This window comes from Streptomyces longhuiensis (assembly GCF_020616555.1).
Taxonomy (GTDB): Bacteria; Actinomycetota; Actinomycetes; order Streptomycetales; family Streptomycetaceae; genus Streptomyces; species Streptomyces longhuiensis.
The window spans coordinates 9,138,561-9,194,906 of record NZ_CP085173.1 but is presented as its reverse complement, the minus strand read 5'-3'; the positions used below and the strand labels follow the sequence as shown (position 1 = coordinate 9,194,906).

At 69.9% G+C, this 56,346-nt stretch carries 54 protein-coding genes (1 of these 54 cut by a window edge); 38 read left to right on the top strand and 16 right to left on the bottom strand.

The features are described from left to right. Window positions 1-70 precede the first annotated feature (70 nt). Entirely contained in the window at window positions 71-439 is a 369-nt protein-coding gene (locus LGI35_RS41840) for a DUF6479 family protein (RefSeq protein WP_227299655.1), read from the bottom strand. 292 nt (window positions 440-731) lie between these two features. Here LGI35_RS41840 and LGI35_RS41835 point away from each other — a divergent pair, with 292 nt between their 5' ends. The 7 genes from LGI35_RS41835 (at window position 732) to LGI35_RS41805 (ending at window position 5,203) form a co-directional block, all read left to right on the top strand. Beyond that, window positions 732-1,247, top strand: a complete 516-nt coding sequence (locus tag LGI35_RS41835) for a MarR family winged helix-turn-helix transcriptional regulator (RefSeq protein ID WP_227299654.1) — start codon at window positions 732-734, stop codon at window positions 1,245-1,247. Further along, window positions 1,244-2,089: an ABC transporter ATP-binding protein gene (locus LGI35_RS41830; RefSeq protein WP_227299653.1), complete on the top strand. Its 846-nt coding sequence runs from the start codon at window positions 1,244-1,246 to the stop codon at window positions 2,087-2,089. The genes LGI35_RS41835 and LGI35_RS41830 overlap by 4 nt, the downstream gene beginning before the upstream one ends. Further along, the gene (locus LGI35_RS41825; protein ID WP_227299652.1) at window positions 2,049-2,900 is read left to right on the top strand and encodes an ABC transporter permease; all 852 of its coding nucleotides are present in this window, start codon (window positions 2,049-2,051) and stop codon (window positions 2,898-2,900) included. The genes LGI35_RS41830 and LGI35_RS41825 overlap by 41 nt, the downstream gene beginning before the upstream one ends. 84 nt (window positions 2,901-2,984) lie before the next feature. Beyond that, window positions 2,985-3,206 carry a hypothetical protein gene (locus LGI35_RS41820; protein WP_227299651.1) on the top strand — a complete coding sequence of 74 codons (222 nt, stop codon included), beginning with the start codon at window positions 2,985-2,987 and terminating at the stop codon, window positions 3,204-3,206. Window positions 3,207-3,363: 157 nt separating this feature from the next. Then, entirely contained in the window at window positions 3,364-4,281 is a 918-nt protein-coding gene (locus LGI35_RS41815) for an LLM class F420-dependent oxidoreductase (RefSeq protein ID WP_227299650.1), read from the top strand. Continuing rightward, window positions 4,278-4,610 (top strand): hypothetical protein, encoded by a 333-nt coding sequence (locus tag LGI35_RS41810; RefSeq protein WP_227299649.1) that lies wholly within the window; start codon window positions 4,278-4,280, stop codon window positions 4,608-4,610. The genes LGI35_RS41815 and LGI35_RS41810 overlap by 4 nt, the downstream gene beginning before the upstream one ends. Then, a complete protein-coding gene (locus LGI35_RS41805; RefSeq protein ID WP_227299648.1) occupies window positions 4,607-5,203 on the top strand; it encodes a Dabb family protein in 597 nt (198 codons plus the stop codon). The genes LGI35_RS41810 and LGI35_RS41805 overlap by 4 nt, the downstream gene beginning before the upstream one ends. 24 nt (window positions 5,204-5,227) lie before the next feature. Here the strand turns inward: LGI35_RS41805 and LGI35_RS41800 are convergent, their stop codons facing one another. Continuing rightward, window positions 5,228-7,033 carry a pectate lyase gene (locus LGI35_RS41800; protein ID WP_227299647.1) on the bottom strand — a complete coding sequence of 602 codons (1,806 nt, stop codon included), beginning with the start codon at window positions 7,031-7,033 and terminating at the stop codon, window positions 5,228-5,230. A 473-nt stretch (window positions 7,034-7,506) separates the two neighbouring features. Between LGI35_RS41800 and LGI35_RS41795 the strand changes: the two genes are divergently transcribed. The 6 genes from LGI35_RS41795 (at window position 7,507) to yicI (ending at window position 15,584) form a co-directional block, all read left to right on the top strand. Beyond that, window positions 7,507-8,550: a LacI family DNA-binding transcriptional regulator gene (locus LGI35_RS41795; protein ID WP_227299646.1), complete on the top strand. Its 1,044-nt coding sequence runs from the start codon at window positions 7,507-7,509 to the stop codon at window positions 8,548-8,550. A 162-nt stretch (window positions 8,551-8,712) separates the two neighbouring features. Next, window positions 8,713-9,948, top strand: a complete 1,236-nt coding sequence (locus tag LGI35_RS41790; RefSeq protein ID WP_227299645.1) for a sugar ABC transporter substrate-binding protein — start codon at window positions 8,713-8,715, stop codon at window positions 9,946-9,948. A gap of 10 nt (window positions 9,949-9,958) precedes the next feature. Then, on the top strand, window positions 9,959-10,924 hold the full coding sequence (locus LGI35_RS41785; RefSeq protein ID WP_227299644.1) for a carbohydrate ABC transporter permease: 966 nt from the start codon (window positions 9,959-9,961) through the stop codon (window positions 10,922-10,924). A 6-nt stretch (window positions 10,925-10,930) separates the two neighbouring features. Continuing rightward, window positions 10,931-11,758 (top strand): carbohydrate ABC transporter permease, encoded by an 828-nt coding sequence (locus tag LGI35_RS41780; protein ID WP_376221557.1) that lies wholly within the window; start codon window positions 10,931-10,933, stop codon window positions 11,756-11,758. A 32-nt stretch (window positions 11,759-11,790) separates the two neighbouring features. Next, a complete protein-coding gene (locus LGI35_RS41775) occupies window positions 11,791-13,257 on the top strand; it encodes a family 1 glycosylhydrolase (protein WP_227299643.1) in 1,467 nt (488 codons plus the stop codon). Beyond that, window positions 13,254-15,584: an alpha-xylosidase gene (yicI, locus tag LGI35_RS41770; protein WP_227299642.1), complete on the top strand. Its 2,331-nt coding sequence runs from the start codon at window positions 13,254-13,256 to the stop codon at window positions 15,582-15,584. The genes LGI35_RS41775 and yicI overlap by 4 nt, the downstream gene beginning before the upstream one ends. Before the next feature lie 101 nt (window positions 15,585-15,685). Here the strand turns inward: yicI and LGI35_RS41765 are convergent, their stop codons facing one another. Then, window positions 15,686-16,390, bottom strand: coding sequence for a FadR/GntR family transcriptional regulator (locus LGI35_RS41765; protein WP_227299641.1), 705 nt, complete (start codon window positions 16,388-16,390; stop codon window positions 15,686-15,688). Window positions 16,391-16,607: 217 nt separating this feature from the next. Between LGI35_RS41765 and LGI35_RS41760 the strand changes: the two genes are divergently transcribed. Continuing rightward, window positions 16,608-16,913 (top strand): hypothetical protein, encoded by a 306-nt coding sequence (locus LGI35_RS41760; protein WP_227299640.1) that lies wholly within the window; start codon window positions 16,608-16,610, stop codon window positions 16,911-16,913. Continuing rightward, window positions 16,859-17,917 (top strand): MFS transporter, encoded by a 1,059-nt coding sequence (locus LGI35_RS41755; RefSeq protein ID WP_227299639.1) that lies wholly within the window; start codon window positions 16,859-16,861, stop codon window positions 17,915-17,917. The genes LGI35_RS41760 and LGI35_RS41755 overlap by 55 nt, the downstream gene beginning before the upstream one ends. A 25-nt stretch (window positions 17,918-17,942) precedes the next feature. On the opposite strand, the gene LGI35_RS41750 is transcribed toward LGI35_RS41755, so the two are convergent. Continuing rightward, on the bottom strand, window positions 17,943-19,139 hold the full coding sequence (locus LGI35_RS41750; protein ID WP_227299638.1) for an aromatic ring-hydroxylating oxygenase subunit alpha: 1,197 nt from the start codon (window positions 19,137-19,139) through the stop codon (window positions 17,943-17,945). A gap of 471 nt (window positions 19,140-19,610) precedes the next feature. Here LGI35_RS41750 and LGI35_RS41745 point away from each other — a divergent pair, with 471 nt between their 5' ends. From LGI35_RS41745 to LGI35_RS41720, 6 genes are all read left to right on the top strand, one after another. Continuing rightward, entirely contained in the window at window positions 19,611-20,417 is an 807-nt protein-coding gene (locus LGI35_RS41745) for a ferritin-like domain-containing protein (RefSeq protein ID WP_227299637.1), read from the top strand. Next, window positions 20,414-20,983, top strand: a complete 570-nt coding sequence (locus LGI35_RS41740) for a hypothetical protein (protein ID WP_227299636.1) — start codon at window positions 20,414-20,416, stop codon at window positions 20,981-20,983. Before LGI35_RS41745 ends, LGI35_RS41740 begins: the two co-directional genes overlap by 4 nt. A gap of 72 nt (window positions 20,984-21,055) precedes the next feature. Next, window positions 21,056-22,306 carry a sensor histidine kinase gene (locus LGI35_RS41735; protein WP_227299635.1) on the top strand — a complete coding sequence of 417 codons (1,251 nt, stop codon included), beginning with the start codon at window positions 21,056-21,058 and terminating at the stop codon, window positions 22,304-22,306. Next, complete coding sequence (locus LGI35_RS41730) at window positions 22,303-22,992, top strand: response regulator transcription factor (protein ID WP_227299634.1); 690 nt, start codon at window positions 22,303-22,305, stop codon at window positions 22,990-22,992. The genes LGI35_RS41735 and LGI35_RS41730 overlap by 4 nt, the downstream gene beginning before the upstream one ends. Before the next feature lie 250 nt (window positions 22,993-23,242). Continuing rightward, window positions 23,243-23,533 carry a zf-HC2 domain-containing protein gene (locus tag LGI35_RS41725; protein ID WP_227299633.1) on the top strand — a complete coding sequence of 97 codons (291 nt, stop codon included), beginning with the start codon at window positions 23,243-23,245 and terminating at the stop codon, window positions 23,531-23,533. A gap of 243 nt (window positions 23,534-23,776) precedes the next feature. Further along, complete coding sequence (locus LGI35_RS41720) at window positions 23,777-24,226, top strand: spore-associated protein (RefSeq protein ID WP_100593605.1); 450 nt, start codon at window positions 23,777-23,779, stop codon at window positions 24,224-24,226. 139 nt (window positions 24,227-24,365) lie between these two features. Here the strand turns inward: LGI35_RS41720 and LGI35_RS41715 are convergent, their stop codons facing one another. The 7 genes from LGI35_RS41715 to LGI35_RS41685 form a co-directional block, all read right to left on the bottom strand. Next, window positions 24,366-25,256, bottom strand: coding sequence for an MBL fold metallo-hydrolase (locus tag LGI35_RS41715; RefSeq protein ID WP_227299632.1), 891 nt, complete (start codon window positions 25,254-25,256; stop codon window positions 24,366-24,368). Window positions 25,257-25,425: 169 nt separating this feature from the next. Next, window positions 25,426-27,057, bottom strand: a complete 1,632-nt coding sequence (locus LGI35_RS41710; protein ID WP_227299631.1) for a fucose isomerase — start codon at window positions 27,055-27,057, stop codon at window positions 25,426-25,428. A 70-nt stretch (window positions 27,058-27,127) separates the two neighbouring features. Continuing rightward, window positions 27,128-28,606, bottom strand: coding sequence for an FGGY-family carbohydrate kinase (locus LGI35_RS41705; RefSeq protein WP_227299630.1), 1,479 nt, complete (start codon window positions 28,604-28,606; stop codon window positions 27,128-27,130). A 48-nt stretch (window positions 28,607-28,654) separates the two neighbouring features. After that, on the bottom strand, window positions 28,655-29,554 hold the full coding sequence (locus LGI35_RS41700) for a carbohydrate ABC transporter permease (protein ID WP_227299629.1): 900 nt from the start codon (window positions 29,552-29,554) through the stop codon (window positions 28,655-28,657). After that, on the bottom strand, window positions 29,544-30,509 hold the full coding sequence (locus tag LGI35_RS41695) for a carbohydrate ABC transporter permease (protein ID WP_227299628.1): 966 nt from the start codon (window positions 30,507-30,509) through the stop codon (window positions 29,544-29,546). Before LGI35_RS41695 ends, LGI35_RS41700 begins: the two co-directional genes overlap by 11 nt. Next, a complete protein-coding gene (locus tag LGI35_RS41690) occupies window positions 30,506-31,894 on the bottom strand; it encodes an ABC transporter substrate-binding protein (RefSeq protein ID WP_227299627.1) in 1,389 nt (462 codons plus the stop codon). The genes LGI35_RS41695 and LGI35_RS41690 overlap by 4 nt, the downstream gene beginning before the upstream one ends. Before the next feature lie 48 nt (window positions 31,895-31,942). After that, entirely contained in the window at window positions 31,943-33,046 is a 1,104-nt protein-coding gene (locus LGI35_RS41685; RefSeq protein ID WP_227299626.1) for a glycoside hydrolase family 172 protein, read from the bottom strand. A gap of 287 nt (window positions 33,047-33,333) precedes the next feature. Here LGI35_RS41685 and LGI35_RS41680 point away from each other — a divergent pair, with 287 nt between their 5' ends. Further along, window positions 33,334-34,350 (top strand): LacI family DNA-binding transcriptional regulator, encoded by a 1,017-nt coding sequence (locus tag LGI35_RS41680; RefSeq protein WP_227299625.1) that lies wholly within the window; start codon window positions 33,334-33,336, stop codon window positions 34,348-34,350. A gap of 82 nt (window positions 34,351-34,432) precedes the next feature. Here the strand turns inward: LGI35_RS41680 and LGI35_RS41675 are convergent, their stop codons facing one another. From LGI35_RS41675 to LGI35_RS41665, 3 genes are read right to left on the bottom strand one after another with little or no spacing between them, the layout of a single operon-like run. Then, a complete protein-coding gene (locus LGI35_RS41675) occupies window positions 34,433-34,822 on the bottom strand; it encodes a YybH family protein (RefSeq protein ID WP_227299624.1) in 390 nt (129 codons plus the stop codon). 34 nt (window positions 34,823-34,856) lie between these two features. Next, window positions 34,857-35,501: a cyclase family protein gene (locus tag LGI35_RS41670; protein ID WP_227300738.1), complete on the bottom strand. Its 645-nt coding sequence runs from the start codon at window positions 35,499-35,501 to the stop codon at window positions 34,857-34,859. A gap of 5 nt (window positions 35,502-35,506) precedes the next feature. Further along, a complete protein-coding gene (locus tag LGI35_RS41665; RefSeq protein WP_227299623.1) occupies window positions 35,507-37,042 on the bottom strand; it encodes a purine-cytosine permease family protein in 1,536 nt (511 codons plus the stop codon). 158 nt (window positions 37,043-37,200) lie between these two features. Between LGI35_RS41665 and LGI35_RS41660 the strand changes: the two genes are divergently transcribed. After that, a complete protein-coding gene (locus LGI35_RS41660) occupies window positions 37,201-38,685 on the top strand; it encodes a PucR family transcriptional regulator (RefSeq protein WP_227299622.1) in 1,485 nt (494 codons plus the stop codon). Between the two features lie 34 nt (window positions 38,686-38,719). Here LGI35_RS41660 and LGI35_RS41655 read toward each other — a convergent pair whose 3' ends face one another. Then, complete coding sequence (locus LGI35_RS41655) at window positions 38,720-39,631, bottom strand: LysR family transcriptional regulator (protein WP_227299621.1); 912 nt, start codon at window positions 39,629-39,631, stop codon at window positions 38,720-38,722. Between the two features lie 75 nt (window positions 39,632-39,706). Here LGI35_RS41655 and LGI35_RS41650 point away from each other — a divergent pair, with 75 nt between their 5' ends. The 7 genes from LGI35_RS41650 (at window position 39,707) to LGI35_RS41620 (ending at window position 47,351) form a co-directional block, all read left to right on the top strand. Next, on the top strand, window positions 39,707-39,853 hold the full coding sequence (locus LGI35_RS41650) for a hypothetical protein (RefSeq protein WP_227299620.1): 147 nt from the start codon (window positions 39,707-39,709) through the stop codon (window positions 39,851-39,853). Window positions 39,854-39,981: 128 nt separating this feature from the next. Continuing rightward, window positions 39,982-41,148 (top strand): substrate-binding domain-containing protein, encoded by a 1,167-nt coding sequence (locus LGI35_RS41645; protein WP_227299619.1) that lies wholly within the window; start codon window positions 39,982-39,984, stop codon window positions 41,146-41,148. Window positions 41,149-41,251: 103 nt separating this feature from the next. Continuing rightward, entirely contained in the window at window positions 41,252-42,592 is a 1,341-nt protein-coding gene (locus LGI35_RS41640) for an ABC transporter substrate-binding protein (RefSeq protein ID WP_227299618.1), read from the top strand. Between the two features lie 31 nt (window positions 42,593-42,623). Continuing rightward, the gene (locus LGI35_RS41635; RefSeq protein WP_227299617.1) at window positions 42,624-43,607 is read left to right on the top strand and encodes a carbohydrate ABC transporter permease; all 984 of its coding nucleotides are present in this window, start codon (window positions 42,624-42,626) and stop codon (window positions 43,605-43,607) included. Next, on the top strand, window positions 43,604-44,476 hold the full coding sequence (locus LGI35_RS41630; protein WP_227299616.1) for a carbohydrate ABC transporter permease: 873 nt from the start codon (window positions 43,604-43,606) through the stop codon (window positions 44,474-44,476). Before LGI35_RS41635 ends, LGI35_RS41630 begins: the two co-directional genes overlap by 4 nt. A 23-nt stretch (window positions 44,477-44,499) precedes the next feature. Then, entirely contained in the window at window positions 44,500-45,480 is a 981-nt protein-coding gene (locus tag LGI35_RS41625; RefSeq protein ID WP_227300737.1) for a hydroxyacid dehydrogenase, read from the top strand. Then, entirely contained in the window at window positions 45,477-47,351 is a 1,875-nt protein-coding gene (locus tag LGI35_RS41620; RefSeq protein WP_227299615.1) for a DUF2264 domain-containing protein, read from the top strand. Before LGI35_RS41625 ends, LGI35_RS41620 begins: the two co-directional genes overlap by 4 nt. Before the next feature lie 89 nt (window positions 47,352-47,440). Here the strand turns inward: LGI35_RS41620 and LGI35_RS41615 are convergent, their stop codons facing one another. Continuing rightward, entirely contained in the window at window positions 47,441-48,487 is a 1,047-nt protein-coding gene (locus LGI35_RS41615; RefSeq protein ID WP_227299614.1) for a LacI family DNA-binding transcriptional regulator, read from the bottom strand. A 181-nt stretch (window positions 48,488-48,668) separates the two neighbouring features. On the opposite strand from LGI35_RS41615, the gene LGI35_RS41610 reads away from it, so the two are divergent. The 8 genes from LGI35_RS41610 to LGI35_RS41575 all read left to right on the top strand — a co-directional run. Beyond that, window positions 48,669-49,817 carry a Gfo/Idh/MocA family protein gene (locus LGI35_RS41610; protein WP_227299613.1) on the top strand — a complete coding sequence of 383 codons (1,149 nt, stop codon included), beginning with the start codon at window positions 48,669-48,671 and terminating at the stop codon, window positions 49,815-49,817. Next, the gene (locus LGI35_RS41605; RefSeq protein ID WP_227299612.1) at window positions 49,814-50,737 is read left to right on the top strand and encodes a DUF6807 domain-containing protein; all 924 of its coding nucleotides are present in this window, start codon (window positions 49,814-49,816) and stop codon (window positions 50,735-50,737) included. Before LGI35_RS41610 ends, LGI35_RS41605 begins: the two co-directional genes overlap by 4 nt. Next, window positions 50,731-51,459 (top strand): cupin domain-containing protein, encoded by a 729-nt coding sequence (locus tag LGI35_RS41600; protein WP_227299611.1) that lies wholly within the window; start codon window positions 50,731-50,733, stop codon window positions 51,457-51,459. Before LGI35_RS41605 ends, LGI35_RS41600 begins: the two co-directional genes overlap by 7 nt. 74 nt (window positions 51,460-51,533) lie before the next feature. Then, on the top strand, window positions 51,534-52,868 hold the full coding sequence (locus LGI35_RS41595; protein WP_227299610.1) for an ABC transporter substrate-binding protein: 1,335 nt from the start codon (window positions 51,534-51,536) through the stop codon (window positions 52,866-52,868). Beyond that, window positions 52,865-53,833 (top strand): carbohydrate ABC transporter permease, encoded by a 969-nt coding sequence (locus tag LGI35_RS41590; RefSeq protein ID WP_227299609.1) that lies wholly within the window; start codon window positions 52,865-52,867, stop codon window positions 53,831-53,833. Before LGI35_RS41595 ends, LGI35_RS41590 begins: the two co-directional genes overlap by 4 nt. Then, a complete protein-coding gene (locus LGI35_RS41585; protein ID WP_227299608.1) occupies window positions 53,830-54,666 on the top strand; it encodes a carbohydrate ABC transporter permease in 837 nt (278 codons plus the stop codon). Before LGI35_RS41590 ends, LGI35_RS41585 begins: the two co-directional genes overlap by 4 nt. A 6-nt stretch (window positions 54,667-54,672) precedes the next feature. Further along, window positions 54,673-55,293 (top strand): hypothetical protein, encoded by a 621-nt coding sequence (locus LGI35_RS41580; RefSeq protein ID WP_227299607.1) that lies wholly within the window; start codon window positions 54,673-54,675, stop codon window positions 55,291-55,293. Between the two features lie 55 nt (window positions 55,294-55,348). After that, window positions 55,349-56,346: the 5' portion of a sugar-binding domain-containing protein gene (locus LGI35_RS41575; RefSeq protein WP_227299606.1), read on the top strand. The gene runs 817 nt beyond the window's last position; 998 of the gene's 1,815 nt are visible here — the first part of the coding sequence; it begins with the start codon at window positions 55,349-55,351; its stop codon lies beyond the right edge, outside the window.

Here is a 56,346-nt window from a genome sequence, read left to right as displayed (position 1 = left end):
GGCCCACCTCCGAATCCACCGACGCGCGGCTACGCGCAAGCAACTGCCTTGGGCGATGAGGGCTCACGCCTCACGTGTGACCGGGGCCGCCGCTGCCGAACCCTCCGCTCGATCCCGGAGCCCATGTCGCGGGCTTCTGATTTCTGCTGCGCTTGCCGCCGCCATGGTGGAGTTCGTGCGGCAAGAGGCGCTCACTCTCGTCCTTGGCCAAGGGGAGCTCATCCGGCTCCCGCATCTCCCGGATCTCGTGGACCGCGCCGCCTGCCGGAAGGCGGGGCTGCTCATCGGGCCGGGGTGGCCTGAGCTCCAGCCTGCGCACCCGCATGCCGATCTGGACGGCCCATATCAGCGATCCCGCAACGAAGAGGCCGCCGATGAAAGCGGCGACGGCGGCGACCACCGTGTTCGCCGCGGCTATTTCGAGGTAAGCCGAGTTCATGATCGCCGAGCACCCCCTGCTCCTGACCTGTTCTCCGGCGCGCACGACACCACCGGATCGCCTCGGGTAACGCCAGATGATGACGCTGGGGAATCGTGCGCGAGGGGTGCGTCCTGCGCGTACCCGTTCCTTTCCTCCCGATTATCCGTCGCCACCGCGGCGAAATCGAGCGCAGCCAACCTGACGGGGTCCCGACGAGGTCCCTACGAGGTCCCTACGAGGTCCCTACGAGGTCCCTACGAGGTCCCGACAGGGCCTGTAATTAGCTCGTACACAGAGCTAAAATTGGTCCATGGCCACGGACGAGCTGGCAGACTCCTTCGCCGACGCACTCGCCGCCGTGCAGCGTCTGACGCGGCGCAGGCTTCGGCACGGCCTGAGCGCGCCCCCGTTGCGCGGCGCCCAGGTGGAGCTGCTGCGCCTGGTGGTCGACAAGCCGGGAGTCGGTGTGTCGGCCGCCGCCCGGGAGCTGCGTCTCGCCGGGAACTCCGTGTCCACGCTCGTCAATCAACTGGTCAAGGCGGGCTTTCTACGCCGTGAGACGGACCCCTCGGACCGCCGTTCGGCGCTGCTGTACGCGACCCCGGTGGCCGCGGCCCGGTTGCGCGACTGGCAGATCCGCCGGGGCACGTTGATGCGGGAGCAGCTGGCGGCGCTCGACCCGGCCGACCGGGCCGCGCTCGCCGCGGCGCTGCCTGCCCTGCGCAAGCTCGCCGACAGCCTGCACGAGGACCGCACGCCCGTCATCCGCACAGAAGGTGAAACGCCCTACGCAGTACAGGGAGAACCGGGAGGCGCACCGGCATGAGCGAGGACCCCGCGGTCTGCTGCCGCGGACTGGAGTACGCGTTCGGCGAGACCAGGGCCGTGGACGGCCTCGATCTCACGGTCGGGCGGGGCGAGGTCTTCGGGCTGCTCGGACCCAACGGCGCCGGCAAGACCACCGCGATCCGCTGCATCACCACGCTTCTGCCGGTGGCGCGCGGCCGCGTATCCGTGTTCGGGCACGACGCGGCGACCGAGCGGATGGCGGTCCGCAGGCTCCTCGGGTACGTGCCGCAACAGCTGTCCGCCGACTCCGGCCTGACGGGGCGGGAGAACGTGACGCTGTTCGCCCGCGTCTTCGACGTCTCCCGGCGCGAACGGGCCCGCCGGGTGGCCCAGGCACTCGCCGCCGTCGACCTCACGGACGCCGCGGACAGGCTCGCCAAGACCTACTCGGGCGGCATGGTGCGTCGGCTGGAACTCGCCCAGGCCCTGGTGAGCGCCCCCCGCCTGCTGATCCTCGACGAACCCACCATCGGGCTCGACCCGATCGCCCGTACCAGCGTGTGGGACCACATCAACGCGGTCCGCCGCGCCACCGGAATGACCGTCCTGGTCACGACCCACTACATGGACGAGGCGGACCAGTACTGCGACCGGGTCGCGCTCATGCACCGCGGGCGCGTGCACGCTCTCGGTACCTCCGACGGGCTCCGCCGCGACCTGCACGAGCGGCACGGGAACGCCGGATCCGATGAGCCCTGGCCGACCTTGGAGGACGTCTTCCGCGACGTCGCCGGCCGCGGGCTCGGCAACGATGGTGACGAAGGTGGTGACTTCCGCGATGTCCGCAGCACCCGCCGCACCGCGTCCCGGCTCGGCTGACCCGGCCGAGTTCGACCTGCTCCTCACCCCGCCCACGGCCCGTACCGGATGGCGCGTGGCGCCCGCCCGCGTCGTCGCCCTGTGCGCCGTCGAACTCCAGAAGCTGCGGCACGACCGTTCCGAGTTGTACACCCGCGCGGTCCAACCCGCCCTGTGGCTGCTGGTGTTCGGCGAGACCTTCACCCGGATCAAGGCGATCCCGACCCACGGCATCCCCTACATCGACTACCTCGCGCCGGGCATCATCGCCCAGTCCGCGATGTTCATCGCCATCTTCTACGGCATCATGATCATCTGGGAGCGGGACGCCGGCATCCTGACCAAACTCCTGGTCACACCCACCCCGCGCGCGGCACTCATCACGGGCAAGGCCTTCGCCGCCGGGGTCAAGGCACTCATCCAGGCCGTCGTCGTGATCGTCATCGCGGCACTCCTCGGCGTCGCCCTGACCTGGAACCCGCTGCGCCTGCTCGGCGTGGCCGTCGCGGTGGTCCTCGGCTCGGCGTTCTTCTCCTGCCTGTCGATGACCATCGCCGGCATCGTCCTCACCCGGGACCGCCTGATGGGCATCGGCCAGGCCATCACCATGCCGCTCTTCTTCGCGTCCAACGCCCTCTACCCGGTCGCGCTCATGCCGGGCTGGCTCCAGGCGGTCAGCCGGGTCAACCCGCTCACCTACCAAGTCGACGCGCTACGGGGCCTGTTGCTGGGCACACCGTCGCATCTGCCCCTGGACTACGCCGTACTCGCAGTGGCCGCCGCGCTCGGCATCGTGGCCGCCTCCTCGCTGCTGCCCCGACTGGCCAGATAGTCCGACGGCGGGGCCTTCAGGGGCCTGGTCGCGCGAGCCGGTACCCGGCGGGCGGAAACGGCGCTGCCGCCGTAACGTCGAAATATGTCTGTGAATCTCGTAGTGCTTGGCAAAGAGGGGCAGGCCTCGGAGCACGAAGGCGAGGTGCTGCACTTCGTCGACGGCGAGGAAGGCCAGTTCTCGTACTCGATCGACGACGGCGCGCTGCTCGTATGGAAGGCGGACCCCGCCGCCGCCACGAGGGTCGAGGTGGCCTACGCCCCCCATGCGTGGATCAAGGCGAGCGGGACACGCAAGGACAGTTGACCAGCGGGCCGACCGGACGTGATGAGCACACGTCCGGAACTCCTTGCCGACCTGACCCAGCCTCTCCGTGTTCACTCCCTTCCGCGCCCCACCTATTCCTGATAGGAACACTCCTAACAGGTATAGCGGCATGGCGCTGAAGTGAGGGAACCCTGGCATGCTCCGACTTGGAATGATGGCGCCGTTCACCGACGGCCTGATCACCTCGGGTGGCTTCCTCCGCGACCTCGCGGGCACGCTCGAGGAGTGCGGCGTCGAGTCACTGTGGACGGTCGAGCACGTCGCCGTCGCCGAACGGTACGAGCCGCTCTATCCGTACTCCAACGACGGCCGGATACCCGGCAGTTCGGGCGCGGTACCCATGCCCGACCCGCTGGAGACCATCGCCTTCCTCGCCGGAGCCTCGAGCTCCCTGCGGTTCGGTACGGCGATGATCGTCGCCCCGCTGCACAGCCCGGTGGTCCTGGCCAAACGCGCCGCGACGATCGACCGGCACTCCGACGGGCGGCTGATGCTGGGCCTCGGCATCGGCTGGCAGAAGGAGGAGTACGCCGCCGTCGGCGTGCCCTACAAGGATCGGGGGCAGCGGCTCGAGGAATGTGTCGGCGCGATGCGCGCGCTGTGGGGCAGCGGCCCCGCCTCGTACCAGGGGCGGCATGTCTCCTTCGAGGACCTGCACTCGCTGCCGCGTCCTGCCGGCGGGGCCGTGCCCGTGGTGCTGGGCGGGAACAGTGATCCCGCCGTCCGCCGCGCGGGCCGGATCGGCGACGGCTGGTTCCCCTACACGATCACGCCCGAGGACTTCGCCCGCCAGGCCGATCTGCTGCGTGAGGCGGCGCGCGGGGAGGGCCGTCCGGAAAACGCCGTGGAGATCACTGTGTGGCCGGGCTCCTGCGACCGTGAGCGCGCCGGGGATCCCTCATGGGTACGGGGTTTCGTCGAGGCGGGCGCGACGCGCCTTGTCATCGCTCCGCATATCCGGGGCTCGGACGGCCTTTCGGGCCCACGAGGTCTGGGCGCGTTGCGCGAACAGATCGACCGGTATCGGGCCGAGGTACTGGAGAAGCTGTCATGAGCGGGGTCCAGATACTCGATGTCGTTCTCCTCGCGACCGATGACGTCGACGAGTGGCTGCGCCGCTGGCGCGCGGAGTATCTGCCGGGCGCCGTGGGCCGGGGCATGGCCGAGGAGCGTCTCTGGCGCGCCTGGACGGGGCCGGACACCGTGGCGGTCCGGATCCTGTGGTCACTGCCGGACAGCGGCGCGTTCTTCGCCGCGCGCGCCGCGGCCGGCGCCGACCCTCGGGTCGCGGCGTTCTGGGCGTACACGGACGAGATCGCGAGGGACCGCGATCGTCATGTGCTGGAGCCTGTCGCCGGTGTTCGCGAGGAGGTGGCGTCATGACCCGCTGGGTGACCCTACTGCCGGACGGCGACACCGACGCGTACGGCAAGGCCGCCGCAGGGCCCGGCGTCCTGGGCGGCTCCGCGGCGGCCGATCTGCCGGGCAGTTTCGGCGGCACCGGCGCCACATGGGACGTGACGGCGGAACGGAATCCCGCCGACATCGCCGCGAAGGCCGGGCTCCCGGAGCCCCTCGACACGGTCGCTCTCGAGCCGATGCGCGGAGGGTACGTGCCCCTGCGCGGCCCGCGCGTGAAACGCACACTGCTGCTCGCGGTGCGCCCCGGCACACCCGGCGCTCTAGTCAGGCAGTTGGAAGCGGATCTCATGGCGATGCCCGAGCACATCTCCACCATCCGCTCCTGGTCTCTGAGCAGGGTGGACCAGACGCTCATGCCCTCCCCCTGGACCCATGTCTGGGAGCAGGAGTACGCGGACGTGCAGGGGTTGACCGGCGAGTATCTCGGCCACCCCTTCCACTGGACGTGCGTGGACCGGTGGTTCGACGGCGAGATCCCGGGCGCCGGGATCGTGGAGCCGCGCCTGGTCCACGTCTTCCGCTGGAGCCGGGAGCCGGTCCTGACCTCCCGCTGAGGCCAGGACCTTGGCAGTGGGGTCTCAGCCGGCGACGTAGGCGATGAGTTTGGCCATGTTGCCGGCGTAGGCGGACGTCGTGATGCCCTCGGCGCTGTCGTGCGCCTGGTACGGCGGCTCCGCGGGCGGTGTGGCCGGGTCGTACGGCGAGGTGTCGTACAAGTCGCCCACGTGCTTGCTCATGTAGGCCGCGCCCTCGTACGGCGTGGCCGGCGCCGGGCCGAGGTACGGGTTGGTGGTGGTGCCGATCGGGGTGATCCAGTGGTCCTTGGCACCGAGATCGGCCACGAGGGCGCTCGCCTGATCCTCGGTCACCTCGGGCAGGGCCGGGTCGGCGCCCCGGAACAGGTCGGTGAGGTCGAGGTCGCGAACGCTGAAGTAACGCGGGAGCTCCTGCGATCCACCGGGGGTGAGCGGTGACCGGTCGCGCAGGTCGGCGACCTCGGAGCGGCTCAGCGCCATCAGCTCGTCGTAGGTGGCCTTGAGGCCGGGGAGGTCTATGGAGCGGCCACCGGAGTAGTGGCTGAGTGTGTTGCGGTGGTCGTGGTCGTAGTAGTAGGCGCCGTTGCGGATGTTGGAGCCGAAGCGGTGCACGAACCGGGGCCGGTTGGTCTCCAGCTCCACGAACGTCGGGTGCGTGGCGCTCTTCAGAAGCGGGTTCTCCCCCTTCTGCTCACTGGTGAGCGGGCAGGTCTCCAGCCAGGCGATTGCCTCGGGCACACGCCGCAGGTAGTCGTGGTCGCCGGTGAGCCGGAAGTAGTGGAACAGCTGCCGGATGTTGGTCTGCGTGGTGTGTGTGGTCAGGGACCGTGGCTCGTACGAGCGGGCGCTGGCGGGAGCGCCGGCGGGCCGGCCGCCGACCGTGTGCGAGAGGTGCTGCAGGCCCCATCCGGCCTGGGGTCCTGGCTGTTGCAGCCGGTGCAGACAGGCCATGGCGCGCAGCACGGGCCGGGTCAGGTCACGCCGTCCGAGCGCCGATATGCACATGAGCAGGAACTTGATGTTCTCGCCGAGGACGTCATCGTTGAAGGTGACGTGGCCGGTGTAGTCGCCGTCCTGCATGCCGTGCTGGACGTCCGAGGGCAGCCAGGAGGGCCGTTCGTCGGGCCAGGGCATCTCGCTCACCGCGCCGGAGAAGGCGGGGAACCGCTGCGGCCAGCCACCGTCGGCCGGACCTCCGCGCAACTGTGCCTTGAGCATGAAGTCGATGACACGGTTCAGGGACGCCTTGAACTTCGGGTGCCTGCGCTCCACGTAGAGGCGCAGGATCAGTTGCGCCGCCGTGGAGGTGCCCGCGTCGTCGAAGGTGGCGTTGCCGTAGTAGTGCTGGAATTCCTCGAGGCGCCAGCCGTTCGCGCCGATGGTCGCGTACCAGTCACGCAGGGAGCCGTTGCCGGCGAAGTCGTGGATGTAGTTCCAGCCTCCGACCGGCAGTTGAGCCTCGACGAGGGCGAGGCCCGTGCGCTCGGCGGCGCGGTGGAAGGTCTCGTCACCGGTGGCGTGATAGGCGTCGAGGAGGCTGTGGCCGACGCTGGGCGTACCGGGCGGCTGGACCCAGCACATGGTCCGCTTCGCCTCCATCTCCCCCCACGTGGTGGAGAGATCGGGGAGATAGCTCCAGACGTACGCGCCTCGATAGGACACGTGCTCGTCCATGAAGGCCGCCGCGCGGCGCATGGCTCGCGCGGCGTCGGTGCGTCCGCTGTCGGTGCGTGACCCTGCCGGGTGAGCGGCGGGCCGGGACGCGGCCGACGCGATGCCGGGCCGCGGCCCGACCAGCGCGCCGACGGCGGGTACCGCGGCGAGTCGGGCGAAGGTGCGTCTGGACATGGGCGTTCTCAACGGTGTCGCCTCCAGGCATGACGGATGCGCGTCGCGGGGGCGCGCCGGTGGACGGCGGCGACCCACAACTCGGGTGTCAGGGAAGGGAAATGTCGTCGTGACACAGGCCTATCACCCACCGTTCGGGACCCTCAAGAGTTCGTACCAGTGAAAGTTGTTCATGTACTCGATCAACTCTCACATCAAACCGGGCATTTGACTTGCTTCGCACCTCAAAGCCCCAGCTGAATTCAGATACATAAACTCAAACAATCTCCGGCAGGGGTATTGCCCCTGCGCCCCGAGCCCTCTTACAGTCACGCACGCCACCAGTCGAATCGATTCGACGAATCGATTCGACTCGATGATCAGAGCGGACAGCGTGGTCGGAGCGGTCAGAACCCGAACAGCCAGCACGGCCAAGACGACGAGAGCAACCAGAACAACCAGGACGACCAGGACCACACCGCAAAGGAGCGGGAATGGCCACGATCAAAGACGTCGCCGAACGGGCGGGCGTCGCGCCCAGCACCGTCAGTTACGTCCTCAGCGGCTCCCGCAAGATCTCCGAGGACACCCGGCGTGCGGTACAGACCGCCATCGCCGAGCTCGGCTACCACCCACGGGCCAGCGCCCGCACACTGCGCAGCGCCCGCAGCGACGTCCTCGCCCTGGCCGTCCCCCGCGTGCCCGGCGAATACCGGGCGGTGGACGGCCGGTTCGCCATCGACATCAGCGACGCCGCCCGCAGCCACGGCTACGACCTGCTGCTGATGACCGACCTGGACGGGGTCGGCGGGTTGCGCCGGGTGGCCGGCAGCGGACTGGCGGACGCTGCCGTCCTGATGGCCGTGGAGGAGCAGGACCCCCGCATCGGCGCCATGCGCGAACTCGGTTTCCCCACCGCGCTGCTCGGCCGTGGCGACGACGACTCGGCGCTGCCTTGGGTCGACCTCGACTGGGAGGCCGCCGTCGCCCTCGCCCTGCGCGAGACCGCCGCGGCCGGCCACCGGCACATCGCGTTCCTCGCCTCGGCCGAACACGAGATCGCGGCCCGTCGCGGCTATGCCGTGCACGGCCTCGACGGTGCCCGGCGGGCCGCGAAGGAGACCGGCGCGGACATCCGTGTGCACCCCTCCAGCAGCGACCCGGACGTGTTGCGGCGCCGCGTGCGCGAAGTGCTGAGCTCGCGACATGCCCCGACCGCGCTGGTCGTCCAGCACCTGCACCGCTTCCCCCATCTGCTGGCCGAGGTGGCCGCGGCCGGGCTGCGGGTCCCCGAGGACCTCGCCGTCGTGCCCGTCGGCACCCTCCCCGACGACCTGGGCGGGCGGATCCTGCCGCGTATCGAACTGCCTGTCGCGGAGATGTCCCTGGCGGTCGTCGAACTCGCGGTCAAGGCGATCACTACGGCGACCGGCACCCAAACCGGGAGCCATCCGGCTCCCGGCCTCCCCCCTCACCGTCTGATCGCACCGCAGATGGCGACCGGGCTCACCATCACACCGCCGAAAAGGCATCCCTGAGCGGCGCCTCGACGATGCGGCGGCCGCCCAGCCGCGAACCCCAGCGAAGAAGCCGCTCGCGAGACGCCCCTCTCCCCCCAACGCGCGGCCGCGCACCATCCCCCGAGCCGCACACCCCAAGCCTCAACTCCCCGAGCCGCAGCCCCGATTGGAGAACCGCTCGTGCACTCCCGCGCAGAGCGCAGACTGCCACCCGCCATATCCGTAGGCCTGGCGGTGGCCACGGTCGCACTGAGCCTCACCGGGTGCGCCGCCACGCCGGCCCCCGACACCGTCACCGTGCTCAACTCGGCCACGGACACCGCCGAGCACACCGCCAACCAGAAGTTCTTCGACCGCTGCGCGAAGCCCCTCGGGCTGAAGGTCGAGCAGATCAGCGTGCCCGCGGACCAGGTTGCCTCGAAGGCGCTCCGGATGGCCTCGTCCAAGTCGCTCACCGACATCCTGGAGCTCGACGGGTCCGAGCTGCCGCAGTTCGCCGGGACCGAGGGGCTGCGCCCGCTGAAGGACGTCGGCGTCGACACCTCCGGATTCTCCGGCAGCGCCACCTCCCTCGGCTCGTACGACGGCACCCAGTACGGCATCGCGCGCTCCGTCAACTCCCTGGCCCTGATCTACAACACCGAGCTCCTCAAGGAGGCCGGGGTCGAACCGCCCACCACCTGGGCCGAGCTGAAGACCGCCGCGAAGAAGATGACCCACGGCAGCACCTACGGAATGGCCTTCAGCGCCAGCCCCAACGCCGACGGGGTGTACCAGTTCCTGCCGTTCTTCTGGTCCGGCGGCGGTGACGAGGCGAAGCTCGACAACGGCAAGGGCGAGGCCGCGCTCCAGCTCTGGAAGGAGCTGGTCTCGGACGGGTCCGCCTCGAAGTCCGTCGTCAGCTGGAACCAGCAGGACGTCAACGACCAGTTCGTGGCCGGCCGCGCCGCCATGATGATCAACGGTCCGTGGCAGGTACCGGTGCTCAGCGCCCAGAAGAAGGTGGACTGGGCGGTCGCCCGCATCCCGGTGCCCGAGGCCGGACAGGACGCGATCCCACCGATCGGCGGCACCGTGATGGCGGTGCCCAAGAACGAGGACAGTGCCCGCGAGAAGAACGCGGGGAAGATCCTCAACTGCCTCAACACCCGCAAGAACCAGCTCCAGTGGGGCGAGTCGGTCAACAACGTGCCCACCCGGGCCGCCGCCGCGCGGGCCTACGCCGAGCAGAACCCCAAACTCGCCGCCTTCGCCGACCTCGTCACCACCGCCCGCTCCCGCACCGCCGAGGTCGGCACCCGCTGGCCGGTGGTCGGGGACGCGCTCGCGGGCGCCTTCCAGTCGGTGCTGACCGGCAGGACCAGTCCCGAACAGGCCCTGCACCGGGCCCAGCAGCAGGCCTCCAAAGGGAAGTGAGGAACCGGACATGAGCACCTTCGCCTCCACCTCCCCGGCCGCCAAGACGTCCGGCTCCTCGGCCGCCCCCGCGAAGGCCGACTCCCGCACCCGCCGCCGCGGGCTGCTCCGTTGGCTCTTCGTCGCCCCCGCGCTCGCCTACATGGCCCTCTTCTTCGGCTACCCGCTCGTCCGCAACATCGTGATGAGCTTCCAGCACTACACGCCCAAGACGTACTTCACCGGCGAGGCCCCGTTCAACGGCCTGGACAACTGGCGGGCCGTCTTCGCCGACGAGCTGTTCGCCGGCTCCCTGTGGCACACGGCGCTCTTCACGCTCGGCTCCCTGCTCGGCCAGTTCACCGTCGGCCTGGCCCTCGCCGTCTTCTTCTCCCGCCGCTTCCGGCTCTCCGGCTTCGTCCGCGCGATCCTGCTGCTGCCCTGGCTGGTGCCCATGGTCGTGTCCGCCGTCGTCTGGCGGCGCATCCTCGACCAGGACCACGGGATGCTCAACAGCGCCCTGCACGCCGTCGGCCTGACCGAAGGCGGCGTGCCGTGGCTGAACAGCCCAGGCGTTGCCCTGCTGTCGGCGATCCTGGTCAACATCTGGATCGGCATCCCGTTCAACATGGTGATCCTCTACGGCGGTCTCCAGGAGATCCCGCGCGAGCTCTACGAGGCGGCGTCACTGGACGGGGCGAGCCCCTGGCGGACCTTCCGCAGCGTCACCCTGCCGATGCTGCGCCCGGTCGTCACCGTCGTCCTCGTCCTGGGCTTCATGTCGACCGTGAAGATCCTCGACCTGATCCTGGCGCTGACCTCGGGCGGGCCCGCGGACTCCACACAGACCCTGGGCACGGTCACGTACCAGCTGTCTTTCCTCCAGCTCGACTTCGGCCAGGGCGCCGTCGTGGGCAACGTCCTCATCCTCATCAGCGCGGTCTTCGCCGTGCTGTACCTGCGGGCCAACCGCGCCGACTTCGGCAAGGGGAAGTGACCGACCGTGAACCCGAACTCGAACCGTCCCCGCCTGCGGGCCGCCTGGAACACCACCGCCGCGCTGCTGATCCTCGGCGTCCTGCTCTTCCCGGTCTACTGGATGCTCAACACCGCGCTCCAGCCCGGGTCGAGCGTCGCCGCGACCGAGTGGTTCCCGTCCTCGCCCAGCCTGGAGAACTTCGACACGGCGATCTCCAGCCAGGGCGGCTCGCTGCTGACCAGCTTCGTCGTCGCCCTCGGTGCCGTCGCCGTGTGCCTCGCCCTCGCGGCGCCCGCCGCGTACGGGCTCGCCCAGTTCGGGCTGCGCGGCGGCCAGGGCATCGTCTTCACCACGCTGATCACACAGATGGTGCCGGGCATCGTCATCGCCAACGCCCTTTACAGCGCGTACGCGGAACTGGGCCTGGTCAACTCCTACTTGGGGCTGATCCTCGCGGACGCCTCGCTCGGGCTGCCGTTCGCGATCGTCCTGCTGCGCGCCTTCATGGTGTCCATTCCGAGCGAGGTCGTCGAGGCGGCGATGGTCGACGGCGCCAATCGCTTCACCGCGTTCGTCCGCATCGTGCTGCCGATGAGCCGCAACGCCCTCATCACGGCGGGGCTCTTCACCTTCCTGTTCGCCTGGTCGGACTTCATGTTCGCCCTGACCCTCAACACCACCGACGACGTCAAGCCGATCACGCTGGGCATCTACCAGTTCGTCGGCGCGCATGTCAGCGACTGGGGCGCGGTCATGGCCACCGCGGTCCTGTCCGCGGTGCCCGCCGCGATCCTGCTGGTCGTGGCGCAGAAGTACATCTCCGCCGGGATCACCGGCGGATCCATCAAGTAATGCCATCACGTAGCGATAAGGGCTTCAGCCGCATGAGCACCCCCGAATTCCCGGAATTCCCCGACGGCTTCTTCTTCGGCGCCGCCACGGCGAGCTACCAGATCGAGGGAGCGTACGCCGAGGGCGGCAGAGGGCCGTCCATCTGGGACACCTACTGCCGCGAGCCCGGACGGGTGGCCGGCGGCGCCACAGGCGACGTCGCCTGCGACCACTACCACCGCTACCGCGAGGACGTGGCCCTGCTGCGCGGCCTCGGTGTGGACAGCTACCGCTTCTCCGTCGCCTGGCCGCGGATCCAGCCCGAGGGCACAGGACCGGCCAACGCCGCCGGTCTGGACTTCTACGACCGGCTGGTCGACGAACTGCTGGCCTCCGGGATCTCCCCCGCCGCCACCCTCTACCACTGGGACCTCCCGCAGGCCCTGGAAGACCGGGGCGGCTGGCGGGTGCGCGAGACGGCGGAGCGCTTCGCGCACTACGCCGGTCTCGTCGTGGAGCGGCTCGGCGACCGGGTGAGCCGTTGGATCACCCTCAACGAGCCGTACTGCAGCGCCTTCGTCGGTTACGCGGCGGGCGCCCACGCACCCGGCGCCCGGGAGGGCCGCGGCGCGCTGGCGGCCGCCCACCACCTTCTCGTCGGCCACGGCCTCGCCGTCCGCACCCTGCGCGAGGCCGGCGCCCGGGAGGTCGGCATCACGCTCAACCCGGACCGGCTGCTCCCCGCGACCCCCGGCTCGACGGCCGACCTCGCCGCCGTTCGCCGGGCCGAGACCCTGCACAACGAGGTGTGGCTGGACCCGTTGTTCGCCGGGCGCTACCCGCAGCACGAGGCGGAGACCTGGGGCGAGCCGGCCGACGCCTCGCCCCGGCTCGACAGTCCGCACCGTCCAGGGGCCGCGTACCGCCTCGACACTCCATTCCGGCTCGACGGCGACCTCGAACTCATCGCCGCCCCACTGGACTTCGTCGGCATCAACTACTACCGGCCGATCACCATCGCCGACGCCCCGCACCGCGACCCCGACCCGGCGACCCGTACGGCGGTCGACATCCGGGCCACCGAGTCCTGGCGCGACGACGTGCGGCACACGACCATGGGCTGGCCCGTCGTTCCGCACACCTTCACGGATCTGCTGATCGACCTGACCAAGCGCTACCCCGAGCTGCCCCCGCTGATCATCACCGAGAACGGCTCGGCCGAGGCCGACACCGTCACGGACGACGGCCAGGTCCACGACACCGAGCGCATCGACTACCTCCGCAGCCACCTGGAAGCCCTCGCCGCCGCCCTCCGCGCGGGCGTCGACGTGCGCGGCTACTACGTGTGGTCGCTCCTCGACAACTTCGAGTGGGCCCGCGGCTACGGTCAGCGCTTCGGCATCGTCCGGGTCGACTACGACACCCAGGAGCGCATCCCCAAGGACAGCTACCGCTGGTTCCGGGACCTGATCGCCACCCACCGCACCCGCACCGACACCGCTGACAAGGACCACCGTTGAAGTTCACCGACGGCTACTGGCTGATGCGCGAGGGCGTCCGGGCGTCGTACGCGACCGAGATCGCCGAGGCGCGCATCGACGACGGCCGGCTCACTCTGTACGCGCCGGTGCGGCATGTGGAGCAACGGGGCCACACCCTCAACAGCCCCCTCCTGACCGTGGAGTGCTGGTCACCCGCCGAGGGAGTGATCGGCGTCCGCTCCACCCACCACGCGGGCGCCGCCGCGCACGGCCCCGACTTCGTCCTGCGCACCGACCCCGACCACACCGCGAAGATCACCCGGGACGGGTCCCTGGTGGCGCTGACCAGCGGGGAGCTGTCCCTGCGGCTGGACACCGCCGCACCCTGGCGCCTGGACTTCACGGCCGAGGGCCGGGTCCTGACGTCCGCCGGGTCCCGCGGCACCGGCTTCGCGCTCACCGGCGACGGCCGCCACCACTCGCTGGCTCAACTTTCGCTGGGCGTAGGCGAATTGATCTACGGGCTCGGCGAGCGCTTCACCCCGTTCACCAGGAACGGCCAGAGCGTGGACATCTGGCAGGCCGACGGCGGCACCGCCAGCGAGCAGGCGTACAAGAACATCCCCTTTCATCTCACCAACCGCGGCTACGGCGTCTTCGTCAACCACCCCGGCCACGTCTCGTACGAGATCGGGTCCGAGGCCGTGGGGCAGGTGCAGTTCAGCGTCGAGGACCAGTCGCTGGAGTACTACGTCATCCACGGCCCGACGCCCAAGGACATCCTGGACCGCTACACCGCCCTCACCGGCCGCCCGGCGCTGCCTCCCGCCTGGTCGTTCGGGCTGTGGCTGTCCACCTCCTTCACCACCTCGTACGACGAGGAGACGGTCAACCGGTTCGTCCGCGGCATGTCCGGGCGCGGCATCCCGCTCGGTGTCTTCCACTTCGACTGCTTCTGGATGCGCGAGTACCAGTGGTGCGACTTCACGTGGGACCCGGACGTCTTCCCGGACCCGGAGGGCATGCTGCGCCGTCTCAAGGACGAGCAGGGGCTGCGCGTCTCGTTGTGGATCAACCCGTACATAGGCCAGAAGTCCCCGCTCTTCGCCGAGGCCATGCGCCTCGGCCACCTGGTCCGCAAGGCCAACGGCGACGTATGGCAGTGGGACCTGTGGCAGGCGGGCATGGCGCTGGTCGACTTCACCGACCCTGAGGCGCGGGAGTGGTACGCGGGCAAGTTGCGCGGCCTGGTCGCGCAGGGCGTGGACTGCTTCAAGACCGACTTCGGTGAGCGCATTCCGACGGACGTGGTGTGGCACGACGGCTCCGATCCGGAGCGCATGCACAACTACTACACGCAGCTCTACAACGAAACCGTCTTCGAGGTGCTGAGCGAGGCGCGGGGCGCCGGCGAGGCCGTGCTCTTCGCGCGGTCGGCGACCGCGGGCGGGCAGCAGTTCCCGGTCCACTGGGGCGGCGACTGCGAGTCCCACTTCGGGGCGATGGCCGAGTCGCTGCGCGGTGGCCTGTCGCTCGGCCTGTCCGGCTTCGGCTTCTGGAGCCACGACATCGGCGGCTTCGAGGGCACGCCGACGCCCGAGGTCTTCAAGCGATGGGTGCAGTTCGGCCTGCTGTCCTCGCACAGCAGGCTGCACGGCAGCAGGTCGTACCGCGTGCCGTGGGACTTCGACGAGGAGGCCGTGGCGGTCACCCGAGACTTCACCCGGCTCAAGCACCGCCTCATGCCGTATCTCTTCCGTGCGGCCCAGCAGGCGCAGGAACGGGGTACACCCGTGATGCGCGCCATGGTCCTGGAGTTCCCCGAGGACCCGGCGTGCCACACCCTCGACCGGCAGTACATGCTCGGCGACGACCTGCTCGTCGCGCCGGTCTTCTCCGCCGACGGAAGCGTCGAGTACTACGTGCCCGAGGGGACCTGGACCCATCTGCTGTCGGGCGAGCGGGTCGAAGGACCGGGCTGGCGACGCGAGCGGTACGGCTTCGACAGCCTGCCACTGCTGGCCCGCCCCGGCTCGGTGATCCCTTTCGGGGAGAGCGACGACAGCGCCGTCTACGACTGGGCGCACGGAGTGACGCTGCGTGTGCACACCCCGGCGGACGGCACGACGAGGGTCGCGCAGATCCCCGCCGTGGACGGTTTCGCGGGTGCCACGTTCCGCGCGCGGCGGGACGGCGACGTCATCACGGTCGAGTCCGACGACACCCAAGTGCCGTGGCAGGTCCTGCTCGTCGGGATGGAAGCCGCCGGCGAGAACGCGGAGCGGACCGCCCTCGGCACACTGCTCACGGCCGCGCCCGGCGTCACAGCGGTCTCGGCGGTACTGAGTGAGGCGGGCCGGGCGTAGCGCGCTGAAAGGGGAGCAGCGGGAGGGGAGGGGCTGCAGGGCGGTCGCTCCCCTCCAGGGCGTGAGTCACTCCCCGGGGCGTGAGCGGCTGGGGGGGGCGGTCACTCCCCCTCGGGCCGCCAGTGGAGAAGTTTGACCTTGCCGACGCTGTCGACGTGGGTGTGCATGGCCAGCGCCGCGGCTTCGGGGGAACCGGCCCGCACCGCGTCGGCGACGAGTTGATGTTGGTGCAGGGACTGGGCGGGGCGGTCGGGCTGGCGCAGCGACTCGTTGCGGCTCTCCGCGATCGGCTCGGCGATCTCCGCCATGAACTCGGCGAGAAGCGGGCTGTGCGCCGCTGCGGTGACGGCGGCATGGAAACGCTGGTCCTCGGCGACGCACAGCTCCCCGCGCCGGACGGCGCCTGCCATGGCCTCGAGTGCGGCGTCGATCTCCTCCAGGTCCTCGTCCGTGCGGCGTTCGGCTGCGAGGGCTGCGATTTTGGTCTCCAGGGCGTCCCGGGCGTCCAGGACATCGGGGAGTCGACGGCGTCGTTCCACCATGGCCTGAAGAGGTTCGGCGTCAAGGCGGTCGCGGAGCAGGAACGTGCCGCCACCGTGGCGTACCTCGACGAGGCCCTGCACTTCCAGGGCCACGATGGCCTGCCGCACCGAGGTCCGGCTCACCGCGAGGCGTTCGGCGAGGTCGCGTTCAGGGGGCAGCCGGTCGCCTGCCTGGAGGCTTTCCGCCTGCACGTATTCACGGAGGCGCTCGACGACTTGCTCGTACAGACGAGGCCGGGGAACCGGACGCAGTGACTCGGACAACGGACTACCCGTCCCTTCCCCCAACAATCTTGCTGCCGCTCACCCTTGACAGCACATCAGACCCTGCCGACACTCTAGCGCAGGCCTAGAGGCCCAGTGGTCCATCCAATTTTGACTCCTGAGAGGCACACCGCCGCACGGCCTCGATCACCACCCCAGTCCCCTCTGGCCGACATCCCCCCCATGTCGTCACCTCCTGAGCCGAATCGAGGTACCCGTGACGATCGACGAGCAGTCCACCGCAACCACCGGAACCCCCACCCCCACACGGCTGACCGGCCCCCAACGGCACGCCTTCTGGGGTTCGTTCGGCGGTTGGGCCATGGACGGCTTCAGCTGGACCATCCCCGGTCTCGTACTGGCCCCCGCCCTGACCGCACTGCTCCCCGCGAGCAACATTCCCGTCACGCCCGACAACATCGGCTGGCACGGACAGGTCAGCGCCGCCGTGTTCCTGCTCGGCTGGGGATGCGCCTTCATCTGGGGCCCATCGCCGACCGCTTCGGCCGCAAGCCCGCGATGATGGCCTCCATCCTCATGTACGGGGTCTTCACCGCCCTGGCCGGCACCGCCACCCACCTGTGGGAATGGAATACCTTCCGTTTCCTGGCGGCCGTCGGTGTCGGCGGCGAATGGGCCATGGCCGGCACCCTCCTCTCCGAAGTGATCCCGGAGCGGGTACGGGCGCGATTCGGCGGTCTGATGCACTCCGCCGCCTACTTCGGCGTCCTCGCCATCTCCGTCGTCTATCTGCTCGCCGGACCTGAACTCGGCTGGCGGGGCATGTTCTTCGTGGGCGGCCTTCCGGCACTGGCCGTCTTCCTCATCCGCCGCACCACCCCCGAGCCGGAGCGCTGGCAGGAGGAGACCTCCGGCCGGCCGGAGCGGTCCTTCTGGCAGCCCGTCGTCGAGGTTCTCTCCCCGCCCTACCGCGCCCGCACCGTGGGCAACCTGCTGCTCCTGGTGGTCTGCGTCATCGGTCTGTGGGCGGGCTCGACCTACGTGCCCACAGCCATCACCGCCCTTTCGCAGGAGGCCGGTTACAGCCATGCGGCCACGGTGCGCCTGGCCAGCCTCTCGTCCATGACCGTGGCCGTCTTCACGATCCTGGGCTGCTTCGCGGTGCCCCGCCTCGCGGCTCGCATGGGGCGGCGCGGGGCGCTCGCCTCACTCTTCGCGCTGATGATCGTCGGAATCGTCGGTGCCTACGGCTGGGCCTACCCCCACCACTCGATCGCCCTACTCTTCGCCTTCCTGCCGGTACTCGGTCTGGGCGGCGCGAGTTTCGCGGTCTTCACCATCTGGCTGCCGGAGCAGTACCCGACACGCATGAAGGCGACCGCCTTCGCCTTCACCACGACCTTCTCCCGCTGGGTCGCCGCGGGCGGCACCTTCCTCATCGGCTACGGCATCCACGCCACCGGCTCCCTCACCCTGCCCCTCACCCTGACCGCTGCCGTCTTCGTCATCGGCATGCTGCTGGTACGCCTGGCCCCGGAGACCCGCAGCACGACCCTCCCCACCTGACCACCAACTCCCCATCCGGCAATGGTCAGTTCACGCGTCCGGGCTTCGACTCGTGGCCGTCGGCGTCCGGCCGGGCAGTCTGCTGCCCGCCGCCGCCGGCGGCCTCGGGGTCGAGCGGCACGCCGTTGGTCCGCAGCATGTGCCGCACGTCCAGGATCAGCGGGAACACCTCGTGGTTCCGGTCCTCGCCCTGTTCGTCCCAGGCGCGCTGCTCGGCCTCGACCGCCATACGGTCCTGGGCGAAAACCCGTTCAGTGAAGCGGCGGATGAGCGGCCACGCGAGCTGGAGCACCCCCGGGACCGACGGCTTCGCGATCATCAGCAGGCCGTAGGCGTGGTTGACGCGCTGCTCGGCGTCCTCCGGCACGTACGCCGCCCAGAGGGAGAACGACGGGAGTTCGGCGCCGTCGGGGACGGCTTGCAGAGTCTGATACGGGTACTGGGTGCGGATGGTGATCTCGTCGGGTGTCTGCTGTCCACCGAGCCCCTCGGCCGACAGCAGCCCGGCGCCACGGTCCTTCTTGCCCCCAGCAGGGACGAAGAGGTAGCGGGCCTCGACGAACTGCGGGCCGGTCTCGTACCCCAGCAGCTCGGGCTGAATTCTCCCCAGCACGCTGCGGTGCAGGAACTGGTGGTTCATGTCCAGCAGGTTCTCGTGCATGAACGAGTAATGGCAGTTCACGGTGCGGGAGAAGGTCATGGTCCGGTGCGTGGCCGCGCCGAACTCCGGCAGCACCGGGAACGGCGCCGACTCGGCCTTCTCGGGGTCTCCGGGAAAGACGAACACCAGGCCGAACGCCTCGCGGACCGGATACGACCGCACGCCGCGCGGCGGCCGCTCGCATCCCTTGGGCAGGTAGGGGATCTGCGAGATGCGGCCGTTTCCGCGGTAGGCCCAGGCGTGGTAGCAGCAGCGCAGGACGTCCCCCTCCACGACGCCGAGGCTCAGCGGCACCTGGCGGTGCGCGCACCGGTCCTCCAGGGCGTGGACGCTTCCGCTCCGGCCGCGGTAGAGCACGATCCGTTCGCCGGCGAAGACGGCGGCGAACGTTCGTCCCTTGCGCACAGCACGTGACACGGCCACGGGATACCAGTAGTCCGGGTCGATCCCGATGCGCCGCAGGTCGGCGACGGCCTCGCCACGTTCGTCCACCGGACGTGGCGGGGAACCCGCCGGTCCGTCGGCGCTGTACCCGTCCGTTCTGGGAAGGGCCTCGGTCATGTACTGCTCCCTTGTGCTGGAGCCGGGAGGACACGGCGGGGGGAGCACCAGGCTCCCGGAGGCGGGACTGGTCGTGCGGCCTGCCTGCCCCGGGCCTTTGTTCCGGTGGCTGCCGATCAGCGGGCACGCCGCCGGAGGCATCGGTTCGGTCCGCCCAGTGGAGGTCGAGGGCGCTCCGCCTGCCGCAGCAGGACTCCTCGTCCACGGTGGTAGCAGGCTGTGCAAACGGCAACCGCGGCGCTGTGCGGCCGCACGCATCGTCTGCCCATTCGGGCGCGACCGGCGGGCCCGGACGCGCTGGGTGCGTCCACCGGCGGGGTGGTCGCACCCGTAAGCCCGGAGACGGCTTTCGTGTTACTCCATTTGCCTGTCCGGCTCCCCTGGGCGCGGTACTGAGCACCGGCATTCCCCGTCAGCGCGTGGACATCGTGCGATCGTGCAGCGTCAGAGCGAAGCGATCAAAAGGGACGTATGAACGAGACGGTTTCCACTCCCACCAGAACGCCCGAGGCCGGGGATCACGCCTTCGCCCGGGCTGACGCAACGACGGCCGACCGGGCAGAGCTGCACTCGCTCCTGCGAACAGCCCTCGCCCTCGAACACGCCACCATTCCCCCTTATCTCGCGGCGATGTACTCCCTCAAGGGCGGAAAGAACCGGGAGGTCGGGGGCATCATCCGCAGCGTCGTCATGCAGGAGATGCTGCACCTGGCGCTCATCGGAAACATCATGAACGCGGTCGGCGCCACCCCCAGGTTCGACGACCCGGAGCTGGTTCCCGTCTACCCGGGGCGGCTGCCCGGCGGGGTGATGCCCGACCTGGAGGTCTCGCTCGGCGCCTGCTCGATCGAACGGGTACGCGAGGTGTTCATGGGCATCGAGCTGCCCGAGGCCCCCCTCGCCCCGGCCGGCCAGCGAGAACTCCAGTCCATTTCTGGCTACAACCCTGAGCTGGACGCGGACGGGAACATCCAGAACCTCACCGAAGAGGCCCTCGACGCCCCTAAGAAGTTCTTCGCCCTGGCCGACTACGACGAGACCACCATCGGCGGGTTCTACCAGCACATCGCAAAGGTGCTGACCGACCTCGACAAGCGTGAGAAGGATCTGTTCAACGGCGATCCACGCAGACAGGTCAGCTGGCCGCACGCTCCCGGACGGCTGTACCGGGTGACCAACCTCCAGACAGCGCTCTGGGCCATTCTGGAGATCATCGACCAGGGCGAGGGCCACGCCCAGGACCCGACCGTGGGCCCGCTGCCGGGGAGGGCATCATGACCAGCACCGGACAGGACGGGGCCGTCGGCGGGCCCGACCGACGTACCGCACTGCAACTGGCGGCCACTGCCGCCGTGTCGGGTGTGCTCGCCACCGGCGCAGGGGTGGCGTCCTCCGCGTCGGCCGTTGCCGAACCGGCGGCGCCCGAGGGACCTCCGCCGGCCGCCCAGGCCGAGCCTCGCGCGGATGAGCTGGCGCACTACTACCGGTTCTGGGAGATCGTGCAAGGGCGCCGGCTGGTCAAGACGCACGGCTACTGGTCGTTCGACGGGCCGGAGATCCCGTTCGATCAGCGCGAGGTGTACCGCCTGGTCGAGAATCCCGACACCCAGAAGCTGGAGGAGGGCTCGGCGGCGCGCGAGGCGTCCGAACGGTGCGACCGCGCCTACACCCTGATGCTCAGGACGCTCAACCGCGTGTTCGACGGCCACCCCCAGGAACTCCGCCGGGCGGAGCGGCAGATGGAAGTCCTCGGCAAACAGGCCCGCGCGCTGATGCGGATTCCGAGCGCCCCCGGCGCGAAGACGGTCCTGGCCCCTGCCTTCCAACTGGCCGAGGACGACTGAGCACGATGTGTAGGCGGTGACGACGCCTGCGCTCGCGGTGCCCGGTCCGGTCACCAGCCCTACGTTGGTGACATGGCAGTGATGACCGCTAAACGTCCGGGAGCGCAGGTTCGGACTCGTGTCAAGGACGTCCTCTTGGCGGCCTTGGTCTTTCTGCTGTCGATGGTGGCGGTCTCGGTCGTTCACCAGGAGCACCGGATCTCCATCCGATGGCAAGCCGTGGTGCTTGTCGGGACCAGCTGCTTCGCGCTGGTGTGGCGGCGCCGCCACCCTTTCGGCGTACTCGTCGTGGCCATCGTCTGCGCAGTGATCCTTCAGGCGCTCGGGTTCCGGGAAGGTCCGCTGGGGACGAGCTCGGTCATCCTGTCCATCTATACCGTCGCCGCGTGCACCGACCGGCGTACCACCTGGACGACGGCGTGCGTGACGGCGGCCGTGCTGGTGGGAGCGGCCATAGCGACCGACCCACGGACATGGCTTTCCCCGGACAACGCGGCGATGCTGGCATGGACGGCTCTGCCGGCGGCGGTCGGGGACGGCGTGCGATCCCGCAGAGCCTATGTGGCGGCCGTGGAGGAACGGGCGGAGCACGCGGAACGCACCCGCGAGCAGGAAGCCCGTCAGCGGGTGGCGGCCGAACGGATGCGGATCGCACGTGAGTTGCACGACGTCGTGACCCACCACATCGCCCTGATCAACGCCCAGGCGGGCGTGGCCGTCCATCTCGTGGAGCAGCGGCCCGAACACGTGCTCACCGCGCTGGAGGGCATCCGCGACGTGAGCCAGTCCGCGCTCGACGAACTGCGGGTGACCGTGAGCCTGCTGCGGCAGCCGGACGAGACCGCCGCACCGCGCGATCCGACGCCGGGAATGAGTCAGGTGCCTGACCTTCTGGCGTCCTTCGAACGTGCCGGGCTCGCGGTCAAACAGACGCTGAGCGGCGACCCCAAGCCGCTGGCGCCGGCGGCCGACCTGGCGGCGTACCGCATCATCCAGGAGGCCTTGACCAATGTGCGCAAGCACTCGGGGGTGGACCAGGCGCGACTGGATCTGTCCTACTGCCCGGACCGGCTGACGATCACCGTGGAGGACGACGGCCCGTCTCGGCCCGCCGGCTCCGAGCAGGGAAGCGGCCACGGCCTGATCGGGATGCGCGAACGGGCCGGCACAGTCGGAGGCAGGGTGCAAGCGGGACCGCGCGCGGAAGGCGGTTTCACCGTGACTGCCGAGCTGCCGCTGCTGTCCGGTACCGCAGAGGACACGACACCGACGGATGCCGATGAGCCGGCTGCGCAGGGCACCACCGAGGAAGGCCGAGCGTGACGATCCGTGTTCTTCTCGCCGATGATCAGGCTCTGCTACGGGGCACCTTCAAGATGCTGTTCGATTCCGCGGACGACATGGAGACCGTGGGTGAGGCCGCCAACGGCAGGGAGGCCGTGGACCTGTGCGATGCGCTGCATCCCGACGTCGTCCTGATGGACATCCGGATGCCCGAGATGGACGGCCTCGACGCGACGCGACTGATCAGCGAGTCCGAGGACCTCGCCGGGGTGAAAGTCCTGATCCTCACCACCTTCGAGGACGACGAGCACGTCGCCGAGGCGCTGCGGGCGGGGGCGAGCGGCTTCCTCGGCAAGGGTGTGAGGCCGGACGTCCTGCTCGACGCGGTCCGCACGGTGGCCGCCGGTGAGGCACTGCTCTCCCCCGTGGCGACCCGCGCGCTGATCTCCCGCTTTCTGGCGCAGCCCGAGCTGTACCCGGCCGTCGTGGAGGAGCGCCTGGAGTACCTGACACCGCGGGAGCGCGATGTGATGTGCCTGGTGGCGCTGGGTCTATCGAACGAAGAAATTGCCGAACGTTTGTTCGTAAGCCCGCTGACCGCCAAGACGCACGTCAACCGGGCCATGACCAAGCTGGCCGCGCGCGACCGGGCCCAGCTCGTGGTCATGGCCTACCAGTGCGGCCTGGTCAGCCCGGTCGTGGAACCGGCCGGCCCGCAGGCCTGAGGCCCGCATGAGGCAGGCAGGACGCCGTCGGCCGTAGGGACCGGGGCCGGATACCACGGATGCAGTAGGCGCGATTCGCTTCAGGGGGACGACGCGCTACCACCCCCGCGTCGGCCACAGTGAATGCATGAACGAAAGCAGGACCTTGAGCCCCAGTGCCCGGCGGCACGACCGGCCCTCTGCGCCTGCCCGCCTCAAAGTGCCGTAGCTGCGTTTCTGCGCTTGTGCGGTGGCAAGGAGAGGAGTCGACATGTTCAGCACCCTGGAATGCCACACCATCCGTGAACGACTGGCCGACTACACGCTCGACGCACTCGCCGAGGAAGAGGCGCGTGCCGTCAGCACCCACCTGGCCACCTGCTCCGCCTGCCGGGACGAGCACTACTGTCTGGCTGCAGTGGCGGCTCACCTGGTTCCCCTGCGGAAGGCGCTGGCCGACGAGCCCGAGCGCCGCAAGCTCGGCCGGCGCCGCCCGGCCCGGATACGGCACCTCACGCTCGCACACTGGGCGAACTGCAAGGTGCTGGCGGCAGCGGGCTGAACAGCGATCCACGGACGACGTCACCCTTCCCCCGGTAGACGCTCTCCTCTCGCACGGTCGCCGCGTCCCCGTCCCGGGGGCGCGGCGACGCCAACAGGTCGGCCAGACAAGGGCGTTGATCCCCCGACGCCAGGCCCAGCCCTCCGGATCCGACTTCTCCCGAGGGGAGGCACAACCATCCGGATGTGTCGCGAGTCACATGATGTAAGAGCAACAAACTCGCAAAGATCACAAGGGGGAAATATGCGATTCAGTCGACCTGTCCTGACTGGTGCCGCCCTGGCAGCCCTGGCCCTCGGGGGCACGACCGCTCTTGCGGGACCCGCCTCCGCCACGCCCAACACCACGCCGCAGAAGGTGTGCGGGAGCAGCTACAAGACCGTGAACTCGGCGCCCATCGGCTCACTGGGCACGGTCTACCTCACGTACAACTCCACGAACGGCAAGAACTGCGTCGCGACGATCCGCAAGAACCCCGGGACCCGGCTGGACATGTCCGCCTGGATCTATGTCTCCGACACCGACCAGGGAGACCAGGACTACGGGCAGTACACGTCCTACGCGGGGCCCATCTACGTCTACGGCAAGGGCCACTGCGTCGACTGGGGCGGCAACATCAGCAACGTGTACGTCCAGGTGACCGGGTCCAACTGTGCCGCGCTCCGGGAGCACCGGGTCACCACGACCCGCTGATCCGCTCGACACCGCACAGCTGACCGGCGAAGCACCGACCGGCCAACGGGGATCACCACACCCACTGTTGGCCGGTCTCTGCTCGAAGCCCCGATGAAATCAACCCCGTTGAAGCGCACGTCGGTGCCCACTTCCGGGTCTACGCCGCGCGGAACCGTCCCGGTTCCACCTCGGCGACCAGCCCTCCGCTCATCAGCACGTCCAGGTGCTGCACCGCCGTCCTCCGCTCCACCGGCCTCACATGCGGCCCTTCGACGTGGGGCCGGTAGACGAGCCTGTGGTCGACGATCTCCTCGACGGTCCGCGGCTCACCGAGAAACGCGAGCAGCGCCGCCTCGCGCCTGGCCACCACACCGGCGAAGCCGTCGAGCCGGCGCCGGAATTCCTCGGCGCCCTCGATCACACCCTTCTGGTGCGACGTGCCGTACCAGCGCGCGTCGATCTCCCGGCACCGGCGCATCGACGCCTCGAAGTCCACAAGACTGCTGCCGACGTCCCCGTAGTAGGGACCGAACGACGTCAGGTCGATGTCCCCCACGAACAGGAAGCCCTCCGGCTCGATCAGAAAACCGCTGTGGCCCGCGGTGTGCCCGGGCAGGTGCACGACGGTCACGGTGCGGCCTCCGAGGTCGAAGACGGCGCCGTCCTCGAACCCCGCCGCGTCCGGTCGGCCCCGCACATGGAACTCGTCCCGCATCATCTTGTCGACGACGTCGACCTCGTCGGGCGGCAGGCCGATCCCGGCGACCAGAGCCTCGCGGGACCGCAGCGCGCCGAGGTCGCCTTCGTGGACGCGGACCGGCACGTCGTAGCTTCCGAGACCGGCGATGTGGTCCTCGTGCGCATGGCTCACGAGGACCAGGTCCGCCGGCGGCGCGCCCTCGAGGAGCGACAGCGACGGGTCGACGACCAGGGATTCGGCCGTGCCCCGCACAAGCAGCGTGTTGGCGTACGGGTAGGCCCCCCGTTGGGCACCCACGAGCACGCTGACGTCGCCGTACTCTGCCGCTGTGTATCCCGTGGTACGCATTTTCAAGACTCTCTCACGAGTGGTCACGGCCCCTGCGGTGATTGCCGGCTGCCGAGGGGACCGTACCGAGCGCCAGACTTTGACGCACCGGCCGTTACGTTGAATCGGCCGTGGGAGGGCCTCGCTCAACTGCCCCAGTGCCGAGGGACCATGACCGGAGACTCGGTGATCAGAGGCTTACGTCGCCGCACAGATGAACCCGCAGTCCCAGCTCCTCGAACAGCGCCGCCTTCGCACGCAGGGCCTTGTCGGCTGTGGCGGCGTCGGGCGCGTAGGCCACGTTGAGGTGGTTCGCCTTGTGGCGGGCCATGAACTGGTCACGCGTCACCCCGTGCAGGACCGCGTGCATGATCGGCCACTCCGGGGTGGTGGCGTCCAGGCGTCGCCGGGTCTCCTCCTCGGGCAGCTCCACCACGCTCGCCCGCCCGAGGTCCACATGCAGGGCGCCGTCCATGATGAATACGCGCGACCAGACGATCTCGCCCGGCTTGGACACCCCGCTGAGGGTGCCGCCGCCGAGCGGGAAGAACATCCGCGGCTGGCGCATCGACCAGGACTTGTCGTAGCCGCCGTGGTGGGAGGCGGGTACCGAGCCGGATATCTCGAAGACCCAGACGAACCGGCCGTCGTAGTCCTGCCCCCAGCGGATGTCGTGCAGGGTCGTCGCCGGGTCGAGCCCCATCGCGGTCCAGATCCGGCTGGTGACGAGCGAGTCCACGGCCACGCCCTCGTCGACCTCGTTGAAGTGGGGCAGCGGAGCGCCCGGGTACAGCTCGCGCGAGCCGTCGCGGGACAGTACGGCCGGGCGCTCCACGTTGTTCAGCAGGCCCTCCGCCAGGTCGCTGGCGGGGACGGTGTCCTTCAGACCCTGCTGGTACTGGATCCCGACGGCGTCGAGCCCGAAGTCGTCGGCGATGCGCAGCGCGGCGATGTACATCCGGAACTGGCTGAGGAGTTGAGCGTCGGTCAGCTCGGTGGCCTCGTCCGTGCCGGTGTGGAACGTCATGCCGGCCGCGTCGAGCCAGTCGCGTACGGCCCGCGCCTCCCCGTCGGTGACCTTGTTCATCTCGACGACGAGGGCGCTCTGCGACAGGCGCTCCTTGTAGATGCCGAGGGGGTTGAGCAGCTCGTCGTCGATGATGGCGTTGTACATCCCCATGCAGCCCTCGTCGAAGACACCGATGACGGCTTTCTCCGTGCGGAGTTGGCGGGCCAGGGCGACGCCCAGTTCGGTCTCCGCGTCGACGGGCAGCGCGGGCAGGTCCCGTACATGCGTGGTGTCGTGTGTGAGGGTTCCGGTCTCCAGCCAGGTACGCAGTCCGTCGCGGGCCCATTCGTCGGTGAAGTCCTCGCTCCACAGCGCCGCGTGGGGGACACCCGCCTTGGTGAGGCTGCCGGTGAGGTTCAACAGGCCGACCAGGCCCGGGAATTCGCCGCTCCAGTTGGCGACGACGAGGATCGGGCCCTGGTGGCTGCGCAGCCCCGCGAGCACGTGGTGGCTGTACTGCCAGACCCCTTCGACGACGATCAGCGGGGCGTCCTGCGGCAAGTGCCTGAAGACCTCGATGCCTGCGCGCTGGCTGTCGATGAAGCCGTGCCCCTTCTTCTCGTCGACGGCGTGAGCGCGGCGCACCGTCCAGCCGAGGTCCGTGAGCGCGGCGGCCAGGTCTGCTTCCAGTTTCTGCTGCGAGGGCCATCCGGTGATGTTGGCGGCCGGGCGCAGGTCGCCGCTGGCCACGGTGTACACGGTGCCGGGCTCGGCGGCGGACGGGGTGAAGGGCTGCGGGACGGCGTAAGGCATGCGGATACTCCGTGGGTGTGCGTAAGGAAGGGTGCGGGAGGGAGCCCTGACAGAAGGGGCTGCCTGGCGTTCAGCGGGACTGGAGGTCGGCCAGTGCGTGGACGACCGGGGAGGACGCCGGGTAGAGCTCGCGGTACAGGGCGTACAGCTCGTCGTACCGGGACGTCGTCTCCGGGCAGGGGGTGACCACTTCCCGCACCGGGTTCCAGGCGTCGATGCGGGCGTCGGTCACGAGTTGGGCGGCGAGGAGTGCCCCTCCGTAGGAGGCACCGATGGAGGTCGTGCGTACCTCCTGGGCGCGGCCGGTGACGTCCGAGACGATCTGGGTCCACAGGCGTCCCTGGACGCCTCCTCCGACGGCGACGACGCGGCGGATGTCGCCGCCGGCTGTTTCGATGGCCTCGATGTTGTGCCGCACTCCGTACGCCGTGCCTTCGAGAGCCGCTCGGTACAGGTCTCCGCGGGTGTGGGAGAGCGTGAGGCCCGCGATGACGCCGCGCGCACGTGGGTCGGTGATCGGGGTGCGTTCCCCGGCGAAGTAGGGAAGCATCAGCAGGCCGCCCGCGCCGACACCTGACTCCTCTGCCAGGCGCAGCAGTTGCCGGTAGTCGTCGCTGCCGAACAGGTCGCGAAGCCAGCTGGTGACGGCGCCCGACGTCGCCATTCCGCCGGCGAGGTTGCGGGTGTCGGGGAGGGCTCCGACGGTGCTCCAGAGCGAAGGGTCGCGCAGCAGTCCCGGCACGGTGTGGACGAGGAACATCGTCGTGCCGTACATGAGCATGAGGTCGCCGATGCCGTGCGCGCCGACGCTCAGTGCCTCGGCCCAGGCGTCGACAGTCCCGGTGGTGACCGGGATGCCTGTCGGCAGACCGGTCAGGTGTGCGGCCTCGGCAGTCACCGTGCCGGCCGCCTCGCCGGACCAGCGCAGTTCGGGGAGGTCGATGCCGGGGGCGATCCGGTCGGTCCACGGGGTGTACCAGTGGCAGGCCAGAGTGTCGTAGAGCGGGGTGCTCTGGCTGGCCGAGTGGTGGTCGAGTACGTAGGCACCGGTGAGTTTGCGCACGAGCCAGGAGCTCGGCATGTAGAGCCTGCGGGCGCGGCGGAAGAGCTCCGGTTCCCGTTCGGCGATCCACGCCACCTTGGGGCCCGCGGCCTGTGTCGTGAGCCGCGAGCCGCAGCGGTGGGTGATCTCTTCGGCGCCCAGCTCACGTTCGAGCCGCTCGATCTGGGGGACGGAGCGGGTGTCCACGCCGTACAGGATCGCGGGGCGTACAGGCGTGTCGTTCTCGTCGGTGAGCAGCACGCAGGGGCCCATGCCGCTGACCCCGGCCGCGACCACGTCCGAGTCGCGTACGGAGGTCAACTCGCGGGTGAGGGAGACGAATTCGTCCCACCAGATGTCCGCGCGCATCTCGACGTGTCCGGGAGCCGGGCGGTCGACGGCGTGTTCACGGACGGCCGTGTGCAGCACGGTGCCGTCGAGGCCGACCAGGACGCCTTTGCTGCTGGACGTTCCGATGTCCACACCGATGACTGCTGACTGAGGCATACGAGCACCGTATTTCTCGGTTCGTTCCGGATCGTTGCGCTGGTCGGGTCACTTCAGGCCGGAGGTCTTGATGGACTCGACCATCTGGCGCTGGAAGACGAGGAAGAGGGCGAGCATGGGTATCACCGCGACCACGGCGGCGGCCAGGACATAGTTCCAGTTCGCGCCGTACTGGGTGCTGAAGGACGCGATACCCACCTGAATGACCGTCAGGTCCGCGCCGTTGGTGGCGACCAGCGGCCAGGCGAAGGCGTTCCAGTTCGCGAGGAAGAAGAACACCGAGAGCGCCGAGAGGATGGGCCGGGACAGCGGCAGGATGATGTTCCAGTACACCCGCCAGTACCCGCAGCCGTCGACGATCGCCGCCTCCTCCAGCTCCTTCGGTATGCCGAGGTAGAACTGGCGGAGCAGGAAGATTCCGAAGGCGTTGAAGAGCGGCGGGATGATCAGGGCCGCATAGCTGTCGAGCATCCCGAGCGTCCGGACGACGACGAACAGCGGGATGAGGATGACAGGTGCGGTGATCAGCAGGGTCGAGAAGATGACCACGAAGATACCGTCCCGCCCCGGGAACTTGAGCCGGGCGAGCGCATAGGCGGCCATCGAATGGAAGAGCAGCGCCACGGCCGTGACCACCGCGGCGGTGATGAAGCTGTTGAACAGCCAGCGGACGAACGGCACTTCGGTGAAGACGTAGGCGAAGTTGGACCAGGTGAGGTCCGTGGGGATGAGCTTGCCGTCGGTGACCGTGGTGCGGGTCTTGAAGGATGAGGTGATCATCCAGAGCACCGGGAAGATGCTGACGGCGGACAGGACGACGGCCAGGGCGACGAGCCCGGCCCGCGGGCCGAAGGGCCGCCGGCGCCGACGAGTCGTGCCCGTCCTCGGGGCCGTGGTCGTGCCCGCGGCAGGAGCCGCCTTCGTGATGGTCGCGGTGTCACTGCTCATCGTCGAACCTCCCGCCCTTGGTGACCTTGAAGATCAGTCCGGAGAGGGCGACCATGATCAGCACCAGGAAGGATCCCAGGGCTGCCGCATAGCCGTACTCGCCGAAGACGAAGGCCTGTTGGTAGATGTAGAACATCGCCACCGCGGTGCCGTTGGCCGGACCGCCGGAGGTCAGTACGAAGACCAGGTCGAAGGTGCCGGTGATGGCCGCGACAGTGGTCATGATCAGGACGAAGAAGCTCGTCGGCCGCAGCAGCGGCCAGGTGATGCGGCGAAATGCCGTCCAGGTCCCGGCGCCGTCGAGCTTCGCGGCCTCGTACAGCTCCTGGGGGATCTCGTTGAGCCCCGCCAGGAAAATGATCATGTAGTAGCCCATCATGTACCAGACGGTCACGGCGATGACGGCGTACAGCGCGAGGTCCGGGTCGCCCAGCCAGGACAGCGGGTTCATGCCGAGGGCGCTGGCGGCCTTGTTCACGACGCCGGTCTGCTCGTCGAGCATGAACTTCCACAGCAGGCCGACGACGACCAGGCTGAGCATGTGGGGCAGGAAGAACGCCGTGCGGTAGGCGGCCATACCGGGCAGCTTCTGCTTCATCAGCACGCCGAGCGCGAGACTGACACAGAACAGCGTGGGCACCATGACCACCACGTACTTCGCGGTCACCCAGATCGAGGACCAGAAGTACGGGTCGTTGAGCATCCGCTGGTAGTTGCCGAGCCCGATCCACTCGTAGCTGCCGAAGCCCGAGACCTGGAAGAAGCTCAGCGCGATCGACAGGAACATCGGCAGGACGACGAAGACACCGAGGCCGATGCCGTCGGGGAGCAGGAACAGCGCGGCGGCCAGCCACTCCCGGTGCGTGCGGCTGAGCCTGCGGCCGCCCGCGGACGGGGCGGCGTCGGCGGCGGGTGCCTGCGGTTGGTGCGCCGTGTGCGGAACGATGCTGGTCATATCAGGCTCGCCCCCTCGTAACTCTGCATGAAGGCCTCGATGCTCCGGGCGGCCCGGTCCGTCTCGCCGGCCACGCCCTTGCCGCCCAGCATCGTGGCCTGGATGGCGTCGGAGACCGCCTTGTAGACGACCGGGGGGTAACGGGGCTCGGCGCGGCCCCCGGGGAAGATCTCCTCCTTGAACTTCTTCATCGCCCAGAAGTCGTAGCCGCCCTTCTTGGCGGCGCGTTCGAGGGCGGACGCGCGGGGCGCGATGTCGGACTTGGAGCTGGTGCACCAGTCGACGGTCCGGTTGACCGACTCGTCGTTCATCCCGCCGAGAGCCCAGGCACAGAACTCCGCCGCGATCTCGGGGTTGCGGCCCTGGGTGCTGGCGCAGAACGACCAGCCGCCGAGGACGGTGGTGTACTTCCCGCCCGGCGGCACGGGCAGTTTGAAGACCCCGTACTTGTGCTTCGGGGCGGACGTCCGGAACCCGGAGATCTCCCAGATGCCGCTCTGCCACATCCCGGCGAGACCGGACGTGAAGGAGGTGAGCAGGTCGTCGGCCGCGGGCATGGTGCGGGGCGCGATGCCTGCCTGGACGGCGTCCTGCCACAGGGACAGAGCCTGCCGGGCGGCCCGGGAGTCGAATCCGGCCTTGCCGTTCTCGTCGACGACGTCGCCGCCGCCCTGCCACATCCATGGGTACCAGGTGAAGTTCTGGTAGTACCCGGGGTCGGTCTGGAAGACCAGGCCGGCGCCTGCCTTGGCACGCAGCTTGTCGCCGACGTCGAGCATCTCGTCCCAGGTCACCGGGATGTCGGCCTCCGAAAGGCCGGCCTTCTCCCAGACGGGGACGTTGTAGTACATGGCCAGCGGCTCGACCTCCATCGGCAGGGCGTACACCTTGCCGTCGACCATCCGGCTGTCGAGGCTGCTGCCGTAGTCCTCGATGACTCCCTTCTCCATGTGCGGCGTGAGGTCGGCCAGGATGCCGCCGTTCTGGTACCGCAGGAAGTCGCCGGGGCTGAGCAGGAAGATGTCGGGGCCCGCCTCGGAGGCGAAGGCGGTGACCATCTTCGAACCCTGGTAGCTGTCGCCGGGGACGTAGTACAGCTCGACCTTGACCTCATGGTCGGCGTTCCAGTCCTTGACGACATCCTGGAACCACTTGGCCCTGGCCCGGTCCGACGGGTCGGGAGAGTGGGCGTCGTAGAAGTACCAGAACTTCAGCGTGCCGCCGTCGGCCTTCGCCGGGCCGCCGCAGCCGGTCAGCAGCGGTGTCGCTGCCGCCGCCGCGCCCGCAGCCGCCGCGCCGAGGAATCGGCGGCGTGTCGGCGCCGCCGGGACGACGGCCTCGTTGCCGTGCTGGAGCATGGTGTGCTCCCGTCTCTGTGAGTACATGCCTGCCTGGGGATGGGTGCGAGTGCCGGGGATCCGGCCCTTGCGTGGCTACATGTGCGTGTCGACCTCGAGGTCCAGCAGCCCGGGCGTGGCCGGCAAGGAGGCGCCGGCGGGCCGGTCCAGGTAGAAGAGAGAGGTCGACGCGATGTCGTCGTGGTTGGGCCGGTAGCGGTGCCGGAGACCGTTCCCGTGGCCCCGGGCGATGCCGAGGCACTGGACGGTCACTCGCAGGTCCTCCTGGAAGCGGATCGGGTCGAGGACGTGCCAGCGGTACATCCCGAAACGCTGCTGGCTGTCGTAGAGCCCGTCCGGCTCGAGGATCTGATTGAGGCCGAGGTACGGCGTGGTGAAGGCGGTGTAACCATGGCCGGGGACGTCGAAGTTCCAGGCACCGCCGAAGTAGTCCTCGGTGCCCGTGCCGCAGATCGTCGGAAACTCGTCGTCGCCGTCCAGGAAGAACTTCAGCTCGCCCTCGCCCCACCAGCCGGGGCTGTTGACGGCCCATGCCAGATAGGTGCCGATGTACTGGCCCTGGCCCTCGACACCCTCGAGGAGGGTGTGGTCCGTGCCGGCCGTGACCGGGTTGCTGCGCCGCCACTGGGCGTGGAAGTAAGCGGCGTCGTCCGCGACCTCGCCCAGCTCGTAGTCGATCTGGTAGTAGAGCGTCATCTGCTCGGCGGCCAGGTTCTCCAGCGTGATCCGGGCCTTGCGGCGGAAGGGCATCGGCCAGTACGCGTTGAATCCCCCGTTGGGGTTGGCCGCCACCGGGATGGAACTGACCTGGCTGAAGACGTTCCAGCCGTTGCAGAAGAAGTCACCGAGCGGTACCTCGACGGCCGGGGACTCCTCGCCCTCCCAGTAGAAGCGCAGCAGTGTCTGGCGCCAGGCCGCATGCGGGGCTGTGGTGCACCAGAGGTGCGTGAGGGTGCCGGGGCCGTCGATGTCGGCGAGCACGACGGTCTCCCCCGCCGCTATGTCGATGCTCGGGGAGATCTTCCAGCCGCGGCCGAGCCGGTCGGCGGCGAGGGCGCCTGTGCCCTCGGTCGCCATGCCGCCCGCTCCCTTGGCTCCGGTGAAGTTCTCCGCGCTGATGGAACGCGTGACCGCGCTGGTGGTGCGGGCGAGGCCTGCCAGTCCGGGGGCGATGCTCATCAAAGCTCCGTTTTTGAAATCGATTTCTTCATGAAGGCGAAGGGAAGTCGCCCCTCGATGTCCTGAATTACGGCTGAGACCCGTTGCCCATGACGCAGACCGACCGGGAACTCCTTGAAATCCGTTTCACGGGAACGTAGGTTTCACGCCAGACGCTGTCAAGAGGTTGGCCCGGAACCTGAGGGAGACGCTGACCCGACTGCCGCACGACAGGGCGGACAATGACGCACACAACAGCGCACGGCGGCCAACGCCCGTGCCCGGACGAGGGGTTGAGTGAGAGGGCAGTGGCGACGATCTACGACGTGGCACGCGCGGCCGGGGTCTCCCCGGCAACGGTGTCGCGGGTGTTCAACGGCGGGCGGGTCACGGCGGAGCGGGCCGCGAACGTACGCAGGACGGCGGCCGAACTGGGCTTCGCCCCCAACCGCGTCGCCCGCTCCCTGCGGATGCAGCGGGCCTCCGTGATCGGCCTGATCATCCCGGACATCGCCAACCCCTTCTTCACGGCCCTGGCCCGCGGTGTCGAGGACGCCGCCCAGAAGACGAACCTCTCGGTGGTCCTGTGCAACACCGACGAGGACGTCGACAAGGAGCACCGCTACCTGGAGGTCGCCGCGGGCGAGCAGATGGCCGGAGTCATCATCGCCGCCGCGTCCCGCCACCGCACGGATCTCTCCGCGCTCGTCGACCGCGGCACGCCCGTCGTCGCGGTCGACCGGCGGCCCCGGGGTGCGTCGGTCGACGCCGTCATGCTGGACAACCAGCACGGTGGTGAGGAGGCCACCGAGCACCTGCTCGCCCAGGGCTATCGGCGGATCGCGTGCATCGCCGGTCCCGAGGGCACCTCGACGTCGGACGAGCGACTCGCCGGGTACCGCGCGGTCCTGCGGGACCATCTGCGGGAGAGCGGGCAGGGGGAGCCGCCCGCCGAGTACGTCTGCCACGGCGACTTCCGCGTCGAGGGCGGGCGGGCCGCGATGGAGCGACTGCTCGCCCTGCCGGAGCCCCCGGACGCCGTGTTCGTGGCGAACAACCTCATGACGGTGGGCGCCCTGGCCGCCTTGCGCGACGCGGGCCGCGAGCCCCCGCGGACCGGCCTGCTCTCCTTCGGCGACGTCCCGTGGCCCGAGCTCGTCACCCCGTCGCTCACCTCGGTCCAACTCCCGTCGTACGAGCTGGGGTTCGCTGCCGCGGGACTCCTTCAGGAACGCATCGCGGGCACGGACAAACCACTGCAGACGGTGGTCCTGCGTACATCGCTCCAGGCCAGGGACTCGACGAGCGGACCCGCGCGGGGGTGACCTCGTCGACCACGCGTTCCGGAACGACGACGTCGCCCCGGAACGCCTGAGGCGTTCCGGGGCGACGTCGTGGAGCGGCGGATCAGGCTTCGGGCGCCGGTGAGAGATGCTCGTGGACGGCGAGCCAGCGGCCGGAGTCCTGGCGGGCGAACACGATCGTCTCGCGTTCGCGGAGCGTCTCCTCGCCGGCCGTCGTGGCCACCGTGGTCTCGACCCGGTGGCTGAAGACGGCGGTGTCGCCGAAGGGCTGCACCAGCTGGTCGGTGGATGCGCAGCGCACGATCCGGAACCCGTCCTCGGCGACCCAGCGGCTCCACAGGGCGCGGTAGTCGGCGGTGGACGCGACGCGTTCGGACGTGGTGTGGAAGACGAACGTCGCGTCAGGCGTGAACGCGTCGAAGTAGTCGTCGAGACGGCCTTCGCCGAACGCGGACACCAGGGCGTCGGCGGCCTTCAGTACCTCGTCGGTCATGGGGGGTGCTCCTTCTCGCAGGAATGCGGGCGGTTCAGCCGATGCGGGCGACGGCGCGTACGGGTGCGCCGTCGGCGGCGGGCAGTTTCATCGGCAGCAGCGAGACCTCGATGGGCTCGCCCGCCGACTGTGCGTCGGCCAGAGGGCCGAGTCCGGTCAGGTTCTCGGCGATCACGGCGTGCGCCCCACACAGAATCTGGTGGGCGGGGAACTCCTCGGCGGGGGTGGGATCCACGCTCAGCGCGTCGATGCCGACCGTACGCACTCCCCCGGCGACCAGGAGTTCGGCCGCCTCCCGGGTCAGGTAGGGGTGGGTGAAGTAGTCCTCGGTGCCCCAGTGCGCCGACCAGCCGGTGGCGACGAGGACGATCGCCCCGGCCCGGATCCGGCCCTCGAAGAGGTCCGGCCCGAGCGGTGAGCGCGGGCGCACGCCGCGGGCGTCGACGACGACGGCCTCTCCCACGAAACGGTCCAGCGGCAGCTGGTCGAGGGTGGGCAGCGAGTCGTCGATGTGGAACGGCGCGTCGACGTGCGTACCGGACTGGGACCCCATGTCCAGGTGCAGGACGTTCACACCGTCCGCCGCGACGCTCAGGGCGGGGGTGAGGGTGACGCGGGGGTCGCCGGGGTAGACCGGCATGCCGGTCGCGAGCTCGACGGAGAGGTCCACGAGGCGCATGGCCGTCACGCCCTTCCCGCGGCGACGGGCGCGGGGACGTCGTCGGTGATCGGCGGGACGGGCGTGTTCGAGGCGCGGACCAGACGCGGCCCCTGGGGCCCGTAGACCTCGCGCGGCTCGGGGAAGAGCCACAGCAGGGCCAGGTACAGGAGGGCGGCGACACCGAGGCCGACCAGGAGCGAGAGGTCCACACCGCCGGCTAGGTCGCCGAGGGGGCCGACGAACTGGCCGGGCAGGTTCACGAACATCAGGGCGAGAACGGCGGAGGTCAGCCACGCGCCCATGCCGCGCCAGTTCCAGCCGTGGGTGAACCAGTAACGGCCGCCCTTCTGGCGCCGGTTGAAGACCTGGAGCGAGTCGGGGTCGTACCAGCCGCGGCGGGTCAGCCAGCCGAGCATCATGATCACCATCCAGGGGGCGGTGCACGTGATGATCAGCGTCGCGAACGTCGAGATGGACTGGGACAGGTTGGCCGCGAAGCGCCCGACGAAGATGAATCCGATCGACAGCACACCGACGAACAGCGTCGCCTGCACACGGCTGAAGCGGGTGAACACGCTGGAGAAGTCGAGACCGGTGCCGTAGAGCGAGGTGGTGCCGGTGGACATGCCGCCGATCAGCGCGAGCAGACACACGGGCAGGAAGTACCAGCCGGGCGCGATCGCGAGGAGCCCTCCGACGTAGTTCGACGCGCTCGGGTCCATGTACTTGGCCGCCTTCTCCGCGATGATCGAGGCGGTGGCGAGCCCGAAGAAGAAGGGCAGGATGGTCGCGATCTGCGAGGCGAACGCGGCGGTGACGACGCGGCGGCTCGACGCCTGTGCCGGAATGTAGCGGGCCCAGTCGCCGAGGAAGGCACCGAACGACACCGGATTGGACAGCACGATCAGGGCCGAGCCGATGAAGGCGGGCCAGAACCCGGCGGACGAGGCGGACGAGAACGACCCCTGGTAGCCCGGGTCGAAGTCACCGGCGAAGGCGAAGAAGCCGAGGACGAACAGCGTCGACGCCGCCACGACGGCGATCTTGTTCACGAACAGCATGAACCGGAAGCCGTACACGCACACCGTCAGCACGAGCAGCGCGAACACGCCGTACGCCAGCGCGAACACGCCGTCGTTCTGGGGCACGCCCATCAGCCGGTGCGCGCCGCCGACCAGGGCGTCCCCGGAGGACCACACGGAGATCGAGAAGAACGCGACGGCGGTGAGCAGCGAGAGGAACGAGCCGACGATCCGGCCGTGCACACCCAGGTGGGCCGAGGACGACACGGCGTTGTTGGTGCCGTTGCGCGGACCGAACACCGCGAGCGGCGCCAGGATCAGCGCACCGGCCACGAGGCCGAGCACGGTCGCCGCGAGGCCCTGCCAGAACGAGAGGCCGAACAGGATGGGGAAGGCGCCCAGCACGCAGGTGGCGAAGGTGTTGGCACCACCGAACGCGACCCGGAACAGGTCCAGGGGCTTGGCGGAGCGGTCCGAGTCAGGGATGCGTTCGACGCCGTACTGCTCCACCTCCGTCAGAGCCGGGGAATCACTCATTCGTCCTCCTTGGGAGCGAGCAGCTTGATCAGGTCGTCGGCGGACGCGGCGGGCAGTTTCTCGCGCGACAGCGAAACAGGTGCAGGTGGTCGGGTGAGTGTGCACGGCAAGGGATTGCCACGGCAATCGGTGCAGACACGAAGAGGTAGCCTCGCTTTGTGGCTGAGCACAAAGAACACCGCACCGGCCGGGTGGACCGCCAGCGGGTGACCGTCGCGGACCTGCTGTCCTACCCCGCGTTGCAGTTGCGCCTGGTCGCGGGCGCGGCGGGCCTGTCCCGCTCGGTGTCGTGGGCGCATGTCAGCGAGCTGGACGACCCCACGCCCTGGCTCCTGGGCGCCGAAATGATCATGACGACGGGTCTCGCGATGCCGCGCTCGGCCGCCGGGCAGCGGGCCTACCTGGAACGGCTCGACGACGCAGGGGTGGCCGCCCTGGCCGTCTCCGCCCAGCTGCACATGCCTCCCCTGCGCCAGGCGTTCCACGCCGCGGCCGAGGAGCGCGGCATGCCGGTCCTGGAAGTACCGCTCGCCGTCCCCTTCATCGCGGTCGCGCAGGAGGTCGCGGCCGCGGTCCAGGAGGACGCCCGCCACCGGCTCGGCGCCCAGCTCCAGGTCTTCGGCGCCTTGCGCTGGCTCACCTCGGAGAACCTGGACACGGCCGAACTCTTCAGCCGCCTGGAGAACCTCTCCGGATACGCCATCTACCTGTGCACCCGGCAGGGCCGGCCCCTGCTGCCCGGCGTGCCCGCGCCGGACCCGTCCCTGCTGCCCCGCTCGGCGGACGCCCCGCCGACGATCCCCGGCGGATTCGCTCTCCCCGTACCCTCACCCGGCGGACCCGCCGGTTTCCTCATCGCCATGGCCCACGACGGCGCGCGCCCGGCGGGCCTCGCCGTCGTGCAGCACATCGCCACCGTGGCCGCGCTCCAGCTCGCCATGGTCCGCACCGAACGCGAGACGCTGCGCCGCGAAGGCACCGAGATCCTGGCGGAGCTGCTGCAGGACGCGCTCGATCCGGCCGTCGCGAAGCGCCATCTGCTGCGCCACTCGATCAAGGGCGAGGCCGCCCTTGCGGTGGTCAGGGGCGTGACGCAGCAGGCCGTGCTGGAAGCCCTCCACGACGAGCCCTGCCTGCTCCTCAACCGGGGCGACGACCGCTACCTCTTCGGCTCACCCCGCCTCGGCGACACGATCGCCGCTCTGCCGGGGGTGACGGCCGGCATGAGCCGCCCCGTCCGGCCCGGGGCCTCGTTGCGGGTCGCCCGGCGCGAAGCCCTGTGGGCCGCCTCCCACGCCGCGGCATCCGGCCGCCCCCTCGTCCGCTACGCCGACGACGCCACCGGCCGCTGGCTGCCCGACGACCCCGCCGCCCTCACCGCGCTCGTCGATCACGTGCTGGGCGACGCGCTGCGCTACGACGGCAGCCACGGCTCCCGGCTGCTCCCGTCGGTGCGTACGTGGATGGAGCGCGACCGGCGCACCGACGAGGCCGCGACCGCGCTTCACATCCACCCCAACACGCTCTCCTATCGCCTGCGCCGCTTCAGTGAGCTGACGGGCCGCGATCTGACGACCACGGCGTCCTTCGCCGAGGTGTGGCTCGCGATCCGGGCGGCCGGGCAGCTGGGGCTTCTGGACTGATCCACGTGCCATGCCCCGGGCGGCGGTGCGCCGGCTATTTCGCTTGCCGGCGCGTGGCCGGTGGGCTCGGGTCCTCGCCGCGGGTGAGGTGGTCCATCAGGGCCGCGGCGGCCGGGTTGCGCGGGCGCGGCCCACGACCGGTGAGCACGACCGTGCGGCCCGGCTCCGGCTGGCGGATCCGGACACAGGGCAGGCCCGCGTCCTCGCCGATGCGCCGGGGCACGAACGCGACCCCGATGCCGGCCCGGACCAGGGCCACGAGCATGCCGATCTGGGTCACGTCGCAGGTGATCCGGCGATCGAGACCGCAGTGCGCGGCCAGCCTGCGTACCGCGGTCTCCAGGCCCGTACCGGCGCGGAAGTCGACGAAGGACTCGTGTGCGAGGTCCCGGATCAGCGTGCGGCCCGCTCGCGCGAGGGGGTGTCCGGGCGCGGTGACGAGTACCAGCTCCTCGCGCCAGGAGGCGAACTCCACGAGCCCGTCGGGCAGTTCGGCCGCGTCCGGGGCGAGGTAGGCGAGATCCAGCTCACCGGCCCGCAGCCCTGCGTACAGTTCGTCGACCGGTGCGTCGCGTACCGACACCTGGATGCCGGGCAGACGCCGGTGGAACAGTGCCAGCTCGCCGGGCAGGTCCACGCAGGTGAGGGTCTGGATCGTCCCGATGGACACACGCCCGGTGGTCAGACCCGCCACCGCCGCCACCGCGTCGCGCGCCGCGTCGGCTCCCGCCAGCAGGGCCCTGGCCTGCGGCAGCAGGGCACGACCGGCCTCGGTGAGCACGACGCGGCGGCCGGTGCGGTCGAAGAGATCGGCCCCCAATTCGCGTTCCAGATTGCGGATCGACGTACTGAGCGCCGACTGCACGATGAGTTCGGACCGGGCGGCAGCCGTGAAGGTGCCCTCGGCGACGACCGCCATGAAGTGACGGAGCTGACGCATCTCCATCCATCTACTCTAGCGATGGCAGGCAGCAAAACGATCTGTTGGACCGACCGCCACGGACCACCGGATGCTGCTGGCATGGATCACGTACCCACGCTCTGGACCGCCGCCTACGCGCCCCACCGACCCGCTGCCGTGCGCACAGTCGCCCGTCAACTGGTGCGCCTGCGCTGCTTCGTGCGCACCCTCGCCCTGGCGGACCACACGCCGTTCGGGGGGTATTAGACACGACCCCCTGAGTGATGTCTCAGCCGCCCGAGGGCTGACTTTCCCGGCCACCTGCTGGTTATGCTGCCGCCGAAGCGTTCATGGAAGCGCTCAAACGAACAGCGGGTGTCGAGGGGGCCATCAGCATGCGTGAGCCGGTCGATCTCAGGCGGCAGCGGATTCTCGCCGTGGTGCAGTCGCGCGGGGCGACGCGGGTGAGCGATCTCGCCGCGGAGCTCGCCGTGTCGGTGGTGACCCTGCGGCGCGATGTCGAGGAACTCGCCAGGGAGGGCAAGCTGCGCCGTGGCCACGGCGTCGCCCGCCCGGTGCTGACCGAGACGGAACGGGCCGCCGCCCCCGTCGAACCGACGGCCGACGGCGGTCCGGTCGCGGTCGTCGTCCCCGAGCGCCACTCGTATCTGTACGAGGCGCTGCACGGCGCTCGGACCGCCTTCGAGGAAGCGGGGATCCGCATCGCGCTGCACATCGCTCCGGCCGTCGCGGGAGCCGAACAGCCCATCGTGGAACAGGCGTTGGCGGCGGGCGCCCGCGGACTGCTCATCGCCCCGCGCTGGCGCAGCCGGGCCACGGAGGAGGCCGACTACACCTGGCTGGCGCGCCTGCCGGTGCCCGCGGTCGTGATGGAGCGCAGGCCCCGGCGCGGCAGCGCGCTGCACTCCGTGGACACGGTCTGCACCGATCACTGGTACGGCATCCATCTCGCCGTCGAACACCTCACCGGACTCGGCCACCGGCGCATCGTGCTCGCCGCGAGGGACGACAGCCCCACCGCCCGTGCCCTGCGTGCGGCGTTCGTCGAGATCGCCGCGGACCATCCGCACGTGGACAAGTGGGCGGTGGCGCTCAGCTCGCCCGGGGCGGCCCCCGACCCGGCGGCGGAGACGGCGGAGAAGCCGATTGACCTCCCGTCGCTGTTGGCCGAGTTGGGGGCTACGGCGGCCGTGCTGCACGGTGATGTGGACGCGCTCATGCTGGTGCAGTCGCTGCGCGACGGCGGGGTGCGGGTTCCGGAGGACTGTTCCGTGATCGCGTACGACGACGTGGTGGCGGGTCTCGGCAGCACCCCGCTCTCGGCCGTCTCGCCGCCGAAGGCCGAGGTGGGCCGGGCTGCGGCGGAGTTGCTCCTTCGGCGGCTCGGCGGACAGCCACCGGCCTTCGGGGACGGGCCGGCGCGGCGCCTGGAGCTGCTGCCCACGTTGAAGGTGCGCGGTTCGACACAGGCCCCGGACGCCGCGGATTCGCAGGTGTCCGACGCCGCAGGAACCTCCGGCACAACTTCCCCTTCACAATGAGCGTTTGACCGCTTCATTTTCTTCTGATCGATCTATTGACCAGGTGCGGTCAGCCGATCAGGATTCCCGTGACTCGAACACGCAGGAGCCGCGGGAGGCGCCCATGCCTGGTCGACAGAGCCGTCGATCGGTGCTCGCCGCGATCACCGCGCTGCCCCTGACGGGCGCCCTGAGCGCCTGCAGCGGGAACGACAGCGCGTCGCAGAGCACCAGTAAGTCCGGTACCAAAGGCAAGACCACCATCACGTTCTGGTCCGCGCTGCGCGGCAGCCAGGAGGTGGTGGACGCGTTCAACAAGACGCACGACACCATCCAGGTCGCTTTCGAACAGATACCCTCCGGCACCTCCGGCGGATATCTCAAGCTCAGCAACGCGGCGCGCGCGGGCAACGCGCCCGACGTCGCCACCATCGAGTACCCGCAGGTCCCGGGCTACGCGATCGACGGTGTGGCCCGCGACATCACGGACGTGATCAGTGACAAGCTCAAGGCCAAGCTGCTGCCGCAGGCGCTCGGTCTGACGACGTTCGAGGGGCGCACATACAGCGTGCCCCTGGACGTCGAGCCGATGGTGCTGCACTACCGCAAGGACCTTTTCGACAAGTACGGCTTCGAGGTTCCCACCACGTGGGACGAGTACACCGACCTGGCACGCGCCGTCCGCCGCACCGGCGGCAAGCGCAGGGTGACCTTCTTCTCCACGGACATGGGCCAGTTCTCGGGCTGGTGCTGGGGAGCCGGCGCGCACTGGTTCGACACCTCGAAGGGCGCCTGGAACGTGTCGCTCGCCGACGCCCCCACGCGCCGCGTGTGCCAGTACTGGCAGCGGCTCATCGACGAGGACCTCGTCTACGTCAATCCCCCCAACAGCCGCGAGGCCGACGCCCAGGTCGGCAACAGCCTCGTCCTGACCCGGCACAGCGGCGCCTGGGACGCCGGTGCTCAGATGAATGCGCGCCCCCAGCAGAAGGGACTGTGGCGGATCGCCCCGCAGCCCCAGTGGGACCCGGCGAAGCCGGCGCTCGGGACCCAGGGCGGCTCGACGTTCGCCATCACCAAGGACAGCAAGCACCCCGAGGCCGCCATGGAGTTCATCGAGTGGCAGGTCTCGCACCCCGACGCCCTCAAGGCCCGTCTCTCCAGCGGCGCCAGCAGCCAGTACCCGGCCGCGACCGAGCTGATCAAGGTGGGGCGCGCGGCCTTCGACCGCTCGTATTACGGCGGGCAGGACATCTACACACTGTTCGAGACCGAGGCACAGAAGATCAGCGACGGCTGGGTCTGGGGACCCCGGATGACCGCGACCGGGCAGGTCATGTCGGACGCCTTCGCCCGGGCGGCGGCCGGCTCCGGAACGATCGAGTCCTCCATGCGCGCGGCCCAGAACGGCACGATGCCCGACCTCAAGGCCCTCGGCCTCAAGACCACCCAGCACTCCACATGAACGCCCGCATCCCGAAAGGCAGGTGAGTCCCATGACCGCGACAACCCAGGTCCCCGCCACGGCGGCGGCTCCCCCGCGGGAGGCGGACAGCTCCCGGCGCAAGGCGCAGCGTGCGGCGGGGCGCCGCCGGGGCGGCGCCGCGGGCGTCCTGATGGCCCCGTTCTTCGTGCTGCTCACGCTCGTCTTCCTGATCCCGGTCGGCACGGCCGTCTGGCTGAGCTTCTTCAGCGACGACCAGCCGGGCCTCGGCTTCGGCCCGGAGCGCACGGTCTTCGTCGGCCTGCGCTCGTACGCCGCGGTCCTCACGGACCCGTCGTTCCTGTCCGGCCTCGGCACGGTCGCGCTGTACTGCCTGATCTACATCCCGGTGATGACCATCGGCTCGCTGGCGCTGGCGCTGCTGCTCGACTCGGGCCTCGTACGGCTGCGTTCCTGGGCCCAGCTCGGCCTGTTCCTGCCGCACGCGGTGCCCGGCATCATCGCCGCGCTGATCTGGCTGTACCTCTACACCCCCGGCATCAGCCCGATCATCGACGTGCTCGGCAAGGCCGACATCACCGTCAACTTCCTGGGCCTGCACACCGCGATCCCGTCGATCGTGAACATCGCGGTGTGGAGCAACCTCGGCTACAACATGGTCGTCTTCTACGCGGCCCTGCAAGCGGTCCCCCGGGAGGTCCTGGAGGCGTCGGTGGTCGACGGGGCGGGTCCGGTGCGCACCGCGCTCCAGGTGAAGGCGCCGCTGGTGCGCTCCTCGATCGTCATGGTCGCGATGTTCACCCTGATCTGGGCGCTGCAGCTGTTCACGGAACCGATGCTGCTGCGCGCGGGCTCTCAGGTCGTCGATGCGCGGTTCTCGCCGAGCATGTACATCTACGACGCGGCGTTCAGCCGCAACAACTATTCGCTCGCGGCCGCCGCGTCGGTGATCCTCCTCGTCATCACCATCGCCGTCTCCTACGGCGTCACCCGCTGGACCAACCGCGTCAACTCGGCCGAGGAGAGCGCCCGATGACCACTGCCGAGCTGAGCAGGTCCACCCTGCTGCGTCCCCGTCTGCTGGGCCGGACGACCGTCAACGTGGTCGTCGCCATCTCCGTCCTCTACACCATGCTGCCGGCGCTGTGGCTGGTCCTCGCCGCCGGCAAGTCCCGCGACGCGCTGTTCAGCAGCAACATCCTTTCCCTCAAGGACTTCTCGTTCGTCCAGAACGTCAAGGACCTGTTCGCGATGGACGGAGGCCTCTACAGCCGCTGGTACGGCAACAGCCTGCTGTACGCGGTGCTCGGCGCCGCGCTGGGCGCGATGATCAGCGTCGCCTGCGGCTACGCCTTCGACAAGTACCACTTCCAGCACAAGGAGAAGCTGTTCGGGCTCGTCCTGGCCGCGGTGATGGTGCCGCAGACGGTGCTCGCGCTGCCGCTGTACCTGATCGCATCGGCGACGGGCGTCGTGAACACGTTCTGGTCGGTGTTCATCCCGGTCCTGTTCAACCCGTTCGGCGTGTACCTGGGCCGGATCTTCGCCCAGGGATACGTGCCCGACGAGGTTCTGGAGGCGGCCCGCGTGGACGGCGCCGGTGAGCTGACGACGTACGTCCGCGTCTCGTTGCGGATGCTCGGCCCGGGCCTGATCACGGTCTTCCTGTTCCAGCTCACCGCGATCTGGAACAACTTCTTCCTGCCGATGGTGATGCTGTCCAACCAGAAGCTCTATCCCGTCAGCCTGGGCCTGTTCCAGTGGAACAGCCAGGCGACCGTCTCGCCCGAGTACTATCCGGTGGTGATCATGGGTTCGCTCCTGGCGGTCCTTCCTCTCGTCCTCGCGTTCATCTTCCTCCAGCGGTTCTGGCGGTCCGGTCTGACGGCGGGGGCGGTCAAGTGACGCAGCCCCGCGTGGCGTTGGCCATGTCCCCCCAGGCCGCGGCGGCCGTCTTCACGCCGCGGTCCGTGGCCGCGCTCGCGGAGGTGTGCGACCTGGCGCCGCTGCCCGTCCTGGACGACCTGACGACCGCACGGGCCAAGCACGTCCTCGCCGACACCGAGGTCCTGGTCACCGGCTGGGGATGTCCGCGGCTCGACGCGGACGTACTGGCCTCGGCGCCGCACCTCAAGGCCGTGGTGCACGCGGCCGGTTCGGTGCGCGGGCATGTCTCCGACGCCTGCTGGGACCGGGGCGTCGAGGTGTCGTCGGCGGCCGCGGCCAACGCGCTGCCGGTCGCGGAGTACACCCTCGCGATGATCCTGCTGCACGGAAAGAACGTCCTGGAACGGGCCCGCGACTTCCGGCGGACCCGTGAGCGCGACAACTGGCTGCTGACCACGCAAGAGGTGGGCAACTACCGTCGCACGGTGGGCCTGCTGTCCGCGTCGCTGATCGGCCGCCGGGTGATCGAGCTGCTGCGGCCCTTCGACTTCGAGGTGCTGCTGCACGACCCGTACGTCACCGAGGCGGAGGCCGCCGAACTGGGCGTCGAGTGGGTGGAGCTGTCCGAACTCTTCACACGCAGCGACCTGTTGAGCGTGCACACCCCGCTGCTGCCGGCCACGCGCGGCCTGGTCAGCCGGGAGCTGCTGGGCTCCATGCGACCGGGAGCCACCCTCATCAACACCTCGCGCGGCGCCGTCGTCGACCAGGACGCGCTCACCGACGTGGTGCGCGCGGGCCGTGTCGGCGCGGTCCTCGACGTGACGGACCCCGAGGTCCTGCCCGCGACCCACCCGTTGTGGGACTGCCCGAACGCATTCATCACCCCCCACCTGGCGGGCTCCCAGGGCAACGAGTGGGAACGCCTCGCCGACACCGCCGTCGGCGAGGTGGCCAGGTGGGCCGCGGGCGACGGATTCGCCCATCCCGTACGACGCGAAAGGCTGGCGTTCCTCGCATGACCATCCCGTTCGAACTGCCCGAAGAGAACCGTGAGTCGAGCCCGATCACCGGGTATACGCGCGCGCACTGGGAGGCCGTCGCCGACGGGCTGCTCGGCGCCGCGTGGCGCTGGGCGACACCCGGGGGCGCCCTGCTCGACCTGCCGGGCCGCCCCTCCGGGTCCGGGGTCCGCTCGGACGGCCTCGAAGGCTTCGCCCGTACGTTCCTGGCGGCCGGCTTCCGGGTCGCGGGCGCCGGCGGAAAGGACCCGCACGGCTGGCTGGAGCGCTACGCGCAGGGGCTTTCAGCGGGCACACGGACGCCCGGCCGGGACGACGCCGAGTCATGGCCACTGATCCTCGACCACCATGTGCAGGGCCAGCCGATGGTCGAGTCGGCGTCCGTGGCGCTCGGCCTGTCGCTGACCCGGCCGTGGCTGTGGGACCAGCTCGACGGCGACGTGCAGGACCGGGCGGAGACCTGGCTGCGCGGCGCGATCGACCACACGCCCGCGCCCAACAACTGGTATCTGTTCCCGTTCACGGTGGCGTCGTTCCTTGAGTCGGTCGGCCGCGGCGACGAGGCCACAACGCGCGCCATGGAGCGGGCACTTGGGCTGATGGAGACGTGGTACCGGGGCGACGGCTGGTATGCGGACGGCGACGGGCGGGCCTTCGACCACTACAACGGGTGGGCGCTGCACCTGTATCCGCTGCTGCACGCGCACCTGTCGGGCGACACCGCGCTGTCGGCCCGGTTCGGACCGCGGCTGCGCGAGCACCTGGAGGGCTTCTCGCTGCTCTTCGGCGCCGACGGGGCGCCGATCCACTTCGGGCGTTCGCTGACCTACCGGTTCGCGGCGTCGGCGGCGGTCGGCATCGGCGCCGTCACCGGCCACACCCCGCTGACGCCCGGCACGTCGCGCCGCCTCATCAGCGGGAATCTGCGCTACTTCCTCGACCGGGGCGGGGTGACGGACGACGGGCTGCTGAGCCTTGGCTGGCACGGCCCGCACGACGCGACACTGCAGACCTACTCGGGGCCGGCGTCCCCGTACTGGGCGTCGAAGGGGTTCGTGGCGCTCCTCGCGCCGGAGGACGACCCGCTGTGGACGGCGACGGAGGAACCGGCGCCGAGCGAGGGCCCGGACCGGGTGCTCGCGCTGCCCGCGCCGGGGCTCCTCGTCCAGTCGACCCAGGCCGACGGGATCGTACGGCTCCACAACCACGGCAGCGACCATGTCCGCCCGCACGAAGCGGAGTCGGCCGCGCAGGAAGACCCGCTCTACGGCCGTCACGCGTACTCGACGCACACCGGCCCGACGTCCCGGACGAACGTCGCCGACAACCATCTGTCCGTCGTCGTGGGCGGCGTCCCGAGCGTGCGGCGCCGGATCCGTCCGCTGGGCGCGGGGCAGGGTGACGGGTGGGGCTGGGCCGCGTCCTCGCACCTGCCGGTGTTCGCGTCGGGCGCGCCGATGGTGCCGGGGCTGCGGGTGGAGAGCGTGACCGTGGCCCGGGGCCGGTACGAGCTGCGGGTGCACCGGGTCGTGGGGGCGCCGCACGATGCGGGGGTCACGCTCACCGGATGGGCCTCGGACGCCTTGAGCTCGCAGCTGCACGGCCTGTACGGATGGAGCGAGCGGGACGAGGTGCGTGCACCCCAGGGGACTGCTTACGAGCCGTGGGTGCGGGTGCCGCGACTCTCGGGCACGGCCGAGGGAACGGCGGTGTTCGTGGCTCTGGCGTCGTTGAGCGCCGACGAGCCGAGCGCGCCGCCGGCCGACGCGGTGTCCGACGTGGTCTTCCAAGAGGGAGAGTTGCGGGTGCGGTGGGCCGACGGACCGCAGACCACAGTGAGCTTCGAGCCGGTGCGGGTCACCCATGAGTGAGGGCTGTTCCTGAACCGCCGCTCCGCTCACCGCGTCCTCCTCTGTCCTTGCCGCCTGCGGCCCGCACGTGCGGGCCGCGGGCGGTCCCCTCAGGGAGTGGCCAGCTGCTGCCGCTCACCGCTCGTGGACTCCCGCACCTCCAGCCAGTAGGGAGCCATGTGCACCTCGAAGGGCGGGGCCTCGTCGGCGCGGATGCGGGTCGCCAGACATTTCACGGCCAGGGAAGCGATCGCGGCCTTGTCGGGAACCACCGACGTGAGGGAGGGCGTGCTGTAACGGGCTTCCTCGGATCCGTCGACGCCCGCCAGGGCGATGTCCTCGGGGATGCGCAAGCCCGCTTCGAACGCGGCCCGTCGGGCTCCGATCGCCAGCAGGTCGCTGAAGCAGAAGACCGCGTCGGGCCGCACATCCGCCGGCAGGCCGATCAGGGTGCGCATCGCCAGGAGTCCGTTGCGGCGGTCGAACTCTGTCACCTGCGGCGAGAGCCTCGGGTCGTATGTCAACCCTGCCTCATGCAGGGCGAGTTGAAATCCTTCGAGGCGCTGACGACTGGTGGCGGACGCGGGTCGGTCGACGCCGATGGCGGCGATCCTGGTGCGGCCGAGACCGGCCAGATGCGCGGTGGCCTCGCGAGCCGCGGCGACGTTGTCGATCAGGACGTGGTCGGCGACGACGCGATCACGTTCGTAACTGCGCTCCCCGAGCAGTACCAGCGGGAACTCGTCGGCGACAGAAGCGAGTTCGTCGGGCGAGACGTGCAGCGGCGACAGGATCACGCCGTCGAGCAACGACGCGCCGACACCGGTCGCCAGGCGCAGCTCCTCCTTGGCGTCCCCCAGCGTCTCCTCGATCAGGACGGTGAATCCCAGCGCCGCGGCCTCCTCTCTCACGTGGTGCGCGAGCTCCGCGAAGTAGGGCGTCGCGAGGTCCGGGACGGCCAGCGCGACGAGACCACTGCGCCCGGTCCTGAGTCTTCGCGCCGACGGATTGGGCCGGTAGCCGAGCTCCGCCACCGCGCGCATCACCCGTGTCCGCGTCGCCTCCGACACCTTCGGTGCGCCACGTACAACGTTGGACACGGTCTTGATCGACACCCCCGCGCGCTCCGCCACGTCCTTGAGTGTCACTGCCGCCACTGATCAGCCCCCCGTACTCGAATTCCCTTCAGATTATGCACCTGTGAGCACGACTCACCAGTGTCCCGACCGTCTGGAACTCTTTCCCGACGGAGGGTTGACCCTGCGGACATACGGCGGTTACAACGTTGGAACCACTTCATGGCAAGCGCTTGCCGTCCGCCTCTCGAGAGGGTCCCCCATGTCTGCAGATCGTCCCCACCGTCCGCTGCGCGCGGCCGTCGTCGGCGCAGGGGGTATCGCGCGCTCCAGCCATCTGCCCGCCCTGCGGACGCTGGCCGCGGAAGGGGAAACGGACGTCGTGGCCGTGGTCGACGTGAACGACACCGCGGTCCGCGCGTTCGCCGACGCGTTCCGGATCCCCTACGCGTCCACGGACCTCGACGCGATGCTCGCCGAAGTGCGCCCGGACCTCGTGGTGTTGTGCACCCCGCCCGCCGTGCACCGCGAACAGTCCGTCGCGGCACTGCGAGCCGGTGCCTGGGTCTGGTGCGAGAAGCCGCCGTGCCCGTCGCTGGCCGACTACGACGCCGTGGAGGCGGAGGAGAAGGGTGGTGACGGGGACCCGTACGCGTCGATCGTCTTCCAGCACCGCTTCGGTTCCGGTGCCCGGCACGTGCGCCGCCTGCTGCGCGAGGGCGCGTTCGGCCGCCCGCTGGTCGCGCACTGCCAGACCACCTGGTACCGGGACACCGCCTACTACTCCGTGCCGTGGCGCGGCCGTTGGGCGACCGAGGGCGGCGGCCCGGCCATGGGACACGGCATCCATCAGACGGATCTGCTGCTCGACCTGATGGGGCCGTGGACCGAGGTGCGCGGCATGGCGGCCCGCCTCGTGCACGACGTGGAGACCGAGGACGTGTCCACCGCCCAGATCCGGTTCGCCGACGGCGCCGTCGGCACGGTCGTCAACAGCGTCCTGAGCCCCGACGAGGTCAGCCGCATCCGTATCGACTGCGAGCTCGCGACCATCGAGCTGACGCACCTGTACGGCTACCGCAACGCCGACTGGCGCATCACGCCCGCTCCCGGTGTCCCCGAGGAGACCGTGGCCGGCTGGCACGACTTCGGCGAGGACGAGCCCAGTTCGCACCTCGCACAGCTGCGGGCGCTCGTCGCCGACATCAAGGCCGGACGGCGCCACGCCACCAGCGGAGCAGGCGGACGGCAGACGCTCGAGTTCATCACCGCTCTGTACAAGTCCGCGTTCACCGACACGCCCGTCCGCGCCGGTGACATAGGCCGCGGCGACCCCTACTACACCGCCCTGCACGGCGACGCCCCGGGCTGGGCACCGGCCGACCCCCACCAGGAAGAGGACCCCGCATGACGCTCGCACTGACCCACGCCCACGGCGACCGCATCACCGTCGCCCACGCGGCCACGGGCACGGAGCTCTTCGCCTACGTGTACCGGCCCGAAGCCGCGTGGGAGGCCCCCAAGCCGTATCTGCACCCGATCCGCACCCTGTCCGGCGCGGTGGTCACCGACTACCGGCCCAACGACCACCGGTGGCACAAGGGACTGCAGCTGACGGCCTCCCATCTGTCGGGCCAGAATCTGTGGGGCGGCAACACCTACGTGCACGGCGACGGCTACCTCGCCCTGCCCGAGAAGGTCGGCTCGATGGCCCACGTCGCCTTCGAGGAGGTCTCCGCCGCGGACGGCCGCGCCGTCATCGCCGAGCGTCTGACCTGGCACCCGCACGACGGAGAACTGTGGGCCGACGAGGAACGCCGCATCGAGGTGCGCGACGTGGACGCGGACACCGGCAGCTGGTCACTGACGTGGACCTCGGCCGTCACCAACCGCCGCCACGAGCCGCTGCGCTTCGGCAGCCCCACCACCCACGGCCGACCGGCCGCCGGATACACCGGCCTGTTCTGGCGCGGACCGCGGGCCTTCCGCGACGGCCGGGTCTTCACCGCCGAGGCGGACGGCGGTGACTTGATGGGCGGTCAGGCCCCCTGGCTGGCGTACGTCGGCGAGCACGACGGGCGCGACGGCCACGCCACGGTCGTCTTCGAGCACGCCCCGGCCAACGACCACGCGGGTGACAAGGGGACCCACCCGGCGCACTGGTTCGTGCGCAGCGACCCGTTCGCCGCGGTCGCGCCGTCCTGGGCCTTCCACGAGGAGCTCGTCCTCGCCCCCGGCGACACACTCACCCGTAGCTACCGCGTGACTGTCGCCGACGGCGCGTGGGATCGCGAGCAGGTCGCCGCGCACCTGCGGGGACACGCGTGGTGAGCGCGACGTACGACGGCTTCCCGGCGGCGGTGGGTGTGTCCCGGCTGACCGTCTACGACTGGCCCACCGTCGACGGCCGGCCCGGCGGAGGCACCCCTCACCTGCACCTCACGTGCAGCGAGGGATACGTGGTGACGGCCGGCCGGGGCACGGTGCAGACCCTGACCACCTCCGGCTACGAGGAGACACCTCTGGAGCCGGGCACCGTCGCCTGGTTCACGCCCGGCACGATCCACCGCCTCACCAACGACGGTGGCCTCCAGATCACCGTCGTGATGCAGAACAGCGGCCTGCCCGAGGCGGGCGACGCGGTGCTCACCCTCCCCCAGGACCTCCTCGCCGACACCGAGACCTACGCGACCGCGATCCGCATCCCCACCGACGCCCCCGAGGCCGAGCAGGTGGGGGTCGCACGCGCCCGACGTGATCTGGCGACCCGCCGGTTCCTGGAACTGCGCGAAGCCACCGAGGGCGGAGATCCGGAACCGCTGGCCGCGTTCCAGCGGGCCGCCTCCGAGCTGATCCGCCCGCGCCTTGACGCATGGGAACAGCGCTGGAGGGACGGCGCCCACGCCGCGGCGGCGGCGACCGGGTCCCAGCTCGCCTCGCTGCGCGCGAAAGACGCCGGGCACCTGGACCGAGCCAGGGTGACAGCGACCGGGCCCACCGCCCGCGGACGATTCGGCATGTGCGGCCGGCTGGACGTCTACCCCGGCATCTGACACCCGGTCCCCGGGGGCCGCCCTTGTCTCTCCCTCGCCCCCTCCATCCACGCACCGTCCCCTGGAAGGCCCCCATGCCCGAGCCCCGAAGCGGCCGGCGCCCACTCCCGCGCCGGGCCGTCCTGGCAGCGGCCGCCGTCGGCCTCAGTACCGCGCTGACCTCCACGCTCTCCGCCTGCTCCCCCGCGAGCGGCAGCACATCCAGCGGTGTCACCCTCACGTTCTCCTGGTGGGGCAACGACGACCGTGCCGCGCGCACCGAGCAGGCGGTGCGGCTCTTCGAGAAGGAACACCCCGGCGTCACCGTCCGCACATCGAGCGGGGACTTCGGCGCCTACCTGCAGAAGCTGGCCACGCAGGCCGCCGGCGGAGGCATGCCCGACGTGGCCCAGCTCGACTACCGGCAGGTGTCGCAGTACGCGGGCGGGGGCGCGCTGATGTCACTGGACGACGCCATCGAGGACAGGACGATCCGCACATCCGAGATGAGCAGGGACTTCCTGCGCACCGGCACGTACAAGGGCGGGCAGTTCGCCCTTCCCATGGGCCGCGGCATCACCGGCTACGCCTATGACGCCGCCGTGTACAAGAAGGCCGATGTCCCTACGCCGAAGCCCAGTTGGACGTGGCGGGACTGGGAGGAGGCCAACAAGAGGATCGCCGCGCTGGGGCTGAAGTCGCCCGACGGCCGCCCCTACACGGGTGCCAACGACGGCGGGGGCAACGAGGACGTGTTCGAGACCTGGCTGCGCGGCCGCGGGGGGAAGCTCTACGCGAGCCAGACCGAACTCGGGTTCACCGAGGACGACCTCACCGCGTTCTGGACGTTCTGCGACCGGCTCCGCAGGGAAGGCGCCATCGCCCAGGCCAGGGACACCGTGCAGGCCAACAGCACCGAGACGAGCCCGATAGGCCGTGGCCTCGCCGCCGCCGACTTCACCTGGGACGCGCCGTTCCCCAGCTATCCGGTCCTGCTCGGCGACTCCGTCCACTTCGCGCCGGTCCCCACTACGGACGGCCACCAGGGCGCGTACTTCAAGCCGAGCATGCTCATCGGCATCGGGGCGCACAGCGCACACCCCAAGGAGGCAGCCCAGTTGGTCGACTTCCTCCTCAATGACCAGAGGGTCGGCGACATCCTCGCCTTCTCCCGCTCCACCCCGCCGAACCGGAAGATCGCCGCCCGCGTCGCCAAGACGCTCAAGGGCCCGGAGCGGGAGATCTACGAGTACGCGCAGACCATGGAGAAGTACGGCCTGGACGCCACTCCCACCGCACCGCCACGGGGCGATGTCGCCGTGCAGACCGCGTTCATCCGCGAATACCAGCGTGTGATGTACGGCCTGGCCACACCACGCCAGGCGGCACGCGAACTCATCGACGAGGCCAACCGGGAGCTGAGGTCATGAGCACTGTGTCGACCAGGGCGCCCGCGCGCCCCACCCTCACCACGGACCGGAAACCGCCCGCCCGTCGGCGCCGCCAGGTGCGTGAACGGCAGTGGCCCGCCTACGTGTTCCTCACCCCGTGGATGATCGGCGCGCTCGTCCTGACCCTCGTGCCGATGGCCGTGTCCCTGTACCTGTCCTTCACGGACTACAACCTGTTCGACCCGCCGCACTGGGTGGGTCTGCGCAACTACACCGAGATGCTCACCGACGACCCCCGCTACTGGCGGTCGGTCGGCACCACGATGCTGTACGTCGTCGTCGCCGTCCCGCTGAAGCTGGGCCTCGCCCTCGCCGTGGCGACACTGCTCAAGAACCTCAACCGCGGCCGGGCCTTCTACCGCTCCGCGTTCTACGCGCCCTCCCTGCTCGGGGCGAGCATGTCCATCGCCCTGGTGTGGCGCGCGCTGTTCAACGACGGCGGCACGATCTCCGACATCCTGAACTCGGTCGGCGTTCACGCCGGCGGCTGGGTGGGCAACCCCGACCTCGCGGTGTACGTCGTCGTCCTGCTGACGGTGTGGCAGTTCGGGGCGCCCATGGTGATCTTCCTGGCGGGCCTTCAGCAGATCTCGCCCGATCTCTACGAGGCCGCGGCGCTCGACGGCGCGGGCCGCCGGCGGCAGTTCGTCTCCATCACCGTGCCGATGCTCTCCCCGGTCGTCTTCTTCAATCTGGTGCTGGAGATCATCAACTCCTTCCAGGTCTTCACGCCGGCCTTCGTCATCAGCGGCGGCAAGGGCGGCCCCGCCGACTCGACCATGTTCTACACGCTCTACCTGTACGAACGCGGCTTCACCGCCTCGCACATGGGCTACGCGGCGGCGATGGCCTGGATGGTGCTGATCGCCATCGCCGCGATCACCCTGATCCTCTTCCGGACGTCCCGGTCCTGGGTCTTCTACGCGGACGAGGAGGGTCGATGAACATCGCCACGAAGCGGTGGCTGCCGCACACGGTCGCGACCGTCTGTCTGCTCGCCCTGCTGTATCCGCTGGCCTGGCTCCTCGCCACGTCGCTCAAGCCGGCCGACGAGGTGGTGACGAGCCTCGACCTGTGGCCCAGCCACCTGGAGTGGTCGAACTACACGACCGCTCTGGACGGGGTTTCGGGCATCAGTGTCACACGGCTGCTCGGCAACACCCTGCTGATCGCGGTCGGTGCCGTCGTCGGCAACGTCCTGTCCTGCTCCCTGGCCGCCTACGCCTTCGCCCGGCTGCGCTTCCGCATGAGCAAGGTGATGTTCGCGTTCATGGTGGCGACGCTGATGCTGCCGCACCACGTCGTCCTGATCCCGCAGTACATCATCTTCAACCGGCTCGGCATGGTGGACACCTACTGGCCGCTGATCCTGCCCAAGTTCCTGGCCACCGAGGCCTTCTTCGTCTTCCTCATCGTCCAGTTCATGCGCGGGCTCCCGCGCGAGTTGGAGGAGTCCGCCCGTATCGACGGCTGCGGCGCCTTCCGCACGTACTGGTCGATCACGCTCCCCCTGACCCGGCCCGCGCTGATCACCACCGCCATCTTCACGTTCATCTGGACGTGGAACGACTTCTTCACGCAGATGATCTATCTGTTCGCGCCGGAGAAGTTCACCATCACGCTGGCCCTGCGCAGCTTCGTCGACCAGTCCAGCACCTCCGCGTACGGGCCCATGTTCGCCATGTCGGTGATCTCGGTCCTGCCGATCGTGCTGTTCTTCTTCGTCTTCCAGCGCTACCTCGTGCAGGGCATGGCCGCCTCCGGGCTGAAGGGCTGAGCCGCCATGACCCACGCGCCCACCCCTTCCACCGCATCCAGCCGGGATCGACGCGATCGCCGGGAGCCCGGCGAGGTCTTCGGGCCGAGTTTCACCCTCTTCGCCGACGTGCTCCTGGTCGGCCTGCTCACCACCGCTGTCTGCCTCCCGGTCGTCACGGCACCCGCCGCGTTCGCCGCCGCCTCTGCCACCCTCCGGCAGACCGCCGACCACGGCCTCCCTGTCAGGGCCGGTACGTACGTCAGGCACCTGCGCGCACACCTGAGCGCGCGGGTGCTGGCCGTCGGATGCGTTCCTCCGCTGCTCGCGCTGGTCCTCCTGATCGACGCCGCGCTGCTGCGCAGTTCGCTGCCCGGAGCAGACGTCATGTCGCCCGTGCTGGCGCTGCTCACGCTGGGCGCCATGGTCGTGGGGCTGCGCGCGACAGCGCTGGAGGCCCCGTATCGGCTGTCCGCGCGGGAGGGATTCCTCCGCAGCGTCGCGGATCCGCGCGGCGCTCTCCTGCTCGCCGGCGCTCTGCTGCTGAGCGTGGTCCTCGCCTGGTCGATTCCCCTGCTGACGCCGCTGCTGCCCGGGCCGTTGGCGTTCGCCGCCACGGTCGTGGAGCTCCGATCCCCTGCGGGCTGATCCGCGGCAACGCCCCAAACCCTGCATTCACGTACGACACCACCGGAGTTCTCGCATGCCGTACCCGCACCTGAACGCCGCAGGCCACCCGCGGCCGCAACTCGTCCGCGACCTCGTCTGGAGTGACCTGAGCGGTCCGTGGCGGTTCGCCTACGACGACACGGACCAAGGCCGCTCGGGCCGCTGGATGGACCCGGACACCACCGACCCGTTCACCGCCACCATCACCGTGCCCTACCCGCCCGAGTCCGAGGCCTCGGGCATCGCGGACACCTCCTTCCACCCCGTGCTCTGGTATCGACGCACGATCGAGGTCACCCGGCCGGCTGCGGGCCGGCGCCTCCTGCTGCACTTCGGCGCGGTCGACCACCGGGCCGAGGTGTGGATGAACGGACAACTCGTGGGGCGTCACGAAGGCGGCCACACGGGCTTCTCCTGCGATCTCACCGACGCCGTCCTGTGGGACGGGGAGCAGACCGTCGTCGTCCGGGCCGAGGACCAGCCGCTCGACGCCTCGCAGCCTCGCGGGAAGCAGGACTGGCGACGTGATCCGCACGTCATCTGGTACCACCGCACCTCGGGGATCTGGCAGCCGGTGTGGCTGGAGGACGTCCCGGACGAGCACATCACGGTCCTGCACTGGACCCCTGACGTCGCCCACGCCCGCGTCCGCTGCCGGATCCGGCTCAGCCGGTGGCCGCGCCGTCCGACGGCCGTCACCGTGCGCCTCACCCAGGGCGATCGGGTGCTCGCCGAACAGCGCACGCTGACCGACGGGCAGGAGACGGAGTTCGACGTCGCGGTACCGGCCCTTCGGCACGCCCAGGACCTCGACGACCTGCTCTGGAGCCCCGACCGGCCGCATCTCGTGGACGCGACCGTGACGCTGCGCGACGCGGCCGACGACACCCTCGTCGACCGCGTCACGTCCTACCTCGGGCTGCGCGACATCGGCTGGGACGACGGCGTCTTCCTCCTCAACCACAAGCCGTACTTCCTGCGCTTCGCGCTCCAGCAGGGCTACTGGCCCGCATCCCATCTGGCGGCCCCGTC

Bases quoted from the DNA above. Each gene is read 5' to 3' on its own strand.
- LGI35_RS41840 (WP_227299655.1), bottom strand. From the start codon at position 439: ATGAACTCGGCTTACCTCGAAATAGCCGCGGCGAACACGGTGGTCGCC.
- LGI35_RS41835 (WP_227299654.1), top strand. From the start codon at position 732: ATGGCCACGGACGAGCTGGCAGACTCCTTCGCCGACGCACTCGCCGCC.
- LGI35_RS41830 (WP_227299653.1), top strand. From the start codon at position 1,244: ATGAGCGAGGACCCCGCGGTCTGCTGCCGCGGACTGGAGTACGCGTTC.
- LGI35_RS41825 (WP_227299652.1), top strand. From the start codon at position 2,049: ATGTCCGCAGCACCCGCCGCACCGCGTCCCGGCTCGGCTGACCCGGCC.
- LGI35_RS41820 (WP_227299651.1), top strand. From the start codon at position 2,985: ATGTCTGTGAATCTCGTAGTGCTTGGCAAAGAGGGGCAGGCCTCGGAG.
- LGI35_RS41815 (WP_227299650.1), top strand. From the start codon at position 3,364: ATGCTCCGACTTGGAATGATGGCGCCGTTCACCGACGGCCTGATCACC.
- LGI35_RS41810 (WP_227299649.1), top strand. From the start codon at position 4,278: ATGAGCGGGGTCCAGATACTCGATGTCGTTCTCCTCGCGACCGATGAC.
- LGI35_RS41805 (WP_227299648.1), top strand. From the start codon at position 4,607: ATGACCCGCTGGGTGACCCTACTGCCGGACGGCGACACCGACGCGTAC.
- LGI35_RS41800 (WP_227299647.1), bottom strand. From the start codon at position 7,033: ATGTCCAGACGCACCTTCGCCCGACTCGCCGCGGTACCCGCCGTCGGC.
- LGI35_RS41795 (WP_227299646.1), top strand. From the start codon at position 7,507: ATGGCCACGATCAAAGACGTCGCCGAACGGGCGGGCGTCGCGCCCAGC.
- LGI35_RS41785 (WP_227299644.1), top strand. From the start codon at position 9,959: ATGAGCACCTTCGCCTCCACCTCCCCGGCCGCCAAGACGTCCGGCTCC.
- LGI35_RS41775 (WP_227299643.1), top strand. From the start codon at position 11,791: ATGAGCACCCCCGAATTCCCGGAATTCCCCGACGGCTTCTTCTTCGGC.
- LGI35_RS41755 (WP_227299639.1), top strand. From the start codon at position 16,859: ATGCGCCTTCATCTGGGGCCCATCGCCGACCGCTTCGGCCGCAAGCCC.
- LGI35_RS41750 (WP_227299638.1), bottom strand. From the start codon at position 19,139: ATGACCGAGGCCCTTCCCAGAACGGACGGGTACAGCGCCGACGGACCG.
- LGI35_RS41745 (WP_227299637.1), top strand. From the start codon at position 19,611: ATGAACGAGACGGTTTCCACTCCCACCAGAACGCCCGAGGCCGGGGAT.
- LGI35_RS41740 (WP_227299636.1), top strand. From the start codon at position 20,414: ATGACCAGCACCGGACAGGACGGGGCCGTCGGCGGGCCCGACCGACGT.
- LGI35_RS41735 (WP_227299635.1), top strand. From the start codon at position 21,056: ATGGCAGTGATGACCGCTAAACGTCCGGGAGCGCAGGTTCGGACTCGT.
- LGI35_RS41725 (WP_227299633.1), top strand. From the start codon at position 23,243: ATGTTCAGCACCCTGGAATGCCACACCATCCGTGAACGACTGGCCGAC.
- LGI35_RS41720 (WP_100593605.1), top strand. From the start codon at position 23,777: ATGCGATTCAGTCGACCTGTCCTGACTGGTGCCGCCCTGGCAGCCCTG.
- LGI35_RS41715 (WP_227299632.1), bottom strand. From the start codon at position 25,256: ATGCGTACCACGGGATACACAGCGGCAGAGTACGGCGACGTCAGCGTG.
- LGI35_RS41710 (WP_227299631.1), bottom strand. From the start codon at position 27,057: ATGCCTTACGCCGTCCCGCAGCCCTTCACCCCGTCCGCCGCCGAGCCC.
- LGI35_RS41705 (WP_227299630.1), bottom strand. From the start codon at position 28,606: ATGCCTCAGTCAGCAGTCATCGGTGTGGACATCGGAACGTCCAGCAGC.
- LGI35_RS41700 (WP_227299629.1), bottom strand. From the start codon at position 29,554: ATGAGCAGTGACACCGCGACCATCACGAAGGCGGCTCCTGCCGCGGGC.
- LGI35_RS41695 (WP_227299628.1), bottom strand. From the start codon at position 30,509: ATGACCAGCATCGTTCCGCACACGGCGCACCAACCGCAGGCACCCGCC.
- LGI35_RS41690 (WP_227299627.1), bottom strand. From the start codon at position 31,894: ATGTACTCACAGAGACGGGAGCACACCATGCTCCAGCACGGCAACGAG.
- LGI35_RS41685 (WP_227299626.1), bottom strand. From the start codon at position 33,046: ATGAGCATCGCCCCCGGACTGGCAGGCCTCGCCCGCACCACCAGCGCG.
- LGI35_RS41675 (WP_227299624.1), bottom strand. From the start codon at position 34,822: ATGACCGACGAGGTACTGAAGGCCGCCGACGCCCTGGTGTCCGCGTTC.
- LGI35_RS41670 (WP_227300738.1), bottom strand. From the start codon at position 35,501: ATGCGCCTCGTGGACCTCTCCGTCGAGCTCGCGACCGGCATGCCGGTC.
- LGI35_RS41665 (WP_227299623.1), bottom strand. From the start codon at position 37,042: ATGAGTGATTCCCCGGCTCTGACGGAGGTGGAGCAGTACGGCGTCGAA.
- LGI35_RS41655 (WP_227299621.1), bottom strand. From the start codon at position 39,631: ATGGAGATGCGTCAGCTCCGTCACTTCATGGCGGTCGTCGCCGAGGGC.
- LGI35_RS41650 (WP_227299620.1), top strand. From the start codon at position 39,707: ATGGATCACGTACCCACGCTCTGGACCGCCGCCTACGCGCCCCACCGA.
- LGI35_RS41645 (WP_227299619.1), top strand. From the start codon at position 39,982: ATGCGTGAGCCGGTCGATCTCAGGCGGCAGCGGATTCTCGCCGTGGTG.
- LGI35_RS41640 (WP_227299618.1), top strand. From the start codon at position 41,252: ATGCCTGGTCGACAGAGCCGTCGATCGGTGCTCGCCGCGATCACCGCG.
- LGI35_RS41635 (WP_227299617.1), top strand. From the start codon at position 42,624: ATGACCGCGACAACCCAGGTCCCCGCCACGGCGGCGGCTCCCCCGCGG.
- LGI35_RS41630 (WP_227299616.1), top strand. From the start codon at position 43,604: ATGACCACTGCCGAGCTGAGCAGGTCCACCCTGCTGCGTCCCCGTCTG.
- LGI35_RS41625 (WP_227300737.1), top strand. From the start codon at position 44,500: ATGTCCCCCCAGGCCGCGGCGGCCGTCTTCACGCCGCGGTCCGTGGCC.
- LGI35_RS41620 (WP_227299615.1), top strand. From the start codon at position 45,477: ATGACCATCCCGTTCGAACTGCCCGAAGAGAACCGTGAGTCGAGCCCG.
- LGI35_RS41610 (WP_227299613.1), top strand. From the start codon at position 48,669: ATGTCTGCAGATCGTCCCCACCGTCCGCTGCGCGCGGCCGTCGTCGGC.
- LGI35_RS41605 (WP_227299612.1), top strand. From the start codon at position 49,814: ATGACGCTCGCACTGACCCACGCCCACGGCGACCGCATCACCGTCGCC.
- LGI35_RS41595 (WP_227299610.1), top strand. From the start codon at position 51,534: ATGCCCGAGCCCCGAAGCGGCCGGCGCCCACTCCCGCGCCGGGCCGTC.
- LGI35_RS41590 (WP_227299609.1), top strand. From the start codon at position 52,865: ATGAGCACTGTGTCGACCAGGGCGCCCGCGCGCCCCACCCTCACCACG.
- LGI35_RS41585 (WP_227299608.1), top strand. From the start codon at position 53,830: ATGAACATCGCCACGAAGCGGTGGCTGCCGCACACGGTCGCGACCGTC.
- LGI35_RS41580 (WP_227299607.1), top strand. From the start codon at position 54,673: ATGACCCACGCGCCCACCCCTTCCACCGCATCCAGCCGGGATCGACGC.